44 protein-coding genes and 2 pseudogenes are annotated in these 51,584 nt (G+C 35.3%); 13 read left to right on the top strand and 33 right to left on the bottom strand.

What is annotated here, in order from left to right:
- The 10 genes and pseudogenes from ACGH49_RS09625 to parE form a co-directional block, all read right to left on the bottom strand.
- Positions 1–77: pseudogene (locus tag ACGH49_RS09625) on the bottom strand (elongation factor Tu); the annotation flags it as partial.
- 69 nt (positions 78–146) lie between these two features.
- On the bottom strand, positions 147–2,249 hold the full coding sequence (gene fusA / locus ACGH49_RS09620; RefSeq protein WP_065607909.1) for an elongation factor G: 2,103 nt from the start codon (positions 2,247–2,249) through the stop codon (positions 147–149).
- Between the two features lie 113 nt (positions 2,250–2,362).
- Positions 2,363–2,833: a 30S ribosomal protein S7 gene (gene rpsG / locus ACGH49_RS09615; protein ID WP_034915550.1), complete on the bottom strand. Its 471-nt coding sequence runs from the start codon at positions 2,831–2,833 to the stop codon at positions 2,363–2,365.
- A gap of 99 nt (positions 2,834–2,932) precedes the next feature.
- On the bottom strand, positions 2,933–3,307 hold the full coding sequence (rpsL, locus tag ACGH49_RS09610) for a 30S ribosomal protein S12 (RefSeq protein ID WP_034883792.1): 375 nt from the start codon (positions 3,305–3,307) through the stop codon (positions 2,933–2,935).
- Positions 3,308–3,615: 308 nt separating this feature from the next.
- Entirely contained in the window at positions 3,616–4,926 is a 1,311-nt protein-coding gene (locus ACGH49_RS09605) for an NCS2 family permease (RefSeq protein WP_065561192.1), read from the bottom strand.
- Between the two features lie 199 nt (positions 4,927–5,125).
- The gene (locus ACGH49_RS09600) at positions 5,126–6,700 is read right to left on the bottom strand and encodes a TerC family protein (RefSeq protein ID WP_411589174.1); all 1,575 of its coding nucleotides are present in this window, start codon (positions 6,698–6,700) and stop codon (positions 5,126–5,128) included.
- Positions 6,701–6,842: 142 nt separating this feature from the next.
- Complete coding sequence (locus ACGH49_RS09595; RefSeq protein ID WP_065607913.1) at positions 6,843–8,285, bottom strand: TrkH family potassium uptake protein; 1,443 nt, start codon at positions 8,283–8,285, stop codon at positions 6,843–6,845.
- Between the two features lie 14 nt (positions 8,286–8,299).
- Positions 8,300–9,145, bottom strand: a complete 846-nt coding sequence (djlA, locus tag ACGH49_RS09590; protein ID WP_411589173.1) for a co-chaperone DjlA — start codon at positions 9,143–9,145, stop codon at positions 8,300–8,302.
- A 1-nt stretch (position 9,146) separates the two neighbouring features.
- On the bottom strand, positions 9,147–11,375 hold the full coding sequence (parC, locus tag ACGH49_RS09585) for a DNA topoisomerase IV subunit A (protein ID WP_411589172.1): 2,229 nt from the start codon (positions 11,373–11,375) through the stop codon (positions 9,147–9,149).
- 27 nt (positions 11,376–11,402) lie between these two features.
- Positions 11,403–13,292: a DNA topoisomerase 4 subunit B gene (gene parE, locus ACGH49_RS09580; RefSeq protein WP_411589171.1), complete on the bottom strand. Its 1,890-nt coding sequence runs from the start codon at positions 13,290–13,292 to the stop codon at positions 11,403–11,405.
- 457 nt (positions 13,293–13,749) lie between these two features.
- On the opposite strand from parE, the gene ACGH49_RS09575 reads away from it, so the two are divergent.
- Positions 13,750–15,144, top strand: coding sequence for a hypothetical protein (locus tag ACGH49_RS09575; protein WP_411589170.1), 1,395 nt, complete (start codon positions 13,750–13,752; stop codon positions 15,142–15,144).
- Between the two features lie 673 nt (positions 15,145–15,817).
- Here the strand turns inward: ACGH49_RS09575 and dnaJ are convergent.
- Positions 15,818–16,945, bottom strand: coding sequence for a molecular chaperone DnaJ (gene dnaJ, locus ACGH49_RS09570; protein WP_411589169.1), 1,128 nt, complete (start codon positions 16,943–16,945; stop codon positions 15,818–15,820).
- 129 nt (positions 16,946–17,074) lie between these two features.
- Entirely contained in the window at positions 17,075–18,991 is a 1,917-nt protein-coding gene (gene dnaK, locus ACGH49_RS09565) for a molecular chaperone DnaK (protein WP_411589168.1), read from the bottom strand.
- A 228-nt stretch (positions 18,992–19,219) separates the two neighbouring features.
- Between dnaK and satP the strand changes: the two genes are divergently transcribed.
- Positions 19,220–19,798 (top strand): acetate uptake transporter, encoded by a 579-nt coding sequence (satP, locus tag ACGH49_RS09560; protein WP_034911261.1) that lies wholly within the window; start codon positions 19,220–19,222, stop codon positions 19,796–19,798.
- Between the two features lie 81 nt (positions 19,799–19,879).
- Here satP and asnB read toward each other — a convergent pair whose 3' ends face one another.
- The 6 genes from asnB to polA form a co-directional block, all read right to left on the bottom strand.
- Positions 19,880–21,553, bottom strand: coding sequence for an asparagine synthase B (gene asnB, locus ACGH49_RS09555; protein WP_034911264.1), 1,674 nt, complete (start codon positions 21,551–21,553; stop codon positions 19,880–19,882).
- A 177-nt stretch (positions 21,554–21,730) separates the two neighbouring features.
- Complete coding sequence (locus ACGH49_RS09550; RefSeq protein ID WP_411589167.1) at positions 21,731–22,075, bottom strand: YdbL family protein; 345 nt, start codon at positions 22,073–22,075, stop codon at positions 21,731–21,733.
- A gap of 102 nt (positions 22,076–22,177) precedes the next feature.
- On the bottom strand, positions 22,178–22,363 hold the full coding sequence (locus tag ACGH49_RS09545) for a YnbE family lipoprotein (RefSeq protein ID WP_034911268.1): 186 nt from the start codon (positions 22,361–22,363) through the stop codon (positions 22,178–22,180).
- Between the two features lie 11 nt (positions 22,364–22,374).
- Entirely contained in the window at positions 22,375–23,922 is a 1,548-nt protein-coding gene (locus ACGH49_RS09540) for a YdbH domain-containing protein (RefSeq protein ID WP_411589166.1), read from the bottom strand.
- A gap of 120 nt (positions 23,923–24,042) precedes the next feature.
- Entirely contained in the window at positions 24,043–25,473 is a 1,431-nt protein-coding gene (gene gltX, locus ACGH49_RS09535) for a glutamate--tRNA ligase (protein WP_411589165.1), read from the bottom strand.
- A gap of 281 nt (positions 25,474–25,754) precedes the next feature.
- Positions 25,755–28,532: a DNA polymerase I gene (gene polA, locus ACGH49_RS09530; protein WP_411589164.1), complete on the bottom strand. Its 2,778-nt coding sequence runs from the start codon at positions 28,530–28,532 to the stop codon at positions 25,755–25,757.
- A gap of 199 nt (positions 28,533–28,731) precedes the next feature.
- Here polA and folE point away from each other — a divergent pair, with 199 nt between their 5' ends.
- The 5 genes from folE to ispH all read left to right on the top strand — a co-directional run bounded on the left by folE (position 28,732) and on the right by ispH (position 34,877).
- A complete protein-coding gene (folE, locus tag ACGH49_RS09525; protein WP_296207626.1) occupies positions 28,732–29,391 on the top strand; it encodes a GTP cyclohydrolase I FolE in 660 nt (219 codons plus the stop codon).
- 179 nt (positions 29,392–29,570) lie between these two features.
- Positions 29,571–30,515, top strand: coding sequence for a bifunctional riboflavin kinase/FAD synthetase (gene ribF, locus ACGH49_RS09520; protein ID WP_411589163.1), 945 nt, complete (start codon positions 29,571–29,573; stop codon positions 30,513–30,515).
- A gap of 30 nt (positions 30,516–30,545) precedes the next feature.
- Positions 30,546–33,353 carry an isoleucine--tRNA ligase gene (gene ileS, locus ACGH49_RS09515; RefSeq protein ID WP_411589161.1) on the top strand — a complete coding sequence of 936 codons (2,808 nt, stop codon included), beginning with the start codon at positions 30,546–30,548 and terminating at the stop codon, positions 33,351–33,353.
- Positions 33,354–33,442: 89 nt separating this feature from the next.
- Positions 33,443–33,928 carry a signal peptidase II gene (gene lspA / locus ACGH49_RS09510; RefSeq protein WP_411589160.1) on the top strand — a complete coding sequence of 162 codons (486 nt, stop codon included), beginning with the start codon at positions 33,443–33,445 and terminating at the stop codon, positions 33,926–33,928.
- Between the two features lies 1 nt (position 33,929).
- On the top strand, positions 33,930–34,877 hold the full coding sequence (gene ispH / locus ACGH49_RS09505; RefSeq protein WP_411589159.1) for a 4-hydroxy-3-methylbut-2-enyl diphosphate reductase: 948 nt from the start codon (positions 33,930–33,932) through the stop codon (positions 34,875–34,877).
- A 1-nt stretch (position 34,878) separates the two neighbouring features.
- On the opposite strand, the gene ACGH49_RS09500 is transcribed toward ispH, so the two are convergent.
- Positions 34,879–35,169: a YfhL family 4Fe-4S dicluster ferredoxin gene (locus tag ACGH49_RS09500; RefSeq protein ID WP_411589158.1), complete on the bottom strand. Its 291-nt coding sequence runs from the start codon at positions 35,167–35,169 to the stop codon at positions 34,879–34,881.
- Between the two features lie 228 nt (positions 35,170–35,397).
- Between ACGH49_RS09500 and ACGH49_RS09495 the strand changes: the two genes are divergently transcribed.
- Positions 35,398–36,591 carry an efflux RND transporter periplasmic adaptor subunit gene (locus ACGH49_RS09495; RefSeq protein ID WP_411589157.1) on the top strand — a complete coding sequence of 398 codons (1,194 nt, stop codon included), beginning with the start codon at positions 35,398–35,400 and terminating at the stop codon, positions 36,589–36,591.
- Complete coding sequence (locus tag ACGH49_RS09490) at positions 36,563–38,560, top strand: MacB family efflux pump subunit (protein ID WP_411589156.1); 1,998 nt, start codon at positions 36,563–36,565, stop codon at positions 38,558–38,560. Before ACGH49_RS09495 ends, ACGH49_RS09490 begins: the two co-directional genes overlap by 29 nt.
- 104 nt (positions 38,561–38,664) lie before the next feature.
- On the opposite strand, the gene ACGH49_RS09485 is transcribed toward ACGH49_RS09490, so the two are convergent.
- Together ACGH49_RS09485 and ACGH49_RS09480 are read right to left on the bottom strand one after the other, a co-directional pair.
- Complete coding sequence (locus tag ACGH49_RS09485; protein WP_411589155.1) at positions 38,665–39,378, bottom strand: DsbA family protein; 714 nt, start codon at positions 39,376–39,378, stop codon at positions 38,665–38,667.
- A 14-nt stretch (positions 39,379–39,392) separates the two neighbouring features.
- A complete protein-coding gene (locus ACGH49_RS09480; RefSeq protein WP_065559957.1) occupies positions 39,393–39,662 on the bottom strand; it encodes a YihD family protein in 270 nt (89 codons plus the stop codon).
- A 145-nt stretch (positions 39,663–39,807) separates the two neighbouring features.
- Between ACGH49_RS09480 and mobA the strand changes: the two genes are divergently transcribed.
- A complete protein-coding gene (mobA, locus tag ACGH49_RS09475) occupies positions 39,808–40,392 on the top strand; it encodes a molybdenum cofactor guanylyltransferase MobA (protein ID WP_296207607.1) in 585 nt (194 codons plus the stop codon).
- An 85-nt stretch (positions 40,393–40,477) separates the two neighbouring features.
- On the opposite strand, the gene ACGH49_RS09470 is transcribed toward mobA, so the two are convergent.
- On the bottom strand, positions 40,478–41,506 hold the full coding sequence (locus ACGH49_RS09470; RefSeq protein ID WP_411589153.1) for a threonine aldolase family protein: 1,029 nt from the start codon (positions 41,504–41,506) through the stop codon (positions 40,478–40,480).
- An 85-nt stretch (positions 41,507–41,591) separates the two neighbouring features.
- Here ACGH49_RS09470 and mobB point away from each other — a divergent pair, with 85 nt between their 5' ends.
- On the top strand, positions 41,592–42,086 hold the full coding sequence (mobB, locus tag ACGH49_RS09465; protein WP_411589152.1) for a molybdopterin-guanine dinucleotide biosynthesis protein B: 495 nt from the start codon (positions 41,592–41,594) through the stop codon (positions 42,084–42,086).
- Positions 42,087–42,136: 50 nt separating this feature from the next.
- Positions 42,137–42,829, top strand: a complete 693-nt coding sequence (gene mtgA / locus ACGH49_RS09460) for a monofunctional biosynthetic peptidoglycan transglycosylase (RefSeq protein WP_411589151.1) — start codon at positions 42,137–42,139, stop codon at positions 42,827–42,829.
- Between the two features lie 31 nt (positions 42,830–42,860).
- Here the strand turns inward: mtgA and ACGH49_RS09455 are convergent, their stop codons facing one another.
- From ACGH49_RS09455 to ACGH49_RS09440, 4 genes are all read right to left on the bottom strand, one after another.
- Positions 42,861–43,622 carry an IS5 family transposase gene (locus ACGH49_RS09455; protein ID WP_411589175.1) on the bottom strand — a complete coding sequence of 254 codons (762 nt, stop codon included), beginning with the start codon at positions 43,620–43,622 and terminating at the stop codon, positions 42,861–42,863.
- Positions 43,623–43,715: 93 nt separating this feature from the next.
- Positions 43,716–44,399: a Sir2 family NAD+-dependent deacetylase gene (gene cobB, locus ACGH49_RS09450; RefSeq protein ID WP_411589150.1), complete on the bottom strand. Its 684-nt coding sequence runs from the start codon at positions 44,397–44,399 to the stop codon at positions 43,716–43,718.
- 56 nt (positions 44,400–44,455) lie between these two features.
- On the bottom strand, positions 44,456–44,848 hold the full coding sequence (locus ACGH49_RS09445; RefSeq protein WP_411589148.1) for a hypothetical protein: 393 nt from the start codon (positions 44,846–44,848) through the stop codon (positions 44,456–44,458).
- A 146-nt stretch (positions 44,849–44,994) separates the two neighbouring features.
- On the bottom strand, positions 44,995–45,270 hold the full coding sequence (locus ACGH49_RS09440) for a hypothetical protein (protein WP_411589147.1): 276 nt from the start codon (positions 45,268–45,270) through the stop codon (positions 44,995–44,997).
- Between the two features lie 209 nt (positions 45,271–45,479).
- Here ACGH49_RS09440 and ACGH49_RS09435 point away from each other — a divergent pair, with 209 nt between their 5' ends.
- Positions 45,480–46,172 carry an aspartate/glutamate racemase family protein gene (locus ACGH49_RS09435; RefSeq protein ID WP_411589146.1) on the top strand — a complete coding sequence of 231 codons (693 nt, stop codon included), beginning with the start codon at positions 45,480–45,482 and terminating at the stop codon, positions 46,170–46,172.
- A 1-nt stretch (position 46,173) separates the two neighbouring features.
- On the opposite strand, the gene ACGH49_RS09430 is transcribed toward ACGH49_RS09435, so the two are convergent.
- The 7 genes and pseudogenes from ACGH49_RS09430 to ACGH49_RS09400 form a co-directional block, all read right to left on the bottom strand.
- A complete protein-coding gene (locus ACGH49_RS09430; protein ID WP_160412567.1) occupies positions 46,174–46,383 on the bottom strand; it encodes a helix-turn-helix domain-containing protein in 210 nt (69 codons plus the stop codon).
- Between the two features lie 12 nt (positions 46,384–46,395).
- Complete coding sequence (locus tag ACGH49_RS09425; protein WP_411589145.1) at positions 46,396–46,974, bottom strand: DUF2975 domain-containing protein; 579 nt, start codon at positions 46,972–46,974, stop codon at positions 46,396–46,398.
- Positions 46,975–47,147: 173 nt separating this feature from the next.
- Positions 47,148–48,008, bottom strand: a complete 861-nt coding sequence (gene rpoH, locus ACGH49_RS09420) for an RNA polymerase sigma factor RpoH (RefSeq protein WP_411589143.1) — start codon at positions 48,006–48,008, stop codon at positions 47,148–47,150.
- A 124-nt stretch (positions 48,009–48,132) separates the two neighbouring features.
- Positions 48,133–49,104, bottom strand: coding sequence for a permease-like cell division protein FtsX (ftsX, locus tag ACGH49_RS09415; protein WP_411589142.1), 972 nt, complete (start codon positions 49,102–49,104; stop codon positions 48,133–48,135).
- Positions 49,104–49,763, bottom strand: coding sequence for a cell division ATP-binding protein FtsE (gene ftsE, locus ACGH49_RS09410; RefSeq protein ID WP_065607853.1), 660 nt, complete (start codon positions 49,761–49,763; stop codon positions 49,104–49,106). Before ftsE ends, ftsX begins: the two co-directional genes overlap by 1 nt.
- A gap of 9 nt (positions 49,764–49,772) precedes the next feature.
- Positions 49,773–50,696 (bottom strand): annotated as a pseudogene (ftsY, locus tag ACGH49_RS09405) (signal recognition particle-docking protein FtsY); the annotation flags it as partial.
- Positions 50,697–50,868: 172 nt separating this feature from the next.
- Positions 50,869–51,432 (bottom strand): pseudouridine synthase, encoded by a 564-nt coding sequence (locus ACGH49_RS09400; protein WP_411589141.1) that lies wholly within the window; start codon positions 51,430–51,432, stop codon positions 50,869–50,871.
- Positions 51,433–51,584: the final 152 nt, after the last annotated feature.

Raw genomic sequence — 51,584 nt, 5'->3', positions numbered from 1 at the left:
GTTTTCCCGTGGTCAACGTGGCCGATTGTACCAACGTTAACGTGGGGTTTTGTACGTTCAAATTTTTCTTTAGACATCTTAATGTTCCTTTATTAAATCGCTTCCCTTAAGTTATTAAGGGGAGCGTTACTTTATTTAGATAAAAATTATTTCGCTTTACGAGCTTCAATAATTGCGGTTGCAATATTTGTTGGTGCTTCATTGTACTTCAAAAACTCCATTGAGTAAGAAGCACGACCTTGAGTTTGTGAACGAAGATCTGTTGCGTAACCAAACATTTCTGAAAGTGGAACTTGTGCTTTAACTGTTTTACCAGTTGCAGTATCATCCATTCCTTCGATCATACCTCGACGGCGATTTAAATCACCGATAACATCACCCATATAATCTTCTGGAGTTTCGACTTCTACTTTCATAATTGGTTCTAAAAGCACAGGTTTAGCTTTCATGAAGCCATCTTTAAATGCCATTGAACCAGCAATTTTAAATGCCATTTCTGATGAGTCAACATCATGGTAAGAACCATCAAAGATAGTAACTTCAACATCAACGATTGGGTAACCAGCAAGAACACCATTTTTCATTTGTTCTTGACAGCCTTTGTCAACTGCAGGGATGTATTCTTTAGGAACCACACCACCAACAATTTCATTGTTGAATTTGTAGCCTTCGCCACCAGCCTCTAATGGTTTTATTTTTAACCACACATGACCGTACTGACCACGACCACCAGACTGACGAACAAATTTACCTTCTTGTTCTACTTCATTGCGAATTGTTTCACGGTAAGCAACTTGTGGTTTACCGACATTTGCTTCCACTTTAAATTCACGTTTCATACGATCAACGATAATTTCTAAGTGAAGCTCACCCATACCAGAAATAATAGTTTGACCTGATTCTTCATCAGTGTGAACACGGAATGAAGGGTCTTCTTGAGCAAGTCTACCTAAAGCAAGACCCATTTTTTCTTGGTCAGCTTTAGTTTTTGGTTCAACAGCAACCGAAATTACGGGTTCTGGGAATTCCATTCTTTCAAGAATAATTGGTGCGCTTTCAGCACAAAGAGTATCACCTGTTGTGACATCTTTAAGACCAATTGCAGCAGCAATATCGCCCGCACGAACTTCTTTAATTTCTTCACGTTTGTTAGCATGCATCTGAACGATACGACCAAAACGTTCTTTTTTATCTTTTACAGAGTTAAGAACAGTATCACCAGAGTTAACAACACCAGAGTAAACACGGAAAAATGTTAAGTTACCAACAAATGGGTCTGTTGCAATTTTGAACGCTAAAGATGAGAATGGTTCATCATCACTTGAGTGACGTTCAGCAGCTTCACCATTTGGTAATTCACCTTTGATTGCAGGTACATCAGTTGGTGCTGGTAAATACTCAATAACCGCATCAAGCATGAATTGTACCCCTTTGTTTTTAAAGGCACTACCACAAGTTACTAAGATGATTTCGTTGGCAAGTACGCGCTCACGCAATGCCGCTTTTACTTCTTGTTCAGTTAACTCTTCACCGCCAAGGTATTTTTCCATTAACTCTTCACTTGCTTCAGCTGCAGTTTCTATTAAGAAAGAACGCCATTCTTCAACTTGGTCAACCATGTCCGCTGGCACATCTTCATAAGTAAACGTTACACCTTGATCAGCATCATTCCAGTTAATTGCTTTACGTTTAAGTAAATCAACAACACCAGTAAATCCTTCTTCAGCACCGATTGGTAAAACTAAAGGAACTGGAACTGCTGCTAAACGAGTTTTAATTTGATCAACAACACGTAAGAAGTTGGCTCCCATACGGTCCATTTTGTTGACAAATGCAATACGTGGAACTTTATATTTGTTTGCTTGACGCCATACAGTTTCTGATTGAGGTTGAACACCGCCAACCGCACAGTAAACCATTACTGCACCATCAAGAACACGCATGGAACGTTCAACTTCGATTGTAAAGTCAACGTGTCCTGGTGTGTCGATGATGTTGATACGGTGTGGTTCAAATTGTTGTCCCATACCTGACCAGAATGCTGTTGTTGCCGCAGATGTGATAGTAATACCACGTTCTTGTTCTTGTTCCATCCAGTCCATGGTAGCTGCGCCATCATGAACTTCACCAATTTTGTGACTAACACCAGTATAAAACAAAATACGTTCAGTCGTTGTTGTTTTACCTGCGTCAATATGTGCACTGATACCGATGTTACGGTAGCGTGCTATAGGGGTTGTACGAGCCATATTAATCCTCTGTTTAGAATCGTTTGCTTAATAAAACATCATTTTGGTGACTGATAGCAGATAAGGGCTATCAGTCCTAATTCAAGTCACTTATACAACTATAAGAGAGAATATTACCAACGATAGTGTGCAAACGCTCTATTAGCTTCAGCCATACGATGAACATCTTCGCGTTTTTTCACAGCGGTACCTTTGTTTTCAAAAGCATCCATAAGTTCATTCGCTAGGCGTAAAGCCATTGATTTATCGCCACGTTTACGTGCAGCATCTACAATCCAACGCATTGCAAGTGCATTACGACGAACTGGACGCACTTCAACAGGAACTTGGTATGTAGAACCACCAACGCGACGTGACTTAACTTCTACAGTTGGTCTTACGTTATCTAATGCAACTTCAAAAGCTGCTAAGTGGTCTTTTCCACTACGCTCAGCTAATTTATCAAGAGCTGAATATACGATTGATTCTGCGATAGATTTTTTACCATCTATCATTAAAATATTTACAAATTTCGCCAGTAACTCTGAACCGAACTTCGGATCAGGAAGAATTTTTCTTTGACCGACAACATGACGACGTGGCATTGGAATACTCCGTTTATATGTTATAAATTTTCAGGTTTACCCAAAACTCAAATGAGTTAAATGGAATTATATAGTTTGGCCTTACTTAACGGAGTTCCATTAAGCTTTAGGTCGTTTAACACCGTATTTAGAACGGCTTTGTTTGCGATCTTTAACACCTGCGCAGTCTAATGCACCGCGAACAGTGTGGTAACGAACACCTGGTAAGTCTTTAACACGACCACCACGGATTAAAATTACGCTATGCTCTTGTAGATTGTGACCTTCACCACCGATATAAGAAGTAACTTCAAAACCGTTAGTTAAACGTACACGACATACTTTACGTAATGCTGAGTTTGGTTTTTTCGGTGTAGTTGTGTAAACACGAGTACAAACACCGCGTTTTTGCGGGCATGCTTCAAGGGCAGGAACGTTGCTTTTTGCTTCCTTTAGTGCTCTTGGTTTGCGTACCAGCTGATTAATTGTTGCCATTAATAAGCTCCTGATTAATTAAAATAAATTTAAAATTGCTTTTTAGATACGTAATTAATAACTGTAGACCAAAACCTATGCGTATAAGTTTTGGGTCGCAAGATTCTAGACCCCAGGGGAGATAATGTCAAGTTTTTGCGATCAATAAGTTCTTGATCTTGGTGTTAATTATTTATCGAAGGCGGTCGCTATTTTAATAGAAAGACACTAGATTTTAATTTTTATAATTAGGTACTGAGTATAGCACAATAAGTGCGTTAGGTATTTAGAAAAATTTCCCCATCGTAAGTAACGATGGGGAGTCATTTTTATTGATGATCAATAAAAATAAATTTTAAAGCAAATAGTAAAGCAAAAATTATTACACAAAGATTTAATTGTTTAAATTTGCCAGTAAAGGTTTTTAACACTACATAAGAGATAAAACCTAGTGCAACCCCTTCAGTAATTGCAAAGGCAAATGGCATCATAATTGCTGTAATAAAAGCTGGTGTTGCCTCTGTTAAGTCAGACCAGTTAACTTTAACTAAGCTTGAAACCATTAAAATGCCAACAAAAATAAGTGCGCCTGATGTTGCATAGGTAGGTACTAAATGTGCCAGTGGCGAGAAAAAGGCTACCAATAAGAATAATAGTCCAACTACTACTGCGGTTAATCCTGTTCGACCACCCACAGAGATACCTGCGGAACTTTCAATATAGGTTAACACTGATGATGTACCAAATAATCCACCTAAAGAGGAGCTAAAACTATCAATTAACAGCGCTTGACGCATTTTGGGGAATCGACCTTTTTCGTCACTAATGCCTGCTTTATCTGTTAGTGCTAAAATAGTGCCTGATGAGTCGAATAAGCTGACAATCATTATTGAAAATATTACACCCATAATACCAATATTTAGCGAACCTGCCAGATCAACATGGCCAACAACACTAGTTACACTAGGTGGCATAGACACAATGCCTTGGTAACTGATATTTGGATCAAGCCATAGTGCAAGTAGTGTTACTACTAAAATCGAAATTAATACAGCAGCATGAAAGTTGCGTGCCGCTAAAATAACAATAATGAAAAAACCTAGTGATCCTAATAGGACTTTAAGCGATAAGATATTCCCCATAGTTAATAGTGTGGAAGGAGAAGCGACTACAATGCCCATATTTTGAAATCCCATAAAAGCAATAAATAGTCCAATACCTGCACTAATACCTACACGCAGACATTGTGGAATATGTTCAATTAACCAGTGACGAACTTTAAATAGTGATAACGCAAAAAAGATTAAAGAACCCCAAAATATCGCTCCCATACCAATTTGCCAAGAATAGCCCATTGCCCCACATATGCCATAGGCAAAAAAGACGTTAAGCCCCATGGCAGGTGCTAATGCAATTGGTAAATTGGCAAATAGCCCCATTAAAATGGTAGCAAAGGCTGTTACGATACAAGTTAGAACAAAAACAGCAGAAGTATCCATACCTGTTGCTGATAAGATGGAAGGATTCACGAAGATGATATAAACCATTGTTAAAAAGGTAGTACAACCAGCGATAATTTCAGTACCGATAGTTGTTTTTTTCTCTTTCAATTGAAAGGTTTTTTCGAATATTGACTTCATAAGTTTAGGCCTAATTTAGATTGATAAGTAAGAGTAAAAGTTTATAAACAGTTTTACCTATTTTTTACTAAAGGGGAAAAATAAAAAAGATGAGGAGTATTTACTCCGCACCTTCAAATAAACAAAAATTTTCCAGCGTCAATTATTGCTAGTTATTTATTTTGGTCAAGCGTTATTCTAGTTATTTCTCTTTGCTGTATTATAATGCTACAGAATCAGGTTTATTTAACGTGATTTTTACTTTAAGAATTCTATGACTTTCTATTTCAGCTACTTCAAATAAATAATCGCCAATTTGCAAGGTTTCACCAACATTGAGTAAATGTTGAGCTTTTTCCATTAATAACCCTGCTAGGGTATGATATTCACGTTTATCATCAATCGGTATTGGTACAAAACGGACTAGCTCTTCAACTGGAATATAACCATTAGCAATCCAGCTATTATCATCTAGACATTGAATATCATGTTTAGCATCAATTTCCTCTTCTTCTGTTGGAAAATCACCAGCAATGGTTTCGATAATATCTGTTACCGAGACAACCCCCTGCATTGAACCAAATTCATCAACCACAAAAGCAAAATGAGTTTTGGCCTTTTTAAATTGTTCTAATGCAACCAGTAACGATACGGTTTCTGGAAAGATTAAAGGTTGTTTGATTAGTGAGTGTATATCGATCGGTGCTTTGCTTTGTAGTACATCTTTTAAAAGGTCATTAACTTGGATAATACCTAAAGGCTCATCAATTGAGTCATTATCAGTGACAACTAAACGAGAATGAGGATTATCAAAAATTTCTTTTATTATAACATCACGATCGTCATTAATATTGACCATATCAACATCAAGTCGAGATGTCATAATGCTACTGACCGAACGCTGTGCAAGTCCAAGTACTCGTTCAACCATGCTGAGTTCTTGATGATTAAACACTGATACTTTTTTATTAGTATCAGATACGATATCAATATTATGAGTATCTGGATCTTCCTCAGCATCACCTTTTAGTAGATGTAAAATAGCTTCTGCAGTACGTTCTCGTAGCGGTTTTTTATTTAATGCTTTACGGCGATTTAGTATGGCTAATTGATTAAAAAATTCAATCATGATTGAGAAACCGATCGCCGCATATAAGTAACCTTTTGGAATAATAAAATCAAAACCTTCGGCAACAAGGCTAAATCCTATCATTAATAAGAAGCTCAAACATAGGATCACAATGGTTGGATGGGCGTTGACAAAATTAGCCAATGGTTTGCTTGCAACCATCATAATGCCTATTGCTATGCAAACGGCAATAATCATCACAGGGATATGTTCGACCATTCCAACAGCTGTAATGACTGAATCAAGCGAGAACACAGCATCAAGTACAACTATTTGAGCAACGACAGTCCAGAAGTGAGATGTCTTTTTAGGTTTACCATCTTCATTTGATGTGCCTTCAAGGCGTTCATTTAGCTCCATGGTAGCTTTAAATAGCAAAAATATACCACCAATTAGCATAATTAGTTGTCGGGCATTAAAACTGATCTCGGATATCGAAAATAGCGGTGTAGTAAGTGTGACTAACCAACCCGTAAACATTAATAATAAAATTCGAGTGATTAATGCAAAAGCAAGACCGGTAACGCGGGCTTTATCTCGTTGTTGGGGGGGAAGTTTCTCGGCAAGAATGGCTATAAAAACAATGTTATCAATACCAAGGACGATTTCAAGTACAACCAGAGTGGATAAGCCAATCCAGATTGTAGGATCCATGATCCATTCCATATGTCAGGTGATTACCTCTAATAAATACAGCACATGCTGCGTTGTAATTCTGTCTGTAATTGAGCAAATAATCAATAAAATATTTATAAAAATTGCATATCCTGTTAAAAACTTTCCGGTAACTATATGTTTCAGTATAAATTTAGCTTTTCCAAAATGTTGGTGTGAATAAAACTAGTAAGGTAAATATTTCTAATCGCCCAAATAACATGTCAACCACCATTACCCATTTTACTATATCACTGACACTAGCAAAATTATCACTTACACTACCAAGACCGACCCCTAAATTGTTAAGTGATGATGCTACTATGTAAAAAGAGTCAGTGGCATCAATGCCTGTTGCCATAATAATAAATAAGCTAACTAAAAAGACCAACGTATATGCAGAAAAGAATCCCCAAATCGCTTCGATTATGCGTTCAGAAACCACGCGATTATTTAATTTTAAAGTATAAATAGCGTTAGGATGAATAAGGCGCTTTAGTTCACGTGAGCCTTGCATAAACAAAATTAACACACGAACCACTTTTAAACCGCCACCCGTTGATCCCGCACAACCACCAATAAATGAAGCGCACAATAAAAAGATTGGTAATGATGATGGCCATGTGTTGATATCATCGACACTAAAGCCTGCTGTTGATGATATGGATACTACTTGTAAGATAATTTTATCAATGCTCAGGCGGTGTGGTTTATAGAAATAAATAACAATTGTACAGATAGCAACTAGTATCAGTAGAATAAATATAAATATTCTTAACTCTTGATCACGCCAGTACTCTTTAATCGAAAAGCCACTTAGTGCGGCAAAATGGAGCGCAAAATTACAGCCGGATAAAATCAAAAAGAGGGTGACAATGTAATTGATTACCGGACTATTAAAATAGGCTAAATTATCATCATGGGTTGAAAACCCTCCCATTGATATTGTAGAGAAACTATGTGACACAGCATCAAATACATTCATACCGGCCAGCCAGAGACAAATAGCACAAAGCGTTGTTAGCAAAATATAAATTGACCAAAGTGTTTTAGCTGTTTCAGCAATACGTGGACGCATTTTACTGTCTTTTTGCGGACCGGGAATTTCGGCACGATAAAGTTGCATTCCCCCTACCCCCAGTAATGGTAAGATAGCAACAGCTAGCACAATAATCCCCATCCCTCCAAGCCATTGCAATAATTGGCGATAGAAAAGTAAAGCTTTAGGTAGATGATCTAACTTAACAATTGTGGTGGCACCTGTTGTGGTTAAGCTTGAAAATGATTCAAAAAATGCAGTATTTAAATTTAAATTAATATGTGTATCAAAAATAAAAGGAAAAGCGCCAATTGATCCTAGAACAACCCAAAATAGTACGACGATAAAAAAGCCTTCACGTGTGCTCAGCTCGTGGCGATGATTACGATTAGGAAACCATAGTGCAATTCCTAAAATTAAGGCAACAAAAAAAGAGCGAACAAAAATTGTACCAGCCCCATCGCGATAGATTAATGCAACAAGTGCTGGTAATAACATGAATATCGATAATAGGGATACTAATAAACCGATAATTCGTAAAATTGATCGCCAATGCATCATGATGATAGTCTCTACTTAAATCCACGTGATGCTTTGATAAGATCATAGGCCGCTTGAATCTCTTGTGCACGTTTTTTGGCGGTTTCAAGCATCTCTTTCGGTAAGCCTTTCGATACTAACTTATCAGGATGATGCTCATTCATTAATTTACGATAAGCTCTTTTTATTTCTGAGATTTCAGCTGTAGCTGCAACACCTAAAATTTTGTAAGCATTTTGTAGGTCGGATTGTGGTGAGCGGCCTTGATAATTTCCATAATTATTACTGCGTTGGTATTGGCCTCGTTGTCCGTGTTGGTTACTATAGCCATTTTGACGGAAGTGATAACTTCCCATCATCATTTGGATATATATTGCCATTTGTTGACGCGGAATATTAAATTCTTCAGCCACAATAAATAAAATTTGTTGTTCTTTCTCGTCTAAAACGCCATCAACTAATGCGGCTTGGATCAATTGCTCACAAAAAATATTTAACACATTACGTCGAAAACGATATTGTGCGTATAGCTCAGCCAAACGAGATCTTAGTGGGTAGTCACTTGCTTTACCATTATTAAATGAATCTTGTGCTAGTTTTCGGCCGTTTCGGTCAAGTTGTAATCTATCCATAAATTGACTAGCAAGATTAATATCATCTTGTGTGACGACCCCTTTAGCTTTACTTAAGTGACCTAGAACTTCAAAAACAACAGTTAAATAAAGTGTTGGATTTGCTTGTGTTCTTTGTTCGGTCAATTTATTACAAAACGTGCGGTAAAGCATTGGCCCAACAAAAAGCCCAAGAATAAATCCCCATCCTGTTTTTAATACAGTGCTCAAAACAAAGCCTGCAATTATTGCCCAGATAAAAGACATATTATTCGTTCACCTCTATTTTATCTATCTTTTGTAAACCTCTCGGTAATGGTGTACCTTTTCGTGCTCGCTCTACCTTAAATTTTTGTAAATCAGCAGGATATAATGTAAGTTTGCGTTTACCAGCATATAACGTTATTGAGTTGTCTTGCTTAATTAATAGAGTATAAGCAAGGCAGTCATCAGCATCTGAAAGTGATACAATTTTATTTCCTTTACCTTTAGCGAGCTCAGGTAAATCTTTTACAGGAAATATGAGCATTCTCCCTGCTTTGGTGATTGATAGTAGTAAACTATCTTCAGATGTGATTTCAATTGGTGGTAATATTTTAGATTCTTTAGGCAAATTAATAATTGCTTTACCATTACGATTGCGAGCAACCAAATCACTAAATTGACCAATAAATCCATAACCAGCACTTGAAGCAAGTAATAATTTTTGGTTATCATTTTGAGACATGAGCACATGTTCAACTGTTGCACCAGCGGGTAGTGCTAATTTACCAGTTAATGGTTCGCCTTGACTTCGTGCTGATGGTAACGTGTTTGGTTCTATAGCATAACTACGTCCCGTTGAATCGATGAAAATAACAGGTTGATTACTTTTGCCTTTGGCGGCAGCTTTAAAACTATCACCGGATTTATAACTTAAACCAGTAGGATCAATATCATGACCTTTTGCTGTTCTTACCCAACCCATTTCAGATAAAACGACAGTAACAGGTTCAGATGGTGTTAACTCTTGTTCACTAATAGCTTTAGCTTCACTGCGCTCAACAATTGGAGAACGACGGTCATCACCATATTTTTCAGCATCCTCTTTTAGCTCTTTTTTAATTAAATTACTCAATTTTTTAGGTGAAGCTAACAAAGCTTGCAGATGATCACGCTCTTTTGCAAGCTCACTTTGTTCGCCTTTAATGCGCATCTCTTCAAGTTTGGCTAAATGGCGAAGTTTTAACTCTAAAATCGCTTCGGCTTGAATTTCAGTTAAGGCAAAACGATTAATTAATTCTTGTTTAGGTTCATCTTCGTGACGAATAATTTCGATGACTTCATCAATATTTAAAAAAGCAATTAATAAGCCATCGAGAGTATGGAGTCTTTTTAATATTTTATCTAAACAGTAATTTAAACGTCGAGTGACGGTATTTTTTCGATACTCTAACCATTCAGTAAGAATTTCAACTAAGCCTTTTACTGATGGGCGATTATCAAGCCCAATCATATTCATATTAACCCGATAACTTTTTTCGAGATCGGTTGTGGCAAATAGATGATTCATCACTTGCTCTAAATCTACTCGATTTGAACGTGGCACAATGACCAGACGAGTTGGATTTTCGTGATCAGACTCATCACGTAAATCTTCAATTAAAGGTAGTTTTTTGGCTCGCATCTGAGAAGCTATTTGTTCTAAGATTTTAGCACCCGAAACTTGATGAGGCAGATCTGTAATTACAATATCACCTTCTTCTTTCTTCCAGACAGCACGCATACGGATTGAACCACGCCCCGTTTTATAGATTTTCGCTATGTCTTCTGGTGAAGTAATAATTTCAGCTTCTGTTGGGAAATCAGGGCCTTGTATGTGAGCCATTACTTCGTTGAGCGTCGCATTGGGGTTATCAGCAAGCATAATTACCGCATTCGCGACTTCACGAAGGTTATGAGGCGGTATATCAGTTGCCATGCCGACCGCGATACCTGTTGTACCATTTAATAAAATGTTGGGTAATCTAGCCGGTAACATTTTAGGTTCTTGTAAAGTACCATCAAAGTTAGGCATATAATCAACCGTTCCTTGTCCTAGTTCACCTAATAATAGTTCGGCATATTTTGACAAACGTGATTCAGTGTAACGCATAGCGGCAAATGATTTAGGATCATCAGGAGCCCCCCAGTTACCTTGCCCATCAACTAATGGATAGCGATATGAAAATGGTTGCGCCATGAGCACCATCGCTTCATAACAGGCACTATCACCATGAGGATGATATTTACCAAGCACATCCCCGACGGTACGCGCAGATTTTTTAAATTTGGCTTGTACGTTAAGTCCTAATTCAGACATAGCATAAACAATGCGTCGTTGCACTGGTTTTAAGCCATCCCCAATAAATGGCAAGGCACGATCCATAATGACATACATTGAGTAGTTTAAATAGGCGCTTTCGGTAAAAGTGCGTAACGACTGGATTTCTACTCCGTCATGAGTTATCTCACTCATTATTGTTCCTCTAAATCATTCTGTTTGTTAGACATCAAGTTCAACTTGATCACCTTTTTCTTGTAACCATTCGCGGCGATCTTCTGAGCGTTTTTTAGCAAGTAGCATATCCATTAATGCCATCGTTTGCTCAGCATCATCAAGCGAAAGCTGTACTAAACGACGCGTATTGGGATCCATTGTTGTTTCGCGTAGTTGTAGTGGATTCATTTCACCTAGACCTTTAAAGCGCTGCACATTGGGCTTGCCTTTTTTACGTTTAAGCTGTTCTAAAATGCCTTCTTTTTCTTCTTCATCTAGGGCGTAATGAACTTCTTTTCCTAAATCGATGCGGTAAAGCGGCGGCATAGCAACAAAGACATGCCCATGTTCAACCATGGTACGAAAGTGCCGAACAAATAAAGCACAAAGTAATGTTGCAATATGTAGTCCATCTGAGTCGGCATCGGCTAAAATACAGATTTTACCATAACGTAATTGGCTTAAATCATCGCTATCTGGATCGATACCGATAGCAACAGAAATATCATGGATTTCTTGTGAGCCTAGTACTTCATCGGACGAGACTTCCCATGTATTTAAGATTTTGCCTTTAAGAGGCATAATGGCTTGATATTCACGATCTCGTGCTTGTTTAGCCGAACCTCCCGCAGAATCTCCTTCCACTAAAAACAGTTCAGTACGACTTAAGTCTTGTGATGAGCAATCGGCCAATTTGCCTGGTAATGCTGGACCACTGGTTAATTTCTTTCGAATGACTTTTTTGGACGCTTTTAAGCGTTTTTGTGCACTTGAAATTACCATTTCAGCTAGTAATTCGGCTATTTGTACATTTTGATTCAACCAAAGACTAAATGCATCTTTCACAATAGCCGAAACAAATGCCGCACTTTGGCGCGATGATAAGCGCTCTTTAGTTTGGCCCGCAAACTGAGGCTCTTGCATTTTGACTGAAATAACATAGGCACAGCGTTCCCATATATCATCGGCGGTTAATTTTAATCCTCGTGGTAACAAATTGCGAAACTCACAAAACTCACGCATTGCGTCTAATAATCCTTGACGTAAACCATTAACATGGGTACCGCCTTGTACGGTTGGGATTAAGTTAACGTAACTTTCAGTTAATAATTCTCCACCTTCGGGCATCCAAAGCAGTGCCCATTCAACGGCTTCTGTTTCGCCAGTATGATTACCTGTAAAAGGCGTTTCAGGTAAAAGAGAGTAACCGCTGACAGATTCCATTAGATAATCTTTTAGGCCATCTTCATAACACCAACATTGTTCGGTATTATTGATTTCATCTTTAAAAATAATTTCAAGGCCAGGGCAAAGCACCGCTTTAGCTTTTAGTAGATGTGATAAGCGTGGGACAGAAAATCTAGGAGAATCAAAATATTTTTCGTCAGGCCAAAAATGAACTTTGGTACCTGTATTACGACGACCACAAGTGCCCGTAATATGCAGATCTTCAACTTTATTACCGTTTTCAAAAGCTATTTCGTACACTTGTCCATCACGATGAACTGTAACTTCAACACGTTTTGATAATGCATTGACTACCGAAATACCTACACCGTGTAAACCACCTGAAAATTGGTAATTTTTGTTCGAGAACTTTCCGCCAGCATGTAAACGACAAAGCAATAATTCAATCGCGGGTACACCTTCTTCAGGGTGAATATCAACCGGCATTCCTCGCCCATCGTCGATAACTTCTAGTGAATTATCTTGAAAAAGGGTAACCTTAATTTTACGAGCATGACCTGCGATAGCTTCATCAACACTGTTATCAATGACTTCTTGCCCTAAATGGTTTGGTCGGCTTGTGTCAGTGTACATTCCAGGTCGATGACGAACTGGATCAAGCCCTTTTAAGACTTCAATATCAACGGCATTATAAGTAGATTGCGACATAATTTCTATTTATTCGAATAAATGACGGCTATTATACCAATCTTTGCACAATAAGACCAAGGTCAATGGTTAAGGCGCTTAACAAAGTGACAATATAAGCTATCAATTAGGTAAGGTAAGGTAACCTAAACAATACAATTTTTTTAAGAAGTAAAATAAAATTTATTTATAAAAATTCAGAAACATTTATACTTGCTCCTGATGTTAGTTGTTAATTAGTACTTATTTCATGGATTTATTTTGACTTTTTAATAAAAAGATAAAATAAAAATAATAAAATCAATATTGGAAAAGGAAATTAATAATGTTAAAAACAGTTATTTACCAATTTAGGAAATTCAATAGCAATTATAAGCATTTTATCGTTTCGATTTTTACCTCTTTTTTTCATTCTTTTAAAAAACAATTTTATAAAACAAAATATATATTACATTATTTTGTATTATGCTTATTTTTAATGATCTCCCATACCTATTATGCTAATGCGTTAACAGCTAAGACATTAGATGTGATACACGGTCATGCCCCCTATCTTTCTTTTGATAGTGGCGCTACCAAAGGAGAAATTCAAGCATTATTAGGCATAAGACTATCTGATGGGCGTGAGTATGTGCCAGAAATGGGCAGGTCAAATTTATACCCAAATGCTATGATAGCTTCTCCGGATGAGATAATTGAGTTACCAAGTAGTGCAGAATCTTTTGACAGTATCCAAACTCTTATACCGTTATCGAGTAATAGCAGTTACCCGAAGATTAATTTAAGAGATCTAATAGTGACAAATAATTATTGGGTGGATGATGATGGCGATAATAATGTCGATATGACTGGTCTACTAGAGCTTATATGGTATGATGTAAATAGTGTTGACATTACAAACACTATCAAAAACAATCCTACGAGTAAATTTGATCCCTGCTCAGCACCTTATCAGTTACATCTTAAAGTAAGAGATGCTCAACTATCGACTTTGTATGGCGAACCCAAGATAACAAATTTTGGTACGTCGTGGAGTCTTGGTAGTGCAAGTCAAACATATATTCTTAATCCAAAAATATCAGCAAATGAAGCACGGATTTGTTATGCCCAACCTCCGGGAATGTATGGTATGCCAGGTAAAAACTGGAACAACTTGCATGGCTTTCATGTAAATAATATTAATAATCCAAAGGATAATTTTCCAACTACGGGGTCAGATAATCTCAGTTTTTATTTACTGTTAACAGGTATTACACCTCAACAAGTAATCAATGCTAATGGCACTACGGTTTCAGCTGTAAGTGGAGGTAGTTCGGTGAATATATTATTAAGTGCAGAAAAACTTAACCAAAATTCAAATCAAAATAAATTACAATTAAAAATAACATTAAAAGGCCCAAATAAAGATTCAAATAATAAAAACTTTAATCCCTCTTTGTTTAAACTTTACGCAGACAGTAACCACAACCAGCTACTTTATAGTTTTAAGTTAGAGCGTTGGTATATAGCGAAACCGGATTTGGGTACAGATTATAACCAAGCTAAAAATTTTTGTAATGGTTTAGGTAGTAATTATCGTGTTCCTAGCGTTGGGGATTATACCAATGCGAATGACGGTTATTCTTGGATGTGGGGTGAGCCAGGGCAAAAAAATGAAAGTTTGAGACAACTCAGTTACCAAAGAGGTAATCGCTGGATAGGTGGTCTATTTAATGAGTGGGGATCTTTTAATACTAATGTTAGTGATTGGAATTTTCCATCATACTGGGCATCTGAGTCGTATCAAGACAAACAGTATATCATCATGAGTTATGGACAAATTTTTTTAAATAATCCTGATAGTATTGCCGGATTAGCTTGTGTGACACCTTAAAAGATATAGTTTGGTTAAGTAAATATCACTATCAAATGACAACTAACAAAGTGAAACTTAGGTGAGCTACACTAATGCATATTTTTTAAGAGAGACATTATTAAAAATTTTGAGTGTTAAATTAGTTAGTTTTAAGAGGATTGTTAACGTAACATTATATTATTAAAACAATCCTTGTTTATCTATTTTAGAAATTACCCACGTTGATTGCAGCAATTTGAGAAATTACTGACTAGGATAAGAGATATGGCGTATATCATTAAGGAATAAATAACCATCCCCGATTTGAGCAAATGTTTTATGGTATCAGTTGTCCAACCATTTTTATAACTTGCTAAAAAAACCTGATTAAAGCTATTCGTCACTTAAGCCAGTGTAAAAACAAACGTTATAAAACCATTAATTATTGAATTAAATATTCATTTAAATTTGAAAAATTTGCTGAAAATAAATTAAGGCAACAAGCTAAAACACTATAATAAAAACTATTCGGGAAAACGACTATTTGTAGACACAAAATGTTTACTTTTACTTAAAAATTAAAGAAATCAGAAACCAGAGAATATTTATTCATTGGCATAGATAGGGTTTACTATTTTAATAATTAGCGTGGCTGGTAGAATAACCATGACTTCAACCACGCTATTATTACTTTGCTTTTTATATTGCGATATTAACCAAAAAACGTTTTTACTTTATCAAAAAAGTTTTTTTCTTTGGGGCTATGTTTAGCGTTTTTATCGGCTTTAAAGCTTTCGCCTAATTCTTTAAGCAACTCTTTTTGTTTATTGGTTAAATTAACTGGTGTTTCAACCACAACATGGCAGTAAAGATCACCTATAGCATTACCACGCAATGATTTTATGCCTTTGCCTCGTAGTCGGAACATTTTTCCTGTTTGAGTTTCAGCAGGAATTGTTAAGCTGACCTTGCCATTAAGGGTCGGCACTTCAACTTCGCCACCAAGTGATGCTAATACAATATTAATTGGAATTTCACAATGTAAGTTTGTACCGTCTCGTTCAAAAATAGCATGTGATTTAACTTGCACTTGTACGTATAAATCACCAGATGGCGCACCATTTAATCCAGCTTCACCTTCACCAGAAAGTCGGATACGATTTCCTGTATCAACACCAGCAGGAATAGTAACAGATAATGTTTTTGTTTTTTGTACTCGGCCTTCACCGTGACATTTTTTACATGGATTTTTAACAACTTTACCACGACCATGACAAGTTGGACACTCTTGTTGCACAGCAAAAAAGCCTTGGCGCATTTGTACAACACCGGTACCATGACATGTGTTACACGTTACCACATCAGAAGACTTTTCGGCTCCTTTTCCATGGCAAGTATCACAGCTTACCCATGTTGGGACTTTAATTTCTTTACTAACACCGGCAGCAGCTTCTTCTAATGATAGTGTGATATTGTATTGTAAATCATTGCCTCGAGTTTCGGTTTGACTGCCCCTACGACCACCGCCAAAAAAATCACTAAATATGTCATCAAACGCTCCGCCTGCAAAACCGCCAAAACCGCCGAATCCTCCAGTTCCACCTTGTCCTTGTTCAAAAGCAGCATGACCATATTGATCATAAGCGGCTTTTTTTTGCGGATCAGTTAAGATTTCATAAGCTTCTTTAACTTCTTTAAATTTTGCTTCAGCTTCGGCTTTGTTATCCTGATTTTTATCGGGATGATATTTCATGGCTAGGCGTTTATAGGCTTTTTTTATCTCACTTTCACTGGCACTTTTACTAACGCCCAATGTCTCATAATAATCTTTCTTCGCCATAATTAACCTTTATTATTATCTGTTTTCATAAACAACTAAACGGGCTTGAGTTACCTCGCGCCCGTTTAATGTATTACATGTTTAAAACTTGTTGAAATAACTCATTATAAAAATAGTAATTAATAATGATTATTTTTTATCATCATCAACTTCTTTGAAATCAGCATCAACAACATCATCTTGCGAGGTGGAGCTTCCACTATTTGTTTCTGCACTTTGAGCTGCTTGAGCTTGTTGTTGTGCTAATTCAAGCAATTTTTTAGAAGCTTCCATTAATGCATTAATTTTTGCTTCAATTTCTGCTTTATCTTCGCCACGAGCGGCAGTTTCTAAAGCACTTACTGCTTCTTCAATCGCTTTTTTATCATCAGCTGATAACTGATCACCCGCTTCAGTCACTTGTTTACGTGTTGAATGAACTAGATGATCTGCTTGGTTACGAGTTTGAGCTAGTTCTTCAAATTTACGGTCTGCATCGGCATTTGCTTCTGCGTCGTTTACCATTTTTTGAATCTCTTCTTCACTTAATCCTGAAGAGGCTTTAATCGTAATTTTTTGTTCACGTCCAGTATTTTTGTCTTTCGCAGATACATGCAAAATACCATCAGCATCAATATCAAAAGTAACTTCAATTTGTGGCATACCGCGAGGTGCAGGTTGAATACCGTCTAGGTTGAATTGACCTAATGATTTGTTATCACCCGCACGTTTACGTTCGCCTTGCAATACATGAATGGTTACTGCTGATTGATTATCTTCAGCTGTTGAGAACACTTGACTATGTTTTGTTGGAATAGTTGTGTTCTTTTCAATTAAAGTTGTCATTACACCACCCATAGTCTCAATACCTAAAGACAATGGAGTTACATCAAGTAATAAAACATCTTTAACATCACCACCAAGTACACCACCTTGAACAGCTGCACCAACAGCAACCGCTTCGTCAGGGTTTACATCTTTACGTGGCTCTTTACCAAAGAAGTCAGCAACCGCTTTTTGAACCATTGGCATACGAGTTTGTCCACCAACAAGAATAACGTCTTTAATGTCAGAAACAGAAAGACCTGCATCTTGTAATGCTGTTTTTACAGGATCCATTGAACGTTTAACTAAATCTTCTACTAATGATTCTAATTTAGCGCGAGTCACTTTAATATTTAAATGTTTTGGACCACTTGCATCAGCAGTGATATAAGGTAAATTAATATCAGTCTGTTGCGCTGATGATAATTCAATTTTCGCTTTTTCTGCCGCTTCTTTTAATCGTTGCATTGCTAGCGGATCATTTTTTAGATCGAAGTTTTGTTCACGTTTAAATTCGTCAACCAAATAATTGATTAAGCGTGAGTCAAAATCTTCACCACCTAAGTGAGTATCACCATTTGTTGCTAATACTTCAAAGGTTTTTTCGCCATCAACATCGTCAATTTCGATAATAGAAATATCAAATGTACCACCACCAAGGTCATAAACCGCTATAGTTCGGTTACCTACATCTTTATCTAAACCATAAGCAAGCGCTGCAGCTGTTGGTTCGTTGATGATACGTTTTACATCAAGTCCTGCAATACGACCAGCATCTTTAGTTGCTTGACGTTGTGCATCGTTAAAATAAGCAGGTACAGTAATAACCGCTTCAGTCACTGCTTCACCAAGATAATCTTCTGCTGTTTTTTTCATTTTTTTCAATACTTCAGCAGAAATTTGTGGTGGTGCAATTTTTTGACCTTTAACATCAACCCATGCGTCGCCATTGTCAGCTTTTACGATCTTATATGGCATGATGCTAACGTCACGTTGTACTTCGGCATCTTCAAAACGACGACCAATTAAACGTTTAATTGCAAATAGTGTATTTTGTGGATTGGTTACTGCTTGACGTTTTGCTGGTTGACCAACTAAGATTTCCCCATCTTGTGTGTAAGCAATAATGGAAGGGGTTGTACGATCGCCTTCAGCGTTTTCTAATACTTTTGCTTGACCATTGTCCATTACAGCAACACATGAATTTGTTGTACCTAAATCAATACCAATAATTTTACCCATAATCTTTTCTCCTCAAAACCTGTATTTTATTTCTTGTATATAAGTCTTAAATTTTAATTTTCAATCCTTTACTTCACAAAGAAATGCTTTTTGTTTTCACATAAATGGGAACGTTATTATTAATATCAAGGGGCAAAAAAAAATAATTTTTCTAAAACCTTGATTATAGCGTTTTCTACACTTATTATTGCCGCTCTTTAATCATCTTACTTAATTTATAGGATCCTTATGGAACAAACAAAACTTGCAAATCCTGGCCCTCTTGGCTTAATGGGATTTGGTATGACAACAATTTTATTGAATATTCATAATGCTGGATTTTTTCCTGCTATGACAGTAATTGTCTCAATGGGTATTTTTTATGGAGGCCTTGCGCAAGTCATTGCTGGCATTTTAGAATTTCGAAAAGGTAATACGTTTGGTACAACGGCATTTACTTCTTATGGTTTCTTTTGGATTGCGTTAGTGGGTATTTGGTATTTACCAACTTCACCAGCGACAGCGCCATCTGATGCCACTTTTGTTGGTATTTTCCTTGCGTTATGGGGAATTTTTACTGGCTTTATGTTTATTGGTACATTAAAAGGCAACCGCGCATTACAATTTGTTTTTGCTAGTTTAACCGTTTTATTTGCTTTATTAGCTATTGGTAATATTTCAGGTAACCATGGCATTATTCATATTGCAGGTTTTGAAGGCATTATTTGTGGAGCAAGTGCTGTTTATTTAGCAATGGCAGAAGTGATTAATGAGCAATTTGGTCGTACGGTTTTACCGATTGGTGCACCTAAAGGCGCTGCACATTAATAATTTAATTTAGTCTATCGTTAATAAAAAACGGGGAATATTCCCCGTTTTTTTATATCAAATAATTATCGCTAAAACCAATTATTTTTTATAAGCGTCGTTATGAACACCAACCGCCGCACGTCCAGATGGATCATTTAAGTTCTTAAATGATTCATCCCATTCAATTGCTTTAGCAGTTGAACATGCAACAGTTGGACCACCAGGTACACAATGAGCCGCACTTTCAACTGGAAATAGTTCATTGAAAATTTCACGATACATATAAGCTTCTTTCGAAGTTGGCGTATTATATGGGAAGCGGAATTTTGCATTTTCTAATTGCTGATCAGTAATTTTACTTTCTGCAATTTCTTTTAATGTATCAATCCAACTATAACCAACACCATCAGAGAATTGTTCTTTTTGACGCCAAACAACAGATGCAGGTAAGTAAGACTCAAATGCTTCACGGACAATATGTTTTTCCATTTTACCATTGCTACCACACATTTTATCTTTTGGATTAATGCGCATTGCGACATCTAAGAATTTTTTATCAAGGAATGGTACTCGAGCTTCAACGCCCCAAGCCGCCATTGCTTTATTCGCACGTGCACAATCATACATATGTAGTGCTGCTAATTTACGTACGGTTTCTTCATGGAATTCTTTAGCATTTGGCGCTTTGTGGAAATAGAGGTAACCGCCGAACACTTCATCAGCACCTTCACCAGAAAGTACCATTTTTATTCCCATTGCTTTGATTTTACGTGCCATTAAATACATTGGTGTTGAAGCACGGATTGTGGTGACATCATAAGTTTCAATGAAATAAATTACGTCACGAATAGCATCAATACCTTCTTGAATGGTAAAGTTAATTTCGTGGTGAACTGTACCTAGATGATCAGCAACCGCTTGTGCAGCTTTTAGATCTGGAGCACCTTTTAAACCTACAGCAAATGAGTGTAACTGTGGCCACCATGCTTCTGATTTTTCGTGATCTTCAACACGACGTGCTGAGAATTTTTTAGTGATCGCTGAAATGACGGAAGAATCAAGTCCACCTGACAATAAAACACCATATGGCACGTCAGACATTAAATGACTTTTTACAGACTCTTCTAATGCAACACGCAGTGCATTAATATCCGTCTTATTGTCTTTCACATTTTCGTAATCCATCCAGTCACGTTTGTAATACGTTTTGATTTCACCTTCGGTACTAGATAGATAGCATCCCGGAGGGAAAGCTTCAATTGTTTTACAAACAGGCACTAATGCTTTCATTTCAGAGGCAACATAAAATGTGCCATTTTCATCATGACCTGTATACATTGGAATAATACCAATATGGTCACGGCCAATAAAATAGCTGCCTTTATTGATATCATAAAGGATAAAAGCAAACATACCTTGTAATTCATCAAGGCAATCAATACCTTTTTCTTGATATAAAGCAAGAATCACTTCACAGTCAGAACCTGTTTGAAACTCATAACGATCTTTGTACTGATTTCGGAGTTCTTGATGATTATAAATTTCGCCATTTACCGCTAAAACTAGGGTTTTATCTTTATTATAAAGAGGCTGAGATCCTGTATTAACATCTACAATTGATAAACGTTCATGAGCAAGAATTGCTTTATCAGACGCAAAAATACCAGACCAATCAGGACCACGATGACGCTGTAGACATGATAGCTCTAATGCTTTTGTTCGTAGCTGTTCTGGATCTGATTTAATATCAAGAATACCTAAAATCGAACACATTGATTTTCTCCATTTCAAATCGCATAAGCGATACTGTTACAAGTAAAAACTAACTAGATAAATTTTTTTATTTTGTTAAACATAAAACAAATATTTAAACAAACAGAATACACATTATTTATACACAATTAAAGCATAATTTGATTATACTTTTCTTACTACTGAAAAAAGTAGCAATTATTTTTTTAACCATTGGCCTTGTCGCTTTATATATTGACCTGCTGGGGTCTTTTCTTGCGCTTTACTACCGGCCTTTTTTTCTACTTCACTTAAAGGGACATTACTTTCAGCTGATACTTTTTGGTATTGTTCTTTACGAGCCTGATTAATTAATTGCGCAATTTCAGAAGCGTTACCTTCGTTTTTCACTACACCTAAATAACCATCAGCCTGTTCACCAACTATCCCTTGAGCTTTGGCTTGACTTAATGAATCCATTGCTTGATCCAAATTCAATGCAAGCGCAGAAAAAGATAACATAGCTGAAAATAATGCCAAGGTTGCTTTTTTACAGATATTCATAACAGACTCCTTAATAAATACATCATATTTTATTTATTTAAATGTGAGTATGGGTTTTTAATACTTATAATCAAAAAGACAGATAAAAATAAAATCTATCAATTAGTATAATCCAGATTTATTGATTATATTATCTAACGCTTTATCAACCTTAATATTAATTTCATGGTCTATCTTAACATTTAAATTGATATTAATTGGTTCACTCGGTGCTTGAACTTTGACAGTCGGTGAACAACCCGTTAATACACCTGCTAATATTATAATTGCAATAACATTTCGTACCATAAAATAACCCCTTATTTTGAAGATTTATTTTTTAAATAAGCTTCAATACGTTTACGGATTGGCTCACTAATTTGATCGGATAACTGTAAACTCATGAGCAATTTAGTCATATTTTCTTCAAGGTTGATATTTAAATTAACCGCTTTGCCATTTTCGACATCCAAATTACTGCCTTGAATATTCAATTTTAATTTGGCAATGTCATTAGCGTAATCAACTGCGCCTTGTAACTTAGTATAATGAAAATTTTTAATAATATCAGTGAGTATTTTCATATTGGGGTTATTTTGCCCATAGCTTTTGAGGGCAGAATTTTCAAATTGTAAATAACCCTCGTTGATCGTAACTAACTTGCCATTTTTAATGACAAATTTTAAAGCTGTTTCACCCTTTTTGTTTATCTCTGATAACGTAATAGGTAAAACGCCATCAATTGCACCATCACCAGCAAGCCCTTCAGAAGGATATTGCTTAAAAATATCTTTTAGTTGTATCTGTTTTAACCTTAAATTAAATTGTTGGGGTAATTTAGCTAAATTCAATTTATTTTCTTCAATAAAAACCAAACCAGAGAAGATATTAGCTTGAGCTTTTTTCCATGTAACCGTTCCTTTGTTTGGTGCTTTAAACGAGGCTAAATAGCTTCCAACTAATTTAATCTTTTCAAAAGCGAACCCCATATTTACTTCTTGAATATTTAATACCGGTGTTGAAATAGTAAATTGGTTATCTTTAATAATAATATTGATATCGCCTGTAACCGATTTGATTTCACTAGTTTTATAAATACCATTGAGTTTATTAATGGTTAATGTTGCTATAGCAGATAGTTGGTTACTATCAAATGGAATGTTTGACTTAAGTTGAATATTGAAATTCCCATTGGAAGAACCAAGGATTAAATCATCAGAAAGATTTGCTTTTTCTAAACTAATTGATGCTTTATCCGAAGTTGTTAATTCCAATTGATGACTAGATAACCAACCAGTAAACGGTAAGACTAAATTACTATTTTGTAAACCAAATTGATTTAGGGATGTTTTAAAAAGGCCGTTTTGTATGTCAATCCGCAAAGCCTGTTGATTAAACAACAAAGTGGCAGACAATTGTGTTATTTCTTGGGTATTGGTTGATAAATTAAGTTGTATTGCTTCTTGCTGTTTACTTATATCAACTTTTAAATCTAATCCCGCTTTATTTTGTTCATAAAGTCGCAGTGTATTTATATGAATCGTTTTAGGTAACCAATAAATAATAGTTGAAATCAAAGAGAGATCGGGATCAGATTGTTTAAGCGTTTCAGTCGTTATATCAACCGGATTTTCAATAGTTTCTAAAGCTATTTCAGATTCATTGGGTTGCCAATAAATATCTAAATTATTTGCAGTTAACTGCGATAATGAAATTGATAAATTTTTAGCAGTTATAGAAACTTGGGATGGTTTACTGACAGTAATTTCGTCAAAAGTAAAACCTTTAAAGCCAACGCTAGCACCATGCCAATCGACAATAATCCCATTTTTCTGCTTGAAAGTCTGCCAATAATGCCACCCAAACAAGCAAAACAGTATGAGGAAAAATAAGATACTGAGTAAGATCCAATAGCGTTTTTTTAAGCGAACCATAGGAGTTCTCACTTTGACAAAAAGGGTTGCAGGGATTTCCCTGCAATAAATATATTAATTTTGAGATTGCTCACGTTGATTAATATATGCCAAAGCCTTATCAATTCTAGCCAGCGCTCGTTTTTTGCCTACCGCAAAAATAGTTGCATCAACCGATGGCGATTGCCCGATACCTGTTACAGCAACGCGTAATGGCATGCCAACTTTACCCATACCAACATTAAGCTCGGTTGCAGTTGCTTCAATCGCATGATGAATTTTATCAATTTGCCAATCAAAGTCAGCAATAGCTTCAATTTTTGCTTTAATTGTTTCTAATGGCTCTTTGGCGACTGGGCGCAAATGTTTTTTAGCCGCATCGGCATCATAATCTTCAAAATCTCGATAGCAATAAGCACATGATTCAGCCATCTCTTTAAGCGTTTTACAACGTTCACCAAATAACTTAATAATAGTGATAAGATCAGGACCTTTTGATAAATCATATCTTTGTTGGTTCATATGCCAAATTAAATGTTGAGCAACATAATCCGCATCAAGATGGTTAATATAATGGTGATTTAACCAAAGTAATTTTTCAGTATTAAAGGCACTGGCTGATTTACTAACCGCATCTAATGAAAAATAACTAATCATTTCCGGAACAGAAAATATCTCTTGATCACCGTGTGACCAACCAAGACGCACTAAATAGTTAAGTAATGCTTCGGGCAAATAACCATCATCACGATATTGCATGACACTAACCGCTCCGTGACGTTTAGATAATTTTTGTCCATCATCCCCTAAAATCATTGATACATGACCATATTTAGGAATTGGCGCTCCTAATGCTTCTAGGATATTGATCTGGCGTGGTGTGTTGTTGATGTGATCTTCACCACGAATAACATGGGTAATTTCCATATCCCAATCATCAACAACGACACAGAAATTATAAGTTGGTGAACCATCAGTGCGGCGAATAATAAGATCATCAAGCTCTTTATTAGCAATCTCAATTGGACCACGGATTAAATCATTAAAAATAACGGTGCCATCAGTAGGGTTAGCAAAACGAACAACATGTGGCTCATCATGTGTATGCTCTTGTTGTACTGAAGCACAACGGCAATGCCCATCGTAACGCGCTTTTTCACCTTTTGCCATCTGCTCTTCACGCAATTTTTCAAGACGTTCTTTAGAACAGTAGCAACGATAAGCTGTGCCTTTGGCTAACATTTCATCGATGACTTGATTATAACGATCAAAGCGTTTAGTTTGATAATAAGGACCTTCGTCCCATGATAATTTTAACCAATTCATACCTTCCATTATTGCTTCAATCGCTTCAGGCGTTGAGCGCTCAAGATCGGTATCTTCAATGCGTAATACAAATGCACCTTTTGCATGGCGAGTATAGAGCCAAGAATAAAGTGCTGTACGAGCACCACCTACATGTAAATAGCCTGTTGGGCTAGGTGCAAAACGGGTTTTGATTTTCATGAAATAATCCTAATAATAACGAAAATAGAGCTTTAACAACAAAACGAATACCAGCACCATTTCCTTTGATTCTGCCATATATTAACAAGCAGAATAATATGTTTGTATCAATTCAATTTAGTTGCTTATTCTAACACGCCGAAAGGTTTCGGCAATAGTTCCATTATAGTTAACAGGTTAATTTAACTTGTTAAAAAGTTTCAGGAAAGTATATATTTAAGTATAATATCAGCCTTAACTAGACAGATAAGGCTGAATTATTTAGTACGAATTTAGTATGATTAATGTGCTTCATCCCAATTATTACCGAAACCTACATCCACTTTTAATGGTATAGATAGTTGGTAACAATTTTCCATGATCGATTTTATCTGAGCTTTATATTGCTCAACTAATTCTTCTTTCACTTCAAATACTAACTCATCGTGTACTTGCATAACCATTCTAATATTATCTACAGGTAAGCTTTTTATCCATTCACTTACCTTAATCATTGCTGTTTTAATAATATCAGCCGCTGTACCTTGCATTGGGGCATTAATGGCAGCACGCTCAGCACCACGTCGTTCAATACCACTTCCTGATATTATTTTCGGAAGATATAAACGTCGACCAGATAGGGTTTCAACATAACCTTGTTCAGCAGCTTGTTGGCGAATTTGGTCCATATACGCTTGAACACCTGGGTAGCGCTCAAAATAACGATCGATATAAAATTGGGCTTCTTTACGCGCAATATTAATTTGTTTGGATAAACCAAAGGCGCTCATACCATAAATTAATCCGAAGTTAACCGCTTTTGCACGTCTTCGCTCTTCAGAAGTCACTTCAGATTCAGTTTTACCTAAAATTTCACTAGCCGTAACACGGTGAATGTCTTTGTCATGAGAAAAAGCATCAAGTAAACTTTTATCTTGTGATAGATGCGCCATGATACGTAATTCAATTTGCGAGTAGTCTGCCGAAATAATTTTATATCCCTTTGGTGCAATAAAAGCTTGGCGAATTCGTCGCCCTTCTTCATTTCGCACTGGAATATTTTGTAAATTAGGGTCATTTGATGACAATCGACCCGTTATAGTTCCAATCTGGTTATAATTGGTATGAATCCTTTGATCTTTAGGGCTAATCATTAAGGGCAATTTATCAGTATAAGTATTTTTAAGTTTAGCAAGACCACGATGAAACAAAATCATTCTTGGCAATTCATATTCGCGAGAAAGCTCACTTAATACTTCTTCGCTAGTTGAAGGATCGCCTTTTGGTGTCTTTTTTAATACGGGCAATTGATGCTTATCAAACAAAATCGTTTGAATCTGTTTAGGTGATGCAGGATTAAATTTTTCTCCTGCAAGTAATTGCAATTGAATTTCTGTATCGTGTAATTGCTTACTAAGTTCATTAGAAAATTTGTTGAGCTGTTTAGCATCCACAAGTACACCCGTTCTTTCCATTTCAGCTAACACTATCGCAAGAGGTATCTCAATATCAGTAAATAGCTTAGTCAATTTTTGATTTTTTTCGAGAATTGGCCATAATTTTTGATGTAGTTGCAAAGTAATGTCGGCATCTTCAGCAGCATATTTTGTTGTTTTTTCTAACTCGATTTCATCAATAGTAAATTGTTTTTTATTAACTTTGGTTAGTTCATCATAGGTAATGGTGTTATAATTTAAATAACGACTAGCCATGCTGTCCATATCATGACGCTCGGTGCTATTTAATACATAAGATTCAATCATAGTATCAAACGCAATCCCTTGCACTGTTATTCCATAGTTTGCCAGCACACTGTAATCAAATTTTGCATTTTGGGCTATTTTTTTGATTTCTGGATCTTCAAATATTGGTTTTAATTTAGTTATTACATCATCTAGTGGTAACTGCTGTGGCACACCTAAATATTGATGCGCGAGTGGAATATAAGCAGCTTCATTAGGGTTAACACTTACTGAAATACCGACTAACTTTGTATGTACATGATCAATACTATTCGTTTCTGTATCAAAAGCAAATTGTTTACTCTTAGCTAATTTATCAACCCAATTATCTAACTGCTCATGAGTTAAAATGCATTGGTAATCAATTGCCACTTTTTGTTTAACAGCTTTATCATCCGTATCAAATAAAGATAGATTATCTTTACCTTCTGTTGTTAGATTTTTTTGTTTTTTTAAGAATATGCCAGTAATTAACTCTTTTTGCCATCGATGAAAACCGTAATAAGTAAATAATTCAACTAATGCATTAACATCAACATCACCAGCAAGCAGTTGTTCATTGGTAAAATCTAACTTAACATCGGTTTTGATCGTTGCTAATAGATAAGAAACTTCAGCCTCTTTTTGATTATCTTTCAATTTTTGTTTTAAAGATTTAGCGCCTCGGATCTTCAATTTTTCAATATCATCTAACCGATTATAAATATCTTTGATGCCATTAAATTCAGCCAATAAACTTTGAGCTATCTTTTCTCCTATCCCCGGCACACCAGGGATATTATCGGATGAATCGCCTCTTAAAGCTAAATAATCAATGATTTTTTCTGGTGGAACACCAAATTTTTTTATTACCGCTTGTGGATCTAATTGGGTATTATTCATTGTATTAATCAATGTGATTTTATCGCTCACCAGTTGTGCCATATCTTTATCACCAGTGCTGATTAATACCTCTAGATTTTCCCGTTCAGCTTGTCTTGCTAATGTGCCAATTACATCATCCGCTTCAACACCTTTAATACAAAGCAGGGGTAACCCCATGGCTTTCAAAATAGTATGAATAGGTTCAATTTGTGGTCGAAGATTTTCTGGCATTGCCTCCCGAGTGGCTTTATATTCACTATAGATCTCGTTACGGAAAGATCCTCCTTTAGCATCAAAGACCACTGCAATATGTGTAGGATTATATTGATTAAGTAAACTACGAATCATATTAATTACGCCAAAAATAGCACCTGTTGGTTCACCTTTAACATTGGTTAATGGGGGACAAGCAAAAAAAGCGCGATAAAGATAAGATGATCCATCAATTAAAATAATTGGTGTTTTATTTGGCATTATGGTTACCTAAACGTTATTTAATTTTATAGCTGATAGTATAACCTAATTAGCAATAATATTCTTACGAAGGAGATAATATCGTGTCAAAAAGTTTCAGGAAAGCATGTATTTCAGTATAAATCATCCGTAAACAACTGTATATTGCATAATGAGTGTTATATAATAACGTATTCATTTTCGCTTGAGTATGTAATAAATGACACAATTAAGCCCTGCCGCGCAAAAAGTCAAAGAAGCCCTTGTAGCTAAAAATCTTGAAACACCATTATGCCGTTTAGTTATAGATAATAATGAGCGTAAAGCAAAAATCGAGTCGCATTTTCGTGAAATTATGAAGCTAATGGAACTTGATTTATCTGATGATAGCCTTGCACAAACTCCTCACCGCGTGTCGAAAATGTATGTTGATGAGATTTTTTCTGGTCTTTATTACGAAAATTTTCCAAAAATTACGTTAATCGAAAATAAAATGCAAGTTGATGAAATGATAACGGTTCGCGATATTACACTAACTAGTGTCTGTGAACACCATTTTGTCACAATAGACGGTAAAGCAACGGTTTCTTATATTCCCAAAGATAAAGTCATTGGTTTATCGAAAATTAATCGAATTGTAACTTTTTTTTCCCAACGTCCTCAAGTACAAGAAAGATTAACACAACAAATTTTAGTGGCACTACAAACACTACTAGGTACGGTTAATGTGGCAGTTTCTATTGATGCAACCCATTATTGTGTTAAAGCCCGAGGCATTAAAGACTCCAATAGTATTACAACAACAACTGCGCTCGGAGGAGGATTTAAAACAAACCCAAGCACAAGGCAAGAATTTTTGCGAGCACTAAACCATTATTAATTTTATAAATGGGTATGTTTGAATCACAACAGTTTAAAGTATGACCGAGTCACTTAGCATTTTATCTCAAACAGTGAAAATACTTGAAGAAAAGCGATAAAATCCAACTTTATATTGCGTGCATCTTCAAGAAAGATTGGTATAATTCTTGGTTACTTAATATAAATAACATTGTTTTCATGAAGATTATCCGTAGTATAACTAATCTAAAAAATCAGTTTTCTCAATGTGTTCTAACCTTGGGAAATTTTGATGGCGTGCATTTAGGACATCAACAATTAATTAACCATATTATTAAACAAGGTAAAAAACTCAATCTTCCCACTGTTGTGATGTTATTTGAGCCGCAACCACTAGAGTTTTTTGCCCAAGATAATGCGCCGTCACGTTTAACTTCATTTCATGAAAAAGTTATTTTTATTGAAAAATTAGGTATCGACTATATTATTGCTATTCCATTTACCCAAACTTTTGCCAATATGTCTGCCGATCATTTTATTCAAGATTGGTTGATCAATAAGCTACAAGCTAAATACATTACAATTGGTGATGATTTTCGGTTCGGATTTGAACGTAAAGGGGATATCAACCTTCTACAACAATATTCGCGAAATCATGATTTTGTAGTAGAAAGCATACCAACATTTGTTTGGAATAATTTTCGTATAAGTAGTACTGCTATTCGCCAAGCACTTTTGAATAGTAATTTTGAATTGGCTCATTGTCTATTAGGCCGTGATTATACAATTCAAGGTCGCGTAGTTCATGGCAATGCTTTAGCAAGGGAGTTGGGATTTCCAACAGCAAATATTCACTTACATCGAAAAAAGCCTGCACTACAAGGAGTCTATTTTGTTAAAGTCAAAAATATCTTCAATAATCAACATTATCACGGTATTGCCAATATTGGGATAAGACCAACTATTAATGGAAAAACCGCAATACTTGAAGTAAATCTTTTTGACTTTTCGGGTAATATATATGGACAATATTTAGACATAACGTTCATCAAAAAATTACGCGATGAGAAAAAATTTGACTCATTAACAGAATTAAAACAACAAATTACACAAGATATTTGCACTGCAAAAAAGATCAGTGCAAAATTAACCAATAAAAAGTAGTATCAACACATTTAACTGGAATAAATCAGCATGACAGACTATAAAAATACATTGAATCTACCAGAAACTGGATTCCCAATGCGAGGAGATCTTGCTAAACGCGAACCAGCAATGTTACAAAATTGGTACGATAAAGAACTTTATCGCAAAATTCGCTCGGCCAAAAAAGGTAAAAAAAACTTTATTCTGCATGATGGCCCTCCTTATGCAAACGGAAAACTACATATTGGTCACGCCGTTAATAAAATCCTTAAAGATATTATTATCAAATCAAAAGGGTTAAGCGGTTATAATTCCCCTTATATTCCAGGATGGGATTGTCATGGCTTACCGATTGAACAAAAAGTCGAAGAGCAAGTTGGAAAACCAGGTGTAAAAGTAACACCTGCTGAGTTTCGTCAAATTTGCCGCGATTATGCCGCTTCACAAGTTGAACTACAAAAAGCTGATTTTATCCGTATGGGCGTACTAGGTGATTGGCAAAACCCTTACCGTACAATGGACTACAATACCGAAGCTAATATTATCCGTGCGTTAGGTAGAGTGATAAAAAACGGTCATTTAGTCAAAGGCGCTAAACCTGTTTATTGGTGTACCGATTGTATGTCATCTTTAGCCGAAGCAGAAGTTGAATATTATGATAAATCATCGCCAGCAATTGATGTGAAATTTAAAGCTGTTGATAATCAAGCTGTAGCAAATAAATTTGGTATCAATACTGATTTAACCATTTATGCTGTTATCTGGACAACCACGCCTTGGACATTACCAGCTAGCCGAGGGATAGCTTTAAATGCCGATTTTGAATATCAACTTGTTCAAATCAATGATAAAGAGTGCTTAATTTTAGCAACTGATTTAGTTGAATCTGTAATGCAACGCGCCAATATCGACCAATGGAAAGTATTAGGTAGCTGCCAAGGTAATGCTCTTGAGTTGTTACGTTTTAAACACCCATTCCTTGATTTTGATGAACCAGTTGTACTTGGCGAACACGTTACAATTGATGCAGGTACAGGAGCTGTGCATACCGCACCGGGACATGGTACAGAAGACTTTATGGTCGGTCAAAAATATGGTCTTGAAGTGGCAAATCCAGTTGGTGGTAATGGTTGTTACTTGCCTGGAACGGGCGCTGGTCTCGATGGGTTATTTGTATTCAAAGCGAATAAAGTTGTCGTTGAAATATTAAAAGAACATAACGCACTATTTCACTTTGAAAATATTGAACATAGCTATCCATGTTGTTGGCGTCATAAAACACCGGTTATTTATCGTGCAACACCACAATGGTTTATTAGCATGGATAAACAAGGTCTGCGAACGCAATCATTAAAAGAAATTAAACAAGTTCGTTGGATCCCTGATTGGGGACAAGCACGCATTGAAACCATGGTTACTAATCGCCCTGATTGGTGCATTTCTCGCCAACGCACATGGGGTGTACCTATGACGTTATTTGTTCACAAAAAGACCGAAGAACTTCATCCAGATACACTAGCATTAGTTGAAAAAGTTGCACAGCTAGTTGAAAAAGATGGCATTCAAGCTTGGTGGGATGCTGATATTAAAGATCTTTTAGGTCCTGATGCTGATGATTATCGTAAAGTACCTGATACGTTAGATGTTTGGTTTGACTCAGGATCAACATTCTCTTCTGTTGTGCGTGCACGCCCTGAATTTGAAGGACATGATGCAGAAATTTATTTAGAAGGTTCAGATCAACATCGTGGTTGGTTTATGTCTTCATTAATGTTATCAACAGCAATTGATAATAAAGCCCCTTATAAACAAGTATTAACACATGGTTTTGTGGTTGACGGTCAAGGCCGTAAAATGTCTAAGTCACTAGGTAATATTGTGACACCACAAGAAGTGATGAACAAACTTGGGGCTGATATTTTACGCCTATGGATTGCATCGACCGATTATTCAGGCGAAATGAGTTATTCGGAAGAAATTATCAAACGGGCTGCCGATAGTTATCGCCGTATTCGTAATACCGCACGTTTTTTACTGGCGAATTTAAATGGATTTGATCCAACTAAAGATATGGTAAAACCAGAAGATATGGTTGTTCTTGATCGCTGGGCAGTTAGTATGGCAAAAGAAGCGCAAGAACAAATTATTCAGGCTTATGAAAATTACGATTTCCATAAAGTTGTACAACGTATTATGCAATTTTGCTCAATCGAAATGGGATCATTCTATTTAGATATTATTAAAGATCGCCAATACACAGCAAAAAGTGATAGTATTGCCCGTCACAGTTGCCAAACTGCTTTATATCATATTGCGCAAGCAATGGTTCGTTGGATTGCACCTATTTTATCATTCACTGCTGATGAAATTTGGCAATATCTGCCAATAGCTGATAAACAAGAATTTGTTTTTGAAGATGAGTGGTATACAGCTCTATTTACATTGCCAGAAAGCGAAGCATTAAATAGCGAATATTGGGCTCAGATTTTAGCCATTCGTAGTGAAGTGAATAAAGTGCTTGAACAAGGTCGTAATGATAAAGTGATTGGTGGGGCGCTTGAAGCAGCTGTTACGCTTTATGCTGATAAAGATATTGCAGCAACATTAGCTAAATTAGAAAACGAATTACGCTTTGTATTACTAACATCACAAGCTAGCGTAAAACCATTACAAGAAGCACCAGAAAATGTGGTGCAAAGCGATATTCAAGGACTGAAAATTGAACTCGCTAAAGCACAAGGTGATAAATGCCCTCGTTGCTGGCACTATACCGTCGATAATGAGCCAACATCACATTTATGTAAGCGTTGTGAAGAAAACATTCACGGCAAAGGCGAGGTAAGGCATTTCGCATAGCAATCTATTTAGTAAATTAAATGGAGCTATGCCAATCCCTTAAGCAATCTAGTACCTTTTCCGCCGACGATGTCGGCGGAAACATAATAATGAGCACAAACTATATGAAAAAAGATAATGCACTTTATTGGTTATTATTTGCAATCATTGTTTTTATCATTGATATCGCAAGTAAATTTTGGATTTTGAATAATTTCTCGCTATTTGAATCAGTGAATCTTTTGCCATTCTTCTCTATCACTTATGTACGCAATATTGGCGCTGCCTTTAGCATCTTTGAAGGGCAACGTATGATGCTTGCTGCTATCGCTTTAATTATCAGTGCCGTGATAGTACGTATGTTATACCGCAACACTCGCCAACAAAAATTAGAGAACTTGTCGTTATCAATGATTTTAGGCGGTGCATTAGGTAATTTATTTGATCGTCTTTATCATGGTTTTGTGATTGACTTTTTAGATGTCAATTTTGGTGACTGGCACTATCCAACTTTTAATATTGCTGACTGTGCAATCAGCGTTGGTATTGGACTATTTATTTTCAGTAATTATAAAAAACCAAAGAAGACTGTATAGTATGCAAATTATTTTGGCCAATCCTCGCGGGTTTTGCGCTGGTGTTGATCGTGCTATCACAATTGTTGAACGTGCACTAGAATTGTTTGGCGCACCAGTTTATGTCCGTCACGAAGTAGTACACAATCGCTATGTCGTTAATCGCCTAAAAGAATTAGGGGCAATTTTCATTGAAGATATTAGCGAAGTACCCGATAACTCAATTCTTATCTTTTCAGCGCATGGAGTGTCTAAAGCTATCCGTGAGGAAGCCAAACAACGTAAACTCCGTGTTTTTGATGCCACTTGCCCACTTGTAACCAAAGTACATATGGAAGTGGCTAGATCGAGTTATCGTGGTGAAGAGGTTATTTTAATCGGCCATGCTGGGCATATTGAAGTAGATGGTACAATGGGACAATATAACAATCCCGAAGGTGGTATTTATTTAATCGAATCAATTGATGATGTAAAAAAGCTACAGGTAAAAAACGAAAATAATCTTTGCTTTACCACTCAAACAACTTTATCCGTTGATGATGCTGCTCAAATTATAGATGCTTTAAAAAAACGTTTTCCTAATATTCGCAGCCCTCGCAAAAATGATATCTGCTATGCTACAACCAATCGCCAGCAAGCAGTGAAACAATTATCATCACGCGCAGACATTGTTTTAGTCGTAGGTTCTAAAAATTCGTCTAATTCAAATCGCCTAGCCGAGCTAGCAAGGCGAAACAGCAAACAGGCTTATTTAATTGATTTTGCCTCTGACATCCAAAAAGAGTGGTTAGTCAACACACATACGATCGGCGTAACAGCAGGTGCTTCTGCGCCTGAGATTTTAGTACAACAGGTGATTGATCATTTAAAAAGCTTAGGTTGCACATCGCTTATTGAGACAGATGGCATTTTAGAAAATATCACTTTTGAAATTCCAAAAGAACTTCGAATTGATATTAAATTAAACTGATTTAAGAAGACTTAAGCCCCTCAAATTTTACTAATAACTCCTCTTTTGTTTCAATATGTTCAGGATCCGCAATAATAGCATTTTGAATAGGGCAGACTCGCTGACAAGTCGAATGATCATAATAACCGATACATTCTGTACATTTATTGGGATCAATTTCATAAGTATCAAACCCCATTGAGATTGCCTCATTTGGGCACTCAGGCTCACACATGTCACAATTAATACATTTATTGGTTATTTTTAACGCCATTGTTCTTCTAACTTTACCAATTACAAAAATTTGTGCCATTATAGCGTAATCACTAATAAATCCGAATAAAGATCACGTTATCGCTTATTGAATACTTCAATTTTTGTAAAAAAAAATTCAGGAAATTATGTTGTTTTAGCCTAAAATAGAGAATTTGTACTAGATAATTTTCATAATTATTACAATTTATTAAGAATGATTATCAATACCATTTTATTTAATAAGATAAAATATAAAAAATTCAAATAAATTAAAGGATAAAAAGGATTGTTAAAGTCGATTAAAATTAAATATATCGTTATAGCTACTATCTTCTTTGCAATTATTTATATTGCATACTTAGCTATATCTGATTCAGAACCTAAAGTTGATTATATTACATCACCAGTTACCAAAGGTAATATTGAAAAAACAGTACTAGCCGATGGAACCATTAGTGCTTTTAAACAAGTTAGTGTTGGTGCGCAGGTTTCTGGACAAATAAAAAAACTCTATGTTGAATTGGGCGATGAAGTTAAACAAGGCGATATGATTGCTGAGATTGACGATCTTAAACAAAGCAATGATTTAAAACAATCTGAAGCGTCACTTAATAGTTTAGAGGCTCAACGTGAGGCAAAAAAAGCGAGGTTAGTTAACAATCAATTAACCTATGATCGCCAGTATAAACTCGTTCATAAAGGCGTTGGCGTTCAATCGGAGTTAGATGCTGCAAAAGCCGAACTCGATGCAATCAAAGCCGATATTGCAGCACTTGATGCTGATATTGTTAAAGCACAAATTGCAGTCGATACCGCCAAAGTTAATTTGGGATATACTAAAATTCGCTCTCCCATTGATGGAGTGATTGTTGCAATTCCAGTCAATGAAGGACAAACTGTTAACTCTGTTCAAAGTGCACCAACCATTGTTAAAGTAGCGCAACTTGATAAAATGACCATTGAAGCGCAAATTTCTGAAGCCGATGTGATCAATGTAAAAAAAGGAATGCCTGTTTACTTTACCATTTTAGGCCAACCTAATAGACGTTTTGATGGTTTAACGCTAAGGGCTATAGAGCCTGCACCAGACTCAATTAATACTGAAACAACCTCGTTAAGTTCATCATCAACAACAAAAAGCGCAATTTATTATAATGGATTATTTGATGTAGATAATCCCGACCATGTGTTAAGAATTTCAATGACAGCGCAAGTTTATATTGTCTTGTCTGAAGCAAAAGATGTACTAACCATTCCATCTCAAGCAATTCAAAAAAAATTGAGCAATAATAAAGCCATTATTTACCTGTTAGATAAACATAATGAGATCGAAGAACATGAAGTTACTTTGGGTATCGATAATAATGTCAATGTTGAGATAAAATCAGGGATTAAAGAGGGTGATATGGTTGTGGTCAGTGGCACTAATGGTGCTTCACTAGGTGGTAATAATGCAAGATCCCCAAGGATTCGATTCTAATATGGTCAATAATATACCTCTTATTAAGCTTGAGAATATTGTTCGTGAATTTCCAGCAGGCGATTCAACCATACAGGTTCTTAAAAGCATAAATCTGACAATTAATGCAGGTGAAATGGTGGCGATTATTGGCTCATCAGGATCGGGTAAATCCACTTTGATGAATATTTTAGGCTGTTTAGATAAACCAACCTCAGGCACTTATTCTATTGGAGGACGCACAACAAGTGAATTGTCACCTGATGAGTTAGCTCAGTTACGCCGAGAGCATTTTGGTTTTATCTTTCAACGTTACCATTTATTAAATGCATTAACCGCACAAGGTAATGTAGAAATTCCTGCTATTTATGCTGGTGTTACCAATGAACAACGTCAAAAAAGAGCGAGCGAAATTTTAACACGTTTAGGGCTTGCCGAAAAAATCCACAATAAACCTAACCAGTTATCTGGAGGGCAACAACAGCGGGTCAGTATTGCCAGAGCTTTAATTAACGGTGGACAAATCATTTTAGCTGATGAACCAACGGGAGCACTCGACCGTAAAAGCGGTTTAGAAGTGATGGCTATATTACAAGAATTACATCAACAAGGTCACACTGTTATTATTGTTACCCACGATTCAAATATTGCCCAAAGTGCCCAAAGGATTGTTGAAATTAGTGACGGTAATATTATTTCTGATTCTATTAACCCTAATTATCAATCTAAACAAAATGATAATCGGCAAGTTAAGCAAATCGAAGCAACCAGAACCCAAGATAATCTACTGGCAAAATATTACCGTTTTCGCGATGCTTTTAAAATGGCTATGCTATCAATGCTTTCGCAGCAACTACGGACATTTTTAACCATGTTAGGCATAATTATTGGTATTGCCTCGGTAGTCTCTGTTGTTGCATTAGGACAAGGTACAAAGCAGAAAATTTTATCTAACATTAACTCATTAGGAACTAGCACGTTAGAAATCTATGCAGGATCGGGCTTTGGTGATCGTAATGCGGATAAAATTACTACATTACGCTCATCAGACGCAGATTTTTTGGCGCAACAAAACTTTGTCCACAGTACGACTCCTAACCTTGCAACCAGTGTTAATTTCCGAATTAATAATTTAGCAGTAACTGGAACAGTAAATGGTGTAGGGGAGCAATTTTTTGCGGTTCGTGGTTACACTATTTCTCAAGGAAAATCTTTTGATGAAGCAAGTATTATTGCCTCGGCACAAGATGCAGTGATTGATGACAATACTGTTAAACGGTTATTTGCAAATCAAAACCCAATTGGAAAAATTTTAATGGTTGGACAGTTACCAGTAAGAATAATTGGTGTTGCAACTAAACAACAGCAAGGATTTGGTAGCAATGAAAGCCTGAATGTTTGGTTACCTTATACTACTGTAATTAACCGCATGGTAGGTCAAACATCGTTAAAAAGCATTACGGTACGTGTTAAAGATAATGTTAATTTATCTGTTGCTGAACAAGCCATTAATCGAATTATGTTACAACGGCATGGTACAAAAGATTTTTTCATCTTTAATTCCGATAATATACGAGAAACAATCAACTCATCCGCTTGGGTAATGACGTTATTGGTTTCGGCTATTGCGCTGATTTCCCTCGTTGTTGGCGGTATTGGTGTGATGAATATCATGTTAGTATCAGTCACAGAAAGAACTCGAGAAATTGGCGTACGAATGGCTGTCGGAGCTCGATCAAGCGACATATTACAACAATTTTTAATTGAAGCTGTATTAGTATGTTTAATTGGCGGAACAATAGGTATTGTACTATCGTTTGCCATTGGCTTTATTTTTAATTCTGTTGTTACATCATTTGCAATGAATTTCTCGGCAATAGCTATTATAGCGGCATTTAGTTTCTCAAGTATAATTGGTATTATTTTTGGTTATTTCCCTGCTAGACGGGCTGCTAAACTCGATCCAATTTATGCTTTAGAACGAGAATAGCAATTTTACTATAAAAAAAATCCCATTGTACAAAATGATACAATGGGACTTAAAACGTCAAAAATAAGTGATTAATTTATGTTGTTTCTAAACTTGTTAACCATTTATTTTTTATCAGAATGCGCTTTTTCTTCTATTTTTGCATTAGGATCTAACCCTGCTACAAATGCAGTAACTCTTGCATAATCATTAATAAATGCATCATCACTAGTTACATTAAGTTGATTTGCTATGATAAAAAACTTACGATTAACAATAACCGTAGGGATTGAATCTGGTTTCATCTCTTTAATCGCATCTGCTTGTTGTGCCATAAACGCATTAACCAAAAAGCTATCTTTAGTTTTATCGTACACTTCATTACTAACACCTAATTTTTCAAAAACAGCTTTAATGTCATCTGCTGTTTTTATTGTTTTATCTTTTTGAACAGCATTATAAAGTGCATCTGAAGCTTTATCTTCTATACCTAGTACATTAGCCACAGCCCATGCTTGCGCAAGATCTTTAGCTAATGGTCCAAAATCTTCTAAGTGGTAGCGTTTAAATTTGACTCCTTCTGGTAAAGCTTTACTAATCGTTTGGGAGCCTTGATTTTGAATTTCAAATCTAAAACAGCTTGGGCAATTAAACGAAAAGAACTCAATAACTTCTTTGTCTGGCGATGGATTAGTTGGTAGCGCAGCATATTGTTTACCTAATTCAATCGGCTCAAATACATTCGCTGACGTGTCAGCCTTAGTAATAGTTGGGCTTTCATTTGCAAAACAGTTTACAGAAAAGAGTAAAATACTAATTGCGATAAGTGTTTTTTTCATTTTAATGATTCTCCTTATTCTTTTATAATCCCACGAGCTTTTAACAATGCGGTTTTAAAATCTTCTTCATAATCTTTTTTTAGACCCGGAATAACATCATTCTTATCCGAACCTCGCATTTTTAAATGATAAATTAAAACTTCATCACTCAAATCTTTTAATTCACCTTCAAAACCAGCCTCTTTACCTAATTTAGCTAAAAATTGTAATAAATTAAGATCAGAATCGCCTTCCCATGCGGGTTGCAATAATTCCATTACTTCATCAATACGATGACATTTCATAATTGTTACCTTTAGTAAATCTTCAAACCTTTCGAAGATAATGATAATTAAGCAATCATAAAAAAATGATACGCTACGACTTGCAATAACTTTGCTATATAGTAATGTTATTTTGTTTTTTCGCAACGTAAAAGAGAAATAATTTATGGAAAAACCCTCTATTACTGCAATCATTCTAGCTGGAGGTAAAAGTACCCGCATGAATGGCAACGACAAAGGACTGTTATTATTACATCAAAAACCACTTTATCAACATGTCATTGATTGCATCAAACCTCATGTTGATGCAATCATGATTAATTGCAATCGTCACACTGAACAATATCAAAAAGCAGGTTATCCTATATTTAGTGATGACCTAGCAGGGTTTTGTGGACCGTTATCGGGTATTTACAGTGGCTTATTACGTAGCAAAACCGATTGGAACTTATTTGTCAGTTGTGACACGCCTTTTTTGCCTAATGATTTAATCACACGTTTATCAAAATATACGCAAAATCATCAAGCAATCTATCCTTTTGATGAAAAATACCACCATCCAATCATTCTGCTTATTCATAAAACAGTTGCCCAGCAACTAAAAATTTATTTAGAACAAGGCAATCGTAAATTAATGTTATTTTTAGAACAAGTTAATGCAAAATCAGTCGACTTTAATGATAAAGCGTCTTGTTTTATTAATATTAATACGCTTGAAGAACTAAAACGGGAAAATCAGCAAGCAAAGTAACCAAAATAAGATAAATGTATAATCAATTGATAATATAACCAATATAATTGATTATTTATCTAATCTTCTTATGCTTATCAATATGTTATGCTAACCACTTTCTTAATTGTTTAGCAAACAACTCTATATCTTCATCTTGAGTAGACCATGAAGTACAAAACCGCAAACCGATATGGTTAGAGTCCGTTTGACCAAGATTATCAACAGCATAATGTGTAAGAATTTTTTTAGCTAGCTTATTAGGAAAATTAACAAACAACTGGTTACTTTGTGGTTTCGTTATAAATGTTAATCCAATATTTTCAAAAAGTTGTTTTAATTTATTAGCCATGCTATTACTGTGTTTACCTAGTTCTAAATAAAGATTATTTTGCATCAATACATTCATTTGTGAACCTACAATCCAGCTTTTTGCTAAAATTGCTCCTTTTTGTTTCATACTGAAACGGAAATTTTGATTAATTGATAAGTTATTAAACACTACCGCTTCACCAGCAAAAGCACCAACTTTTGTACCGCCAATATAAAATACATCTGTGTATTTTGCTAAGTCAGAAAAAGATATATCATTACCATTTGCAGCTAAAGCCATTGCCAAACGAGCGCCATCTAAGTAAAGATAAAGGTGATTTTTTTGGCAAAATTGATATAATTTCTTTAGCTCTTGCTTAGTATATATAGTACCTAGTTCAGTTGTATTTGATATATATACAAGCTTAGGTTGTACCATATGCTCATCACAATGATAAGTTAACACCGACTTGAGTAGTTCAGGGGTTAATTTTCCATCTTCAGTTTGGACTGTTAATACTTTATGGCCCGTTGCTTCAATGGCACCTGTTTCATGTACATTCACATGCCCTGTATCAGCAGCAATTACCGCCTGATAAGGTCGTAAAATATGAGAAATTACCGTCAAATTAGTAATAGTACCGCCAAGCATAAAATGAATATCAGCATTAGGCGACTGTAATTGTTTTTTTATGCTTTCTCTTGCTTGATTACAACATTGGTCTAAACCATAACCACTAAATTTCTGCTCAGTAATATCAATAAAACTCTTGAGCAATTTGGGATGGACAGTCTGATTATAATCATTCAAAAAATCATACATATGGTTACCTTTATCGTTAGCATTGTATAAAATGATGCAATATTCATTGCACATTGCAATATAACACTTTTGAAAAAAGGGTTCTATGAACAACCAAAAAATTATCGGCATTAGTGGCTATAGTAGTAGTGGTAAAACAACATTATTGAAAAAAATCGTTTCGTTACTCGTTGAACAAAATTTTAAAGTGGGTACTTTAAAACATGCTCATCACGATATTGACATCGATATTCCTGGTAAAGATAGCTATGAATTACGTAAAGCAGGATCGTTACAAACAATTGTTGCTTGTGATAATCGATATGCTTTGATTTGCGAAACACAAAACAAACCAATAGATTTAATCACATTAATTAACCAATTTAAAGATGTTGAAATTATATTGATTGAAGGATTTAAAAGCGAAAAGATTCCTAAAATTATTTGCCATCGTAAAATAAATAAAAAAGCACTCTATATTGACGAATTTACAATAGCGGTAGTGAGTGATGAGCCATTAGATATTTCTTTACCAGTTTTTGATATAAATAAACCAATTCAGATTGTTGAATTCATAAAAAGTTATTTATTTAATCAATAATATATCGTATCTTATTTGCTAATTTTTTACGTTATTTTATCTGAATCAGCATGAAATCTTTATTCAAAAAAGTCTTGAGAACAATTAAAGAAGTGATAATTGGATTTATGCTATTGTCCGTTTTGCTTGTTGTGTTAATGCGTTGGGTTAATCCTTTGGGTTCAATGCTGATGGTAGAAAGAAAAATCGTTCATTGGAACATGACTCAACAACGCACATGGAAAGATTGGGATCAGATTTCTGATAATATAAAAATAGCCGTTATTGCTGCCGAAGATCAAAAATTTTCTAATCATTGGGGATTTGATTTTAAGGCGATGAATCGGGCTTTAAAGCACAACCAAAATAATAAAAAAATTCGTGGCGCCAGTACAATTACTCAGCAAGTCGCCAAAAATATTTTTTTATGGCCATCGCGTAGCTGGGTTCGTAAAGGGTTTGAGTCGTGGTTTACGCTTTGGATTGAGCTTACTTGGTCTAAACAGCGCATACTCGAAATTTACTTAAATAGCGTTGAATGGGATGAGGGAGTTTTTGGTATTGAAGCAGCTTCTCGCCACTATTTCAACGTTAGTGCTAACCAATTAACTTCCACTCAGGCAAGTTTACTGGCTGCTATTTTACCCAATCCAAGAAAATGGAGTCCTATCAAGCCCAATAGCAATATTCAAAGAAAAGCAAAATGGATTCGTACCCAAATAAATAATTTGGGCGGTAAGTATTATTTAGATAAACTTAACTAGGGGCTGTTGATCTTTATTGTACATAAATTGCTCAACAATACATTGGCAGCCACATTAACATAAATGCCAGTGATACCATACTGGCATAATTCCTTTCTAACTTATCGTGTCTAGTTGATATTGAACGATATTGCTTGATTCTAGCAAAGGCATTCTCGACTAAATGACGATAGCGATAAAGGCACCTATCCATACTGCTTTTATCTATATCCTTACCATAATTACGTTTAGTAATCACCGTTCGTCCGCCTTTTTGACGAACAAAGCACCGAAAAAGCTCGCTGTCATAACCTTTATCGGCTATTACTGTATTGACTTCATCGAGCTTTTCAACTAGGCTTTCTGCATAAGTGATATCATGTCGTTGTCCTTCAGAAAGCTCAAAACAAATAGGCAAACCACCACTATCAACCGCAAGATGAATTTTAGTTGAATGACCACCACAGCTCTGACCTATTTGCTCACAATGCTCCGTTGCAGCGCTTGTACTGTGTTGATGAGCCCTAATAATCGAGCCATCTAGGAACACCCTTTCAAAATCCGCTAGTTGTGATAAATGTTTGAAAATATCAACTAATATTCCTTTTTTAGACCACAAATTAAATCGTCTATAGACGGTGCTCCATTCACCAAACTCTTCTGGCAAATCTCGCCAAGGAATACCGGTTCTCATTCGGAAAAGGCTCACTTCAAACGTCATCCGATGCTCGGATTTATTATAAACTCGGCCGGTATTTTTCATTATTTGTAGTAGCTTTTCCCACCGTTTATCTGTTAGCATTGTTCTTGGCATGATGAATCGAGTTATGGTTGTTTTTGCAGAATTATTATAACTCACATCATGCCATCTAAAAAATAATCACGAAAGCTCAACACGTCCTAATAGTTATATGACTGTTTTTATAAATTCAGGCACCACTTTACTTGAGGGTCCGTAAATTTTGGTTTGAAACAGACTTTCACCTAAGCTCGGCTCTAAGTTTAGTTCAATCGTTTTTGCACTTGTTTGGTTAGCAATTTGTACAAACCCAGCGGCAGGATAGACATTGCCTGATGTGCCAATGGATATAAAATAATCCGCTTGTGAAAGGGCATCATAAATTTGTTCCATTTGTAGGGGGATTTCACCAAACCAGACTATATGTGGGCGAATGAGTTTGTTTTGTTGATAATTCACATTGTTAAAGCAATCAATTATTTGTCCTGTTTTTTCATTACGAACTTTTAATAATTCACCATGCATGTGAATAATATTTTTAGATCCAGCTTTTTCGTGCAAGTTATCCACATTTTGCGTCACAATTAAGACATTATCAGTGCCTAATTTCTGTTCTAACTCAGCTAACGCAAAATGAGCCGCATTAGGCTTTACGTTTGGATGTTGTAATTTACGACGCAACATATTATAAAAATCATGTACCGCTGTTGGGTTGCGCATATAGCCTTCGTAAGTTGCTACGTCATTAACATCATAACCTTCCCATAATCCATTTTGGGCTCGAAAGGTTGATAAGCCCGATTCGGCCGAAATACCCGCGCCGGTTAGAATAACTATTTTAGGTATTGTCATAATTCATTGCACCTTTATCATTTAACTAAGGTTATTGAAAGTAAAATACTAACCTGTTATTGGCTGTATTCGGTAGTAAAAATATGCAAAGCAGGTTTGCTAAGTTTTTGGTATTGACTGTAGGCGCTTGCCACTTTTAACCGAATATCTGCTTTTGATTCACCATTTAACCAACTGTTAATCATTGCATGTACACTATACGCTTCGGGCGCCATACGGTGCAAAGTTAAAATAAGTGGAGTAATACCTAGTCGCGATAGTGGTGGCGTAAAATATTGTTGGCTTTTGCAAGCAAATACTGCCGCATAACGTGATTTTTGTTTTTCTTGTTGTTCTTTTGATAATGTTTCCCAGCGCCAGCTATCGGGTAAATATTTTTTCCATGACCATTCCATTAGTGAATCATGGCCAATATAGATAACCAGATCTGCACTTCCCCCCGCTATCACTGTTTTATTATCTAATTTAAACGCTTTTGCCTTTTTGCCTGCTGAATAATCAATAAAATTATCAACAGTATCATTAATATTTTTGCCATTATACGCCTGTGCAATTAGATAGATATCTTTGTCTTGGTGTTTGTAAATTATTTCTTCTAATATTTTTCCTGATCTTGGTCGATTAATTTGTACAACTTGCCACTTTTTTGTTTAGAAAAATAGGTTTTAAAACCATAAGCCGCCCCCCAGTAAAGGTTGTTTTTGGGATCTTGACCGTTACCTATCGCCTTTGGAACTGGTGCTATCTTTTGATATTTGTTATCACATAGTGCCACCAAAACATGGATCACTTTGGGATCGGCAAAGCAGGAAAAGGAGAGTATGAAATAAATAATCGGTGCAAGCCATAATTGTATTTTTCTTTTCTTCATTCGAGATTGTTACCTTAACGGTCATATTTATAACTATATTATTTTTATATAGACTTTATAACATATATATTCCGTTATTTAGCAAAAAAACCGTTAAATTTGTTGATTATCAACATCAATAATCCTGTAGTGAATTTACTTATTAATGTTTATTGTTGATAATGAAACAAGTTAACAAAAATAAATAAATTTTATATAGGTATATGAAAATGAAAACAATTGGTTTAATCGGTGGTATGAGTTGGGAAAGCACAACAACTTATTATCAAGTTATTAATCAAACTATTGCTAAATCATTAGGTGGATTGCATTCAGCTAAAACGGTTTTATATAGCGTTGATTTTCAAGAAATTGAAAGTTGTCAGGCCAATAATGAGTGGCATAAAAGTGCAGAAATTTTAATTGATGCTGCTAAAAGAGTGGAACTTGCTGGTGCAGATTTTATTGTTATTTGTACTAATACCATGCATAAAGTCGCTGATCAGATCCAAAAGGCAATTAATATTCCAATCATTCATATTGCCGATGTGACGGCTAAATATTTGCTAGCACAAAATATTAAATCGGTCGCTTTGTTAGGGACTAAATATACAATGGAGCAGGACTTTTATAAATCTAAACTGATCGATAAAAATTTAAATGTGCTTATTCCTGAATCTCAAGACAGAAATATCATTAATCAGATCATTTATGATGAACTTTGCAAAGGTATTATTAAGCCTGATTCTAAGCAAGCCTATCTTAATATTGTTGATAAACTCGTTAAAAATGGCGCAGAAGGTGTTATTTTAGGCTGCACAGAAATTGGGTTATTAATCTCTCAATCCGATCGCAATACACCTTTTTTTGATACAGCCTTAATTCACGCACAAGAAGCCGCATTACTTGCTATAAGAGAATAATCTATTCTTCGTTCGTATATTCTAATATATCACCTGGTTGGCAATCTAAATGTTTACAGATTGCCTCGAGTGTTGCTAGTCTAAATCCTTTGACTTTACCTTGCTTAAGTAATGATAAATTTTGTTCTGTAATACCAATTGTTGCCGCTAGATCTTTTGATTTAACTTTACGTTTAGCAAGCATGACGTCTAAATTTATTATAATTGGCACAGATGACTCCTTTTAAATAAATTGTTTATTTTCTTCATCTAGTTGGCAAGCTTTTTTAAGTATTTGACCAATGAGCATAATACTAATCGCAATAAATAGCGTTATGATATCATCACTAGAAAAAGAAATAGAAAAGTAACGTGCTGATGCATCTTGATTATAGGTTAAGATCATTGTTAATAACGGTTCAGATAAAAAACGTATTACCTCCCAACAAACAAGTAATTTGCCAAAGATGTAACAATGGTTGGCTGATTTTACTGAGAAATATTCGGATTGACTGTAATTGATAAACAATAGTCTAAGTTGATAAAACGCATAAATTAAAATAAGTATTAATGAAGTTTCCATTAATGTTGCGATAGTCGCTTGCCATCCTGCTAAGGATTTAGAATCAACATAATCTTCCCCACTAGTGAAAAAAGAAAACCCTGCAAATTCAAGTCCAATATTTTGTATATCAAAAAAATAATATAAGAATGGAGACATTGCGCCAATTAACAAAATTAGAATTGGAATTAATGTTAATAATGCCATAAATCGACAATATTGATTCAATCTAGAATGAGTTTTAGTCATATCTGTGTTCATTTTTAGATCCTTTCGTTTTATAAAAAGTGAACACAGCATAGCATTGGCAAGCTAATAAAACAATAAAAAATTAAAATAAAACGATAATTTTTTTATTGTTTAAATTTTTTAAATTATAAAAAAAAACCTTACTTTTTTAAAAGTAAGGCTTAGGAAGTTAACATTAATAAAAATTATGCTTCAATAGCAACTTTTAATTTTTTCATTGCATTTTTTTCAAGTTGGCGAATACGCTCCGCTGAAACACTATATTTATCAGCCAAAACTTGTAATGTTGATTTGCTTTCATCAGGATCCAACCAACGTGCTTTAATTATATCTTGACTACGTTCATCTAATTTTAATAATGCATCGTGTAGCTTATCTGTTGCATCATTTTCCCAATTATCATTTTCAATTGATTTTGAGAAATCAGAATTGCTATCTTCTAAGTAAAGCGCCGGTGCAATAATTGAATTATCATCGTCATCACTATCTATATCAAATGACATATCTTGTGCTGACATGCGTGATTCCATTTCAAGTACATCTTTACGACTTACACCTAGCTCATCAGCCACCATGTCCACTTCAGCATTACTGAACCAACCTAAACGTTGTTTAGTCTTTCTTAAATTAAAAAATAACTTTCTTTGCGCTTTTGTTGTTGCAACTTTAACAATACGCCAATTTTTCAATACGTATTCGTGGATTTCAGCTTTTATCCAGTGCACAGCAAATGAGACCAAACGAACGCCCATTTCAGGATTAAATCGACGTACCGCTTTCATCAAACCAATATTACCTTCTTGAATTAAGTCTGCTTGTGGTAAGCCATAACCCGAATAACCACGGGCAATATGTGCCACAAATCGTAAATGAGATAAAATTAACTGGCGAGCTGCATCTACATCATCGTGATAATAGAGTTTTTCACCTAATGATTTTTCTTCTTCTGCAGTTAACATTGGGTAGGTGTTAATCATGCGAAGGTATGATTCTATATTTCCTTGTGGGATTAAAGCACCTACTTGCATTTTTAAATCAGTACTCATTTAATTCCCCCTTTAAATAATAAATTTTGCTACATTAAGTATGCAACAATAAAACGTTAAACTACCGTTCGTTAAAGATTAGACCAATAAATTATAAATTAGTTCATTATTTTAGCTAAAATAACTAGACAATTTGCGCCATTTTTAAATATTTTTTAGTCGCAATCAATGATGAAAGCCATCCAATACTAATGGTTATAAGTATAATCAATAAACTTTCATCCCATAATAGTCCTTCAATATGAATTATTGTTCCAAAAGCATCTGAAACTTTCAATATAATTGACTCTATTTGATAAATAAATATTTCCGATAACAGTAACGATATAATAGCACTAATTAAGCCAATAAAAATCCCACTATAAAGAAAAGGACGCAAAATAAATCCTTCTGTTGCTCCAATTAATTGCATAACGGTGATAGTCTGTTTTCTAGAGAATATATTTAAACGGATGCTGTTACCTATCACGAGGGATACAGCTATAATCATAAATATAGAAATAATCCATACGATAGATTTAACCATATTAGTTAACGCAGTTAAACGAGTAAACCAACTATCATCTAATTTTACATCATCAATACCATCAATAGTAAGTAATTCCGTTTGCAATTGATGCAATATAACTGTCTTTTTTGCTTCGTCTTTTGGTATAACAATTGCTACTGCAGGTAATGGATTTTCGTCTAGTAAATCTAGTGCATTACTAAACCCAGACCATGTTTGAAATTCTTCTTTTGTTTCATCTCGAGAAAGATATTTGACACGATCGACTTCATGATAAGATTTAAGTTTAGTGACCAATTCAGTCGTTTGTTCTGATGTTAGCGCTTTATTTATATAAACAGTTAAATTAGGCGTTGGGTTCCATTGCTGTGCTGTTTGATTGGCGTTTTTCCAAAGTAAATAGCTGATAGTTGGTAAAGTAATTGAAATGGCAATAACAAAAATGGTCAGTAGTGAGGCAATAATATGCTGAGAAAAGTCATTAAACGTGTTGCGCCAAGCAAAACCGATTTGTCTTTTCCAACGAGGGAAAAAGCTATTTTCGTTTTTATTCTTCAAGTTAGTAGGTTTAATATTAGCAAAAGTCATTAATTTTTAACCTCTAAATGCCCTTGAGTTAAATGCAGTATCCGATGGTGTTTGCGTCGTATAAGTCCCATATTATGCGTTGCCATCAGAACCGTTACACCAGCTTGATTAAATTCCTCAAAAAGCTTTAAGATATCTTTTGAAAGTTTGTCATCTAAATTACCCGTCGGTTCATCAGCAAGCAAAACACTTGGGCGATTAACAATAGCACGAGCAATACCCACTCGTTGCTGTTCACCACCTGATAGCTGTATCGGATAAAATTTCATTTTATTGAGTAATCCAACTTTATCCAGTGAAGCGGAAACTCTTCTTTTAATTTCTTCAGCCGGTTTGCCTAAAATGATTAATGGAATAGCCACGTTATCATAAACAGTGTGATCCATCAGTAATTGGTGATCTTGAAAAATCATACCAATTGTGCGACGTAAAAATGGCATTTCTTGGCGTCTTAAACTTGAAACATCAACGCCATTTAACAGTACGTTGCCATCATTCGCTCTCTCTAAACCACAGATTAATCTCATTAGCGTACTTTTACCTGCACCAGAGTGTCCAGTCAAAAAAGCCATTTCACCAGGTAATAAAGTGAAGCTAATATTTTGTAGTGCAGGTTTTCCACCGGAATACACTTTACTTACACGCTGAAATTGAATCATGATTGATCTCTATTCATCTGTTTCATCAAACAGAGCATTGATAAAATCATCAGCAATAAAAGGCCTTAGATCTTCAATTTTTTCCCCGACACCAATATAACGAATAGGAATATTAAACTGATCGGCAATGCTAAAGATAATTCCCCCTTTTGCAGTACCATCTAATTTAGTTAAGGTCATCCCTGTGACACCAACAGCTTCATTAAATAGCTTGGTTTGGCTAATTGCATTTTGGCCAGTACCAGCATCAATAGTTAACATAATTTCATGCGGGGCTGTTTCATCGTGTTTCTTAATTACGCGTACTATTTTTTTTAGCTCATCCATTAAATAAGATTTGTTTTGTAAGCGTCCTGCGGTATCAGCTATTAATATATCTATCTTTTTTGCTTTTGCTGCTTGTATTGCATCATATATGACAGAAGCAGAATCTGCATTGGTATGTTGTGCAATAACTGGGATGTTATTCCGTTCTCCCCAAACTTGTAATTGTTCAACAGCCGCTGCCCGAAAGGTATCACCCGCCGCAAGCATAACCGATTTGCCTTGTTGTTGAAATTGACGAGCCAATTTACCAATTGTTGTTGTTTTTCCAACACCATTAACACCAACCATCAATATTACAAATGGCTTATGACTTTCTATATCAAAGGGCTTGTCTACTCCATCTAAAATAGATTTCATTTCTTGTTGTAAAAGACCATGTAATGCGTCAGCATCTTTTAGTTCTTTTTTTGATGCTTGTTTAGTTAAGGTATCAATAATTTTTTGTGTTGTGTCAAAACCCACATCGGCAATAAGTAACTGCTCTTCTAATTCTTCAAATAAAGCATCATCGATCCTTTTCCCTTTAAATAAACTGAGAAAACCAGAACCAATATTTTGTTTAGTCTTAAAAAGACCTTTTTTTAAACGAGAGAAAAAACCTTCTTTTTTTTGTTCAACCATAAATAATTTATCCCATGATCATTTCTAAGATAATTTTATCTCATTTTAGAATAAAGCCCAATGTATTCTAAAAAAGACTGTCTTGTTTCTTTACCAGATCTTTTTGCGCAATGATAAAAAGAATAATAAGTTATTTATAAACAATGAGTAATACTTTTTAGATATAAAGATTTTGAGTTGTGATATATCGCCATTCACCTAATAATAACTGATGATCAAATAAATTGTATTTACCGATCTGTACTCTAACCAGTCTTAAACAAGGAAAACCAACTGCAGCACACATTCGTCTAACTTGTCGATTTTTGCCTTCAGAAATAGTAATACTAATCCAAGATGTAGGTATTGTTTTACGTTCTCTAATGGGAGGAACCCTTTTCCATAATTGTATTGGTTCGTCAAGAAAGGTTACTGTAGCTGGCGCAGTATAAAATTCTTTTAACTGTATACCTTTTCTTAGTTTATATATAGCCTTTTGATTGATAAGTCCTTCAACTTGCACCCAATAGGTTTTTGGTAATTTAAATTTTGGTGAGCTAATTTTAGCTTGTAATTTACCATCATTCGTTAACAATAATAGCCCTTCACTATCAGTATCTAACCGACCTGCAGGATAAAACCTAGGTAAGTTTATAAAATTTTTTAATGTCTGATACTTTTCATGCGGCGAAAATTGAGTCGTAACATTAGATGGTTTATTAAAAGCTATTAAAGTATTCATTTATTAAATATTTATTATAGTAATAGAATTAATATAAACAATCGGTAACATACTATTCAATAATTTTCTATAAATAGCAAAAAAGCCCAGCATTGCTGCTGGGCTCTCTATATTTAAAAGTCTGGCGGCACCCTACTCTCACATGGGTAATA

The organism is Gilliamella sp. BG7, from assembly GCF_046635565.1.
GTDB classification, from domain to species: domain Bacteria; phylum Pseudomonadota; class Gammaproteobacteria; order Enterobacterales; family Orbaceae; genus Gilliamella; species Gilliamella apicola_P.
The sequence above is the reverse complement of the archived record's forward strand: the minus strand, read 5'-3'. Positions and strand labels throughout refer to the sequence as shown.

What these genes read in the sequence shown, in the direction of transcription:
- fusA (WP_065607909.1), bottom strand. Translation starts at nt 2,249, where the DNA reads ATGGCTCGTACAACCCCTATAGCACGCTACCGTAACATCGGTATCAGT.
- rpsG (WP_034915550.1), bottom strand. Translation starts at nt 2,833, where the DNA reads ATGCCACGTCGTCATGTTGTCGGTCAAAGAAAAATTCTTCCTGATCCG.
- rpsL (WP_034883792.1), bottom strand. Translation starts at nt 3,307, where the DNA reads ATGGCAACAATTAATCAGCTGGTACGCAAACCAAGAGCACTAAAGGAA.
- ACGH49_RS09605 (WP_065561192.1), bottom strand. Translation starts at nt 4,926, where the DNA reads ATGAAGTCAATATTCGAAAAAACCTTTCAATTGAAAGAGAAAAAAACA.
- ACGH49_RS09600 (WP_411589174.1), bottom strand. Translation starts at nt 6,700, where the DNA reads ATGGAATGGATCATGGATCCTACAATCTGGATTGGCTTATCCACTCTG.
- ACGH49_RS09595 (WP_065607913.1), bottom strand. Translation starts at nt 8,285, where the DNA reads ATGCATTGGCGATCAATTTTACGAATTATCGGTTTATTAGTATCCCTA.
- djlA (WP_411589173.1), bottom strand. Translation starts at nt 9,145, where the DNA reads ATGTCTTTTATCTGGGCAATAATTGCAGGCTTTGTTTTGAGCACTGTA.
- parC (WP_411589172.1), bottom strand. Translation starts at nt 11,375, where the DNA reads ATGAGTGAGATAACTCATGACGGAGTAGAAATCCAGTCGTTACGCACT.
- parE (WP_411589171.1), bottom strand. Translation starts at nt 13,292, where the DNA reads ATGTCGCAATCTACTTATAATGCCGTTGATATTGAAGTCTTAAAAGGG.
- ACGH49_RS09575 (WP_411589170.1), top strand. Translation starts at nt 13,750, where the DNA reads ATGATCTCCCATACCTATTATGCTAATGCGTTAACAGCTAAGACATTA.
- dnaJ (WP_411589169.1), bottom strand. Translation starts at nt 16,945, where the DNA reads ATGGCGAAGAAAGATTATTATGAGACATTGGGCGTTAGTAAAAGTGCC.
- dnaK (WP_411589168.1), bottom strand. Translation starts at nt 18,991, where the DNA reads ATGGGTAAAATTATTGGTATTGATTTAGGTACAACAAATTCATGTGTT.
- satP (WP_034911261.1), top strand. Translation starts at nt 19,220, where the DNA reads ATGGAACAAACAAAACTTGCAAATCCTGGCCCTCTTGGCTTAATGGGA.
- asnB (WP_034911264.1), bottom strand. Translation starts at nt 21,553, where the DNA reads ATGTGTTCGATTTTAGGTATTCTTGATATTAAATCAGATCCAGAACAG.
- ACGH49_RS09550 (WP_411589167.1), bottom strand. Translation starts at nt 22,075, where the DNA reads ATGAATATCTGTAAAAAAGCAACCTTGGCATTATTTTCAGCTATGTTA.
- ACGH49_RS09545 (WP_034911268.1), bottom strand. Translation starts at nt 22,363, where the DNA reads ATGGTACGAAATGTTATTGCAATTATAATATTAGCAGGTGTATTAACG.
- gltX (WP_411589165.1), bottom strand. Translation starts at nt 25,473, where the DNA reads ATGAAAATCAAAACCCGTTTTGCACCTAGCCCAACAGGCTATTTACAT.
- polA (WP_411589164.1), bottom strand. Translation starts at nt 28,532, where the DNA reads ATGCCAAATAAAACACCAATTATTTTAATTGATGGATCATCTTATCTT.
- folE (WP_296207626.1), top strand. Translation starts at nt 28,732, where the DNA reads ATGACACAATTAAGCCCTGCCGCGCAAAAAGTCAAAGAAGCCCTTGTA.
- ribF (WP_411589163.1), top strand. Translation starts at nt 29,571, where the DNA reads ATGAAGATTATCCGTAGTATAACTAATCTAAAAAATCAGTTTTCTCAA.
- ileS (WP_411589161.1), top strand. Translation starts at nt 30,546, where the DNA reads ATGACAGACTATAAAAATACATTGAATCTACCAGAAACTGGATTCCCA.
- lspA (WP_411589160.1), top strand. Translation starts at nt 33,443, where the DNA reads ATGAGCACAAACTATATGAAAAAAGATAATGCACTTTATTGGTTATTA.
- ispH (WP_411589159.1), top strand. Translation starts at nt 33,930, where the DNA reads ATGCAAATTATTTTGGCCAATCCTCGCGGGTTTTGCGCTGGTGTTGAT.
- ACGH49_RS09500 (WP_411589158.1), bottom strand. Translation starts at nt 35,169, where the DNA reads ATGGCACAAATTTTTGTAATTGGTAAAGTTAGAAGAACAATGGCGTTA.
- ACGH49_RS09490 (WP_411589156.1), top strand. Translation starts at nt 36,563, where the DNA reads ATGCAAGATCCCCAAGGATTCGATTCTAATATGGTCAATAATATACCT.
- ACGH49_RS09485 (WP_411589155.1), bottom strand. Translation starts at nt 39,378, where the DNA reads ATGAAAAAAACACTTATCGCAATTAGTATTTTACTCTTTTCTGTAAAC.
- ACGH49_RS09480 (WP_065559957.1), bottom strand. Translation starts at nt 39,662, where the DNA reads ATGAAATGTCATCGTATTGATGAAGTAATGGAATTATTGCAACCCGCA.
- mobA (WP_296207607.1), top strand. Translation starts at nt 39,808, where the DNA reads ATGGAAAAACCCTCTATTACTGCAATCATTCTAGCTGGAGGTAAAAGT.
- ACGH49_RS09470 (WP_411589153.1), bottom strand. Translation starts at nt 41,506, where the DNA reads ATGTATGATTTTTTGAATGATTATAATCAGACTGTCCATCCCAAATTG.
- mobB (WP_411589152.1), top strand. Translation starts at nt 41,592, where the DNA reads ATGAACAACCAAAAAATTATCGGCATTAGTGGCTATAGTAGTAGTGGT.
- mtgA (WP_411589151.1), top strand. Translation starts at nt 42,137, where the DNA reads ATGAAATCTTTATTCAAAAAAGTCTTGAGAACAATTAAAGAAGTGATA.
- ACGH49_RS09455 (WP_411589175.1), bottom strand. Translation starts at nt 43,622, where the DNA reads ATGCCAAGAACAATGCTAACAGATAAACGGTGGGAAAAGCTACTACAA.
- cobB (WP_411589150.1), bottom strand. Translation starts at nt 44,399, where the DNA reads ATGACAATACCTAAAATAGTTATTCTAACCGGCGCGGGTATTTCGGCC.
- ACGH49_RS09440 (WP_411589147.1), bottom strand. Translation starts at nt 45,270, where the DNA reads ATGAAGAAAAGAAAAATACAATTATGGCTTGCACCGATTATTTATTTC.
- ACGH49_RS09435 (WP_411589146.1), top strand. Translation starts at nt 45,480, where the DNA reads ATGAAAACAATTGGTTTAATCGGTGGTATGAGTTGGGAAAGCACAACA.
- ACGH49_RS09425 (WP_411589145.1), bottom strand. Translation starts at nt 46,974, where the DNA reads ATGAACACAGATATGACTAAAACTCATTCTAGATTGAATCAATATTGT.
- rpoH (WP_411589143.1), bottom strand. Translation starts at nt 48,008, where the DNA reads ATGAGTACTGATTTAAAAATGCAAGTAGGTGCTTTAATCCCACAAGGA.
- ftsX (WP_411589142.1), bottom strand. Translation starts at nt 49,104, where the DNA reads ATGACTTTTGCTAATATTAAACCTACTAACTTGAAGAATAAAAACGAA.
- ftsE (WP_065607853.1), bottom strand. Translation starts at nt 49,763, where the DNA reads ATGATTCAATTTCAGCGTGTAAGTAAAGTGTATTCCGGTGGAAAACCT.
- ACGH49_RS09400 (WP_411589141.1), bottom strand. Translation starts at nt 51,432, where the DNA reads ATGAATACTTTAATAGCTTTTAATAAACCATCTAATGTTACGACTCAA.